We start from the raw sequence: 56,061 nt of genomic DNA, 5'->3' as shown, positions 1-56,061 counted from the left end.
TATCCTTCTCTTGCGTACAGATTGTCCCGCAGGGCACGCTCACGCGGCGGCCGGAAGGTGAAAGCTGAGGCGCATTTGGTCTTAAATGCGCGGAATGTCAAGAGGTGTAGGCGAAAGCTTTTCATCACGCATACAGAAATGCCGCCGAAATCCGGCGGCATCCGAGATCTGACAAGGGCGCATGCGCTCAATCAGCGATTGCTGATCCTAGCGGCAAACCTCAACGCGATAAGGACGGCCCCAGCCATCGTGACGCCATGCCCAATAGCAGCTGGGGTAGGGACGTACATAGACGCGCTCGTAGACCGGGCCGCTATAGTAGGCCGGATATGCCGGATATGCCGGATAATAAGCAGGGTAGGCCGGACGCGCAGCCCCGGCTATCAAGGCGCCGCCCACGACACCGGCGGCAAGGCCGCCGAAGAAGGCGCCACGGCCGGACGCGTTGGCGGTAGTGGCGGTTGCGGTGGCGGCGCTGCCAAGCGTCAGCGCGATCAAACCGGCCGTCGTTAATGTGCGAAGCACAGACATTGACATCCCTTTCCCAAAACACAGGCTGGCTCCTAGCCAAAGCCGAGTTTGACGTTGCGCAGAAAAGGGGGCGAAGTCGCGGCCCAAAAGAGGTCCGCGAGATTAAATTTCGTTCATGATTCCAGGCATAAAGCCTCTGATTTTAAATCAAAAATCGGTAGGGACGCCGCCTTCTGCCTTGCGTCTGGCCACAAAGGCGTCGAGCTCCTCCTCAATGGCCGGATCGAGCGGGGGCCGTTCATAACGCTCGAGCGTTTCCTTATAGACACGATTGGCATGATCGTAAGTCGTGGGCCTCCCGGCTTCCGTCCAGGTTTCATTGTTTCGCCAGTCGGACAGGATCGGCGAATAGAAGGCGGTTTCGTAGCGGGCGAGCGTGTGCGCCGTGCCGAAATAATGGCCGCCGGGGCCGACGTCGCGCACGGCATCCAGCGCCAGGGCGTCGGCGCTGACATCGAGTGGCTTCAGGAATTCGGCGACCATCTGCAACATGTCGACATCGAGGATGAATTTCTCGAAGGAGGCGGTTAGCCCGCCTTCGCTCCAGCCGGCCGCATGCAGGACGAAATTGCCGCCGCCCTGGGTCAGCGCCCACAGTGATAGGGCCGATTCGTAAGCCGCCTGCGCATCGAGCGTATTGGAAGCGTTCGTATTGGAGGTGCGGTAGGGGATGCCGTATCGGCGGGCGAGTTGGCCGCCCGCGATGACCGCCTTCATATATTCCGGCGTGCCGAAGGCGGGGGCGCCCGTCTTCATGTCGACATTCGAGGTGAAGCCGCCATACATGACCGGCGCGCCCTTGCGCACCATCTGGGTGAAGGCGAGGCCGCAGAGCGCTTCCGCATTCTGCTGCACCAGCGCGCCGGCGATCGTCACCGGCGCCATGGCGCCCGCCAGCGTGAACGGCGTGACAACCACCACTTGGCCGCGCGAAGACATTTCGATGATCCCCTGCAGCATCGGTCCGTCGAGGCGCAGCGGCGACGAGGAGTTGATGATAGTGAAGAGTGAGGGTTCGCGCTCCATCCGCTCCATGCTGATGCCGCGGCCGATACGGGCGATCTCGATTGCGTCGAGATTGCGCTGCTTGCCGAGCGAATAGCAATGGAAGGCTTTATCGGTGAGCTTCACGATATCGGAAAGGCAGTCGAGATGGCGCACCGAGGCATGGATGTCGATGGGTTCGACCGGATAGCCGCCGGTCATATGGATGACGTCGAAGGACTGCGCAAGCTTGATAAGCTTGCGGAAGTCATCCTGGTTTCCGGCTCTCCTGCCGCCATCGCGGTCGGCGACGAAGGGGGCGGAGGCAACCTGTGCGAAAACGAGATTGCGGCCGCCGATCTCAACGTTTCTAAGGGGATTGCGGGCGTGCAGCGTGAAGTTTGACGGGATCGAAGCGATCAGCTCCATGATCATGTTGCGATCGAAGCGGACACGTTCCTTGCCCGGTGTGACATCCGCGCCGGCAGCCTTCATGCGCTCACGCGCTTCCGGCAGGATGATATCCATGCCGATCTCTTCGAGGATGGTCAGCGACGCCTCATGAATATCGTCAAGCGCTTCCGGCGACAGGAGTTCCGTGTGCGCGAGATTGTTGACGAGGTTGAGATATTTCGTGCCGCTCGGCTTGCGGCTGCGCTCGGCGCCGCGCCCTCCGACCCGCCGCCGCCGTTCGCCCGTCGCCGTTGCGATCTGTGCTTCGTTCAAGGTCAGGCTTTCTTCGTCGCTCATGGCGCTCGCTCCCAATAATCCGTCGACGGATTCTTGGCAGAGTTTCCCCCGGCGTGCCGCCGTTGTTTGCGACCAAGGCATGACCGTTATAGAACAGTGCATGGTCTGAACGCGACGTCGGCACGATGGTTAAACATGGTTAAGGCTTTGTTAAAGCCAATCGTGTTAGAGCGTCGTTTCATGAACTATCATGCGTGGTGAAAAGAGAGGCTCCGTTTGACCTTGGACGGTGAACTGCTCGACATAGCGTGCCGTCGGATCGCCCGTCTGGACAGGCCCGCCTACATCAAGAACAGCGAGCTTCGTTACGTCGCCGTCAATGATGCCTATGCGCGGTTTTTCGGGCGTGAGATTTCCGATTTCATCGGCAATCGCAGTCATGATCTTCTCGATGCCGCGGAGAGTGCCGATAGGGAAGACAGAGAGCGCCGTGCGCTGGTCTTCGGTTCGGAAGAGGTGGCACTCTGCTTCGACGGATCGGGTCGTCAACGCTCGCGCATCCAGATTGAGAGTTTTTCCCCGTCGGAAGACCGCGTCTATATTTTCGGTGTGTTTCTCGAAGCGTCTCCCAAGACGCTGCATCAGGATCTCGACAATATTCTTCGCTCAATGCCGATTGGTGTTCTGATCCACGACAGCGACTACATCGTCGAATACGTGAACGACGCCTTCTACGACATTTTCGAGTTCTCGAAGGATGAGCGCTTCGAAGGCCGCCCCTATCGGGATCTCATCGCCAAACATTACGAACGTGCGCGCTTCGACAGCGATGGCCGCAGCATCGACGACATTTATCAGGCGCGCCTGGCAGCACTGCGCAAGGCAGGCGAGCATCTGCAAACAGAAGTGAATTTTGCCGACGGCAAATCCGTCATCATCGATGCGCGCCGCATTGCCAACGGGCGGACGCTGATGTCCTACACGGATATTTCCGCCGTAAAGCAGCAATTCCGCGAGATCACCGAGGCCCGGCTGGCGCTGGAACGCCTCGGCGAGCTGATGGCCGATGCCATGCAGGCCATGTCCCAAGGCCTGCTGATCGTTCAAGACGGTACGATCATGCTGGCCAACGACCGGCTGAAGGATATGCTGAAGCTGCCGGCTGAGCTCCTCGAGGTCGGTAGAAACTGGTCTGCGGCGTTCGATTATTGTGCGCAACGCGGAGACTTCGGCGAGGACGCCGAGGCTATGCGGGCATCTTGGGCAGAAAGCGTCGCTGCCGGCAAGCCGATCTCTTGTGTGTTCCAGATTGAAGGCGATCGCTGGATGCAGCTCGAAGCCGCGCTCGGCGAGCATCGCCGCTGGACGGTGGTGCTGACCGACGTTACCGAGATGAAGGAGCGCGAGGCGGATTTGCAGCTGCTCCTGGCGCGCAGCAATGCCGCGGATCGGGCGAAATCCGAATTTCTCACTCATATGAGCCATGAAATCCGCACGCCGATGAATGGCGTTCTCGGCATGGCGGAACTGCTTGGCAAGACCGATCTCGATGCACGCCAGAAGACCTTCGTCGATATCATCGTCAAATCGGGCAACGCGCTGCTGACCATCATCAACGACATTCTCGATTTTTCCCGCATCGATACCGGCGAAATGCATCTGCGCAAGATGGCATTCGATCCCGCCGAGGCCGTCGAGGATATCGCGACCCTGTTGGCTGCCGCCGCATCGGAAAAGAATATCGAGCTGATGGTGCGCATCGCTCCCGGCGTACCGGCGGCGATCCTCGGCGATGCCGGTCGTTATCGGCAGATCGTGACCAATCTCGTCGGCAATGCGATCAAGTTCACCGAGCGTGGTCATGTGCTGGTCGAACTGGATAGCCAGCCGGCACCGGGCGACACCATATTGCTTGCCCTCCGTATCGAAGATACAGGCATCGGCATTCCGGAAGAAAAGCTCGATACGATCTTCGACAAATTCTCACTGGCGGATTCATCCTTTGCGCGGCGGCTCGAGGGATCGGGCCTTGGTCTTACCATTACTGCCGGTCTCGTCGATCTTTTCGGCGGTTCGCTGTCGGTGGAGAGCGAATGGGGCAAGGGATCGGTCTTCACGGTCCATCTGCCGATGCCGCTGGTTGCCGCGCGCGGCAAAGTCGCGGAGCTGCCGGCCAATGTCAGGGATGCCCGCGTCCTGATCGTGGAAGACGACGCGATCCATCGGCGCATCTTGACCGAACAGCTGGCGCAATGGGGTTTTGACGGGCATGTCGCCGAGGATGGTGGGACCGCGCTCGCTATTCTGGATGCTGCCTTCGATATGGGCGTACCGGTCGATGCTGTTATCGTCGATTACAGCATGCCCGGCATGAATGGCTATCAGGTCGCGACCGCCCTGCGCGCCGATCCGCGTTTCGACACGCTGCCGATCGTGTTCCTGACGTCGATGGGTGTCGCCGGTTGCGACAGGGAATTCGCCGCCGTCAACGGCCAGGCGCATCTGATGAAGCCTGTGCGCGCCAATGTGCTGCGTGGCACAATCATCGATGTCGTGCGTGTGTCGCGGCGGAAAAAGCTGGGTGAGCGATTGGCCTCCATTGAACGTCGGCTGCCGATAGAGACGGAAGCCGCAGCCGCGATCGAAGCCACGGATCGGATGACGTCGGCCAAATCAGGCAACACCATCGACGTCCTCGTTGCCGAGGACAATGAGGTGAACCAGATCGTCTTCACGCAGATCCTGCAGGCGACCGGCCTGCGGTTTCTTGTCGTTGAGAACGGCCAGGCGGCCGTCGACGCATGGCGCCAGCTGCGGCCGTCGCTGATCCTCATGGATGTGTCCATGCCGGTCATGAATGGTCATCAGGCGGCCCGCATGATCCGGCAGTTCGAGACACAGGCCGGGCAGGGATATCATGTGCCCATCGTCGGAGTGACGGCGCAGGCGCTGGATGTCGATCGCATCATGTGCATGCAGTCTGGCATGGACGATTGCATGTCGAAGCCAATCAGCCCCGAACTTCTCGAGACGAAGATCCGGCGCTATCTGAGCGATACCGCTCTCCGGGCCGATCGCTCGAACAACTAGGGTTCGGATCCAGACTTGCTCGCGGGGCTGGATGTCGGCTTCCCGCCATCGCAACCGTCGCGGCCATCAGCCATCGGTGGAAACGGTAACGGCTTTCCAGGCTTCGATCTCCTGTTTGAGACGCTCGATCCTGTCCGACACAAGTCCAAGGGCATCGCTGCCGAGCAGGAGCTGCGGCGGAGGGGCGTCGGATTCGATCAGATCCAGCACTGCTGTGGCGAGCTTGTCGGGGTCCCCGAGCTGCTTACCGCTTTTGGATTGCCGCGCCTGGCGGATCGGATCGAATAGCGCGTCATAATCCGCGATTGATCGTTCGGTTCGGACCATCGAGCGGCCTGCCCAGTCGGTCCGGAAGGAGCCGGGGCAAAGGGCGGTGACCCGAACGCCGAAAGGCGCCATTTCTGCTCGCATGACTTCCGAGATGCCCTGAAGCGCAAATTTACTTCCGCAATAATAGGCGATGCCGGGCATGGTGATCATGCCGCCCATGGAGGTGACGTTGACGATGAAGCCGCTGCGCCTTTGGCGGAAGCGCGGCAGGAAGGCCCTGGCGACCGCAACTGCGCCGAAGACATTTACGTCGAACTGGCGGCGCATTTCCTCGAGAGGCGACTCTTCAAGAATTCCCTCGTGGCCGTAGCCGGCATTGTTGATCAGCACCTCGACTGGCCCATGGTCTTCTTCCGCCTGTCGAACAACGTCGGTTATCCGGTCGAACTCCGTCACGTCGCATAGGATGGGCCGCACCGCCGGCAAGCGTTCTGTCAGGGCCGTCCGCGACTGCTCCGAGCGGATGGTGCCGATAACCTTGTGGCCGTTCCGGATCGCGGCGGCCGCGATTGCGAAACCGAAGCCGGAATTCGCCCCGGTGATGAAGAAGGTCTTCTGTGACATGATAGATGTTCTCTTCTTGTTTGGTCGATGCTCATGACTGATAATCTTCCAAACTGCTGTCAGCGATTGCGAGAACTATGAATATCTTGCCAAATCCTATGAATGCGAAAGACGAATGGTCAAGGCGTCGGGAGTTGCTGGAGCTGGCGGTCCTTCTTGCTCCCAGCCAAGGATACAATCCAACCGCACTTGCCGGTGTTCGGATTCTCAGGACCGAGGCGGTTCTTCACGATGTCCCGGTGCTCTACAAGCCCGGTGCGGTATTCGTCCTGCAAGGCCGAAAGCAGGGTATGCTGGAAGGCGAGGTCTATCTCTACGATGAGGAGCATTATCTGGCCGTGTCGGTGCCTGTTCCGTTTCGGATGGAATCGTCAGCCAGCGCAGAACGCCCTTTGCTCGCTGTCTATGTTGAGTTCGACATGCTTCTGGCTGCCGAGATCGCCTCGGAGGTGGGGGCGAGACGGTCCGTAACAACGGCCGACAAAGTGAGAAGCCTGATATCGAGCAGGATGGAGCCGATGATCGAGGATGTCGTGCTGCGCCTGCTGCGTGCGCTCAGCGATCCTGTCGAGCTTGCGGTTCTGGGAGCAGGCATACTGCGCGAACTGCACTACCGGGTTCTTGTGGGTCCGCAGGGCGGAGCGATGATCTCGGCGCTTCAGCAGCAGGGCATTTCCGGTAAGATCGTGCGAAGCCTGGCCCGATTGCGTGAAACCTACAATTGCGAGATTTCGGTTGCCGCGCTGGCACGTGAGGTGGGGATGAGCGTTCCCTCCTATCACGTCCATTTCAAAGCCCTGACGGGGAGCAGTCCGATACAATATGTGAAGGCAATGCGGCTTCACGAGGCGCGGTTGATGATTGCGCGTCAAAGCGGGACGATCGCGGAGGTGGCGGCATCGGTCGGCTATGCCAGTGCTGCGCAGTTCAGCCGGGATTTCAAACGGCACTTCCGGCGGACGGCTTCGGAAGAGGCCAAGTGGGTTCGCCAGCATCTTGGCGAGCTCATCTGAGCCCTCGGAGATAGTTGCCGCCTGACCCGGCACATTGGCCCCGGCCTCAGGCAGGCTTGATGCCGCAGAGCATTTCGCGCTTGCCGGCGAAGCCTTTGCGCCGCTCCACGATAAATCCGGCCGCCTGCAGGTTTCGTCGCACGAAGCCGGCGGCCGCATAGGTGGCGAAGGTACCGTTCGGACGCGTCTTGTCATGGAGTGTCTGCATCAGTTCCGGCGACCACATGTCGGCATTGCGCGAGGGTGCAAAGCCGTCGAGATACCAGGCGTCAAAGCCCGGTTCGGCACGGCTGACGCCTTCGAGAGCCGGGGCACAGACGACGCTGAGACGCGTATTTGCATCTAGCCTCAGCGACACGACCTCCTGCGGGTGGTCCGGCCAGGCTGCGGCAAGAGCCTGGCGCTCCCTATCGATTTCAGGCCAGTGCGACAAGGCACGATCGATTTCTTCGGCGCGCATGGGGTAGAGTTCGAAGGACATGAAGTGCAGGTTCGAACCGGGGATGGCCTGCTGCCGCCATTGGCGCCAGGTCTCGCAGAAGTTCAGACCGGTGCCGAAGCCGAGTTCGCCGATGCGGAAGTCCTGCCGTCCCTGCCAGCGGTCGGGAAGGCCATTGCCGGCCAGGAAGACATGACCGCATTCCAGCCGGCCATCTGTCTGGCAATAAAAATGGTCGCCAAATGCGGTCGAATAGGGCATATCGCCGTCGCGCCATTCGAGCTCCGGGCTTGCCGCATTGGTTTCGGACGCCTTGGTCCGATCGTGAACTGGATCTGTCATGGAAAGAGCCGATAATCCTCCAAGACCTGCGGGTCAATCGTCCGTCGATCTGCTGATCGTGGGTGGTGGGATCATGGGGCTATGGGCCGCCATTCACGCCGAGCGTCTTGGTATCCGGACGTTGCTTGTCGAAGCCGGCCGTTTTGGGCAGGGGGCAAGCGGCGGTCTGCTCGGCGCGCTGATGCCGCACATGCCGGACAAATGGTCCGACAAGAAGCAGTTTCAGTTCGATGCGCTTGTCGCGCTGGAGGAGGAAATTGCAACCCTGGAAGCGGAGACCGGGCTTTCGGCTGGCTATCGCCGCGCCGGGCGGTTGATTCCACTGCCGAAGCCGCATCTGAGGCAGATCGCGCTGGGTCATTCCCAGGATGCGGAGGTGCATTGGCGGTATGGGGAGCGCCGGTTTCACTGGAATGTGCTGGAAGCGACACCCGTCGAAGACTGGATCGAACCTTCAGCCGGCGAAAGCGGCTTTATCCACGATACACTGGCGGCCCGCGTCGCGCCGCGCGCGTTTCTGGAGGTCCTACAGAAGTTCCTGGCGACGGCACGACATGTCCGGCTTGACGAGGGCGTTACCGTCGCGAGTATCGATCCAGAACGGGGCCTTGCGCGCTTAAGTGATAGCGACATTCGCTTCGGTCGCTGCATCCTTGCCGCCGGTTACCGCTCGTTTCCGATCCTTGATGAATTGACGAGGGGACGCAAAGCCTCGCTGGGTCAACCGGTCAAAGGGCAGGCGGCGATGCTGAAGGCCGATGTCGACGGCGGCTTGCCCGTTATCTTCCGCGATGGTCTTTATATCGTCCCGCATGATTATGGATTGGTCGCGGTCGGCAGCACGAGCGAGAACCGATTTGACGATCCTTTATCGACGGATGGGCAGCTCGACGATCTGCTTGCAGCAGCGCGTGCCATGGCGCCGGTGCTCGCCGGCGCGGAAGTCGTCGAGCGTTGGGCGGGCTTGCGTCCGAAGGCCGTGGATCGTGATCCGATGGTGGGTGCCCATCCAGATCACCCCGCGTTGATTGCGCTCACAGGCGGCTTCAAGGTGAGCTTCGGGCTGGCGCATAGGCTGGCGGAGGCGGCGGTACGTGAGGCGGCGGGGGCGCCCGGTCGCTTCAACTTGCCGCAGAGTTTCACTTTAGCAAGTCATATTTCAGTCATATCACATAAAACGTGAATTCAGGCCTCTTTCGGGTCGTCAATCTGTCACGCAAATCACCTATCTCCTTGGCCATCGGTGCCGGTTCGGTTTGCCTGACGTTACGCCCTGGAGGAATTTTATGCGGTATGCGATTTGCTTCACACCGTCTGCGAGCGATCCGCTGACGCTTGTGGCGGCGAATTGGCTCGGCCGCAATGTCTATTCCGGTGAGATGGTCGATCCGCCCGCAGTCCGCGGGCTCGGCATTCACGAGATCGCTTTCTACACCGCAGTCCCGCGCCGCTATGGTTTCATGGGAATTCTGAAGGCGCCGTTCCGGTTGGCCGAAGACATGTCCGAATCCGGGTTGCTGCGCGATCTGATGCGGTTCTCCGGCACGGTGGCGCCCTTCGAAATCCCGAGGATCGAGGTCGCGCGGCTCGGCGGCGCGCTGGGCCTCGTTCCCTCCGTACCATGCCAGCAGATGCATTTCCTCGCAGCATCGCTGGTACAGACCTTCGATCAATATCGGGCTCCTTTGAGCGAAGCCGAGATCGAACGGATCGATCCGGATGGGCTTTCTGCGACGCAGTTCGCCAATCTGCATCGCTGGGGGCATCCGCACGTCATGGACGAGTTTCGCTTCCAGATGATGCTGACGGGCACCGTGAGCCCTGCCGATATGACGCGTATCGAGCGTGCGCTGCGCGATTTCTTTGAGCCTGCCTTGGCTGCGCCCATCCCCGTTTCCAACATTGCGCTCATGATGGAAGAAGGCGCTGGCGGCCCCTTCCGGGTGCACTCGCTGCATCCGATGGGAAAGGTCAGCGCCCGCAAGATCGCCTAGATTAGCGGATGGCGTTCACGCCAATACCTCGCTTTGAAGCGAAAGTGATTTTCCACTTTCCGTCTCGACTTTCGTCGCGTGGATGTTACCGTTCCGCGATCAGAGAAGGTGCTTCAATGTCGGAAATCTATCCCCGTAATCTCATCGGCTACGGCCGCAACACACCGGATCCGAAATGGCCCGGCGATGCCCGCATCGCGGTGCAGTTCGTGATCAACTATGAAGAGGGCGGAGAAAGCTGCATTCTCGACGGTGATCCTGGCTCGGAAAACCTGCTTTCGGAGATCGTCGGCGCGGCCTCCTGGCCGAATCAGCGCAACCTCAACATGGAATCGATCTACGAATATGGTTCGCGCGCCGGCTTCTGGCGGTTGTGGCGCATGTTTACCGAACTCAAGGTTCAGGCGACCGTCTATGGCGTGACGCTTGCCATGTCGCGCAATCCGGAAGCGGTTGCCGCCATGAAGGAGGCGGGCTGGGAAATCGCCAGCCACGGCTATCGCTGGCTGGAATACAAGGATTTCTCCGAGGATCTGGAGCGCAAGCACATTCTCGAAGCCGTGCGGCTGCATACCGAACTCACTGGCGAGCGGCCCTACGGCATGTATCAGGGCAAGCCGTCGGACAATACGCTGCGGCTCGTCATGGAGGAGGGCGGTTTCCTCTATTCCTCCGATTCCTATGCCGACGATCTGCCCTTCTGGGTCGATGGTCTGAACGGCAAGCCGTTCCTGATCATCCCCTATACGCTCGAAACCAACGACATGCGCTTTGCGACGCCGCAGGGCTTCAATTCCGGCGACCAGTTCTTCACCTACCTCAAAGATGCCTTCGACACGCTTTATGAAGAGGGCAAGGACGGCAGTCCGAAGATGATGTCTGTCGGTCTGCATTGCCGTCTCGTCGGCCGCCCCGGCCGCGCCGCCGCGTTGCGGCGGTTCATCGAATATGTGCAGAAGCACGACAAGGTCTGGATCCCGAAACGAATTGAAATCGCCAACCACTGGTATGAAAATCACCTTCCCGGGGCCGTGAGCTGATATGATCTTGCGGGATGATTTTGTCGGCCGCTTCGGCGGCGTCTTCGAACATTCGCCTTTCGTTGCCGAGCGCGCCTACGATCAGGGCACCATTGCCGAGCCGTTGACCTCCGGCGGCGTGTATGCCGCGCTGGTGCGGGTCTTCCGTGCCGCCAGCGAGGCGGAGAGACTTGGCGTGCTGCGGGCACACCCCGATCTTGCCGGTCGGCTGGCGATTGCCGGCCAGCTGACCGAGGATAGCCGCAAAGAGCAGGCCGGTGCAGGGCTCGATCGGCTAAGCCCCGAGGAGCATGCTCGGTTTACCGAACTCAATGCCGCCTATGTGACGAAATTTGGCTTTCCTTTTATTATCGCGGTGAAGGGGCTCGGCAAGGACGATATACTTGCCGCCTTCGAGACGCGGATTGGCAACGGCCGGGACACGGAATTTGCGACGGCTGCCGCTCAGGTCGAGAAGATCGCGCTGCTGCGTCTGCAATCCATGCTGCCTGAAGCCTGAGGTTTGGCCTCAGAGCCGCGATCCTCCAGGCCATGTCCCTGGGCTGATTTCCCGTTGAGGTACGCGCTATTTTTCGGTCTACTCATGGCTTAGTATCCGCTTGGCAGGATACTGAGCCATGGGGCCACGGAAAGCATTGGACAGAGATAGAAGCGGACGGACGATTGGCGACGCCAAGAGGCGCGTCATCGCACCGGAATCGGGCATTGTCGGCGAAAGGGAGCCGACATGAGCCTGGATCGACTGATTACCTACCTCGAACGCATGCAGCAGGCTGCATCCGAAATCGGTCAATTCCTCCGGGACGTCGATCAAGCCGCCTTTTTCAAGAGTGTCGAGAAACAGCGCGCCGTCGGCATGAACCTTCTGCTGATCGGCGAGGCTGCCATACGCATTGCCGAGGAATATCCGGAGTTTGTCGTTGACCATCCGGAGCTGCCTTGGCATGTGATGCAGGACTTCCGGAATCGGATTGCGCAGGGATATGTCGACATCGAGTTGCCGGCCCTGTGGTACATCGCGCGCAAATCTCTTCCGGAGTTGCTCCTGCAACTGGACTCCATTCGCCACTGGCGAGCGGAAGGCGAATAATCATTCAATGACACAGCATCTCGATATCAATCCTTTGACAAAGGCCACATTCGCACCGTTCGGCGATGTCATCGAGGCCGATCCAGTGACCATGCGGTACATCAATGGCGGCACAACAGAGCGCTTCCATGCTTTGTCCAGCGCCGAGGCCCTCGGAGAGGGCGCGCGGGTCATCCTGAACCTCTTCCGCGGCCAGCCGCGTGCCTTTCCCTTCTCGATCGACATGATGGAGCGCCATCCCTTCGGCAGCCAGTGTTTCGTGCCGCTGAATGGTCGGCCGTTCCTCGTCGTCGTTGCGGAAGATGAGGGCGGCAAGCCGGGCCGGCCGCAAGTCTTCCTTGCGCGCGGCGACCAGGGCGTGAACTATCGGATCAATGTCTGGCATTATCCCCTGATGGCTCTCGACGAACAGAGCGATTTCCTTATCGTGGATCGTGACGGGTCGGAGAACAACCTCGAGGAATATTTCTTCGACACGCCCTTCATCATCGGAGCACCGACGCTATGACCGGACTGACCACCCATGTGCTCGATACCGCTCTCGGCAAGCCGGCCGAAGGCCTGGTGATCGATCTCTTCAGGATCGAGGGTGACGCTCGCACGCATCTGAAGACGGTAACGACCAATGCCGACGGGCGCGTGGATGGCGGTCCCATCCTGATCGGCGACAGCTTCATTGCCGGCACCTATGAATTGCTGTTTCGCGCCGGAGACTATCTGCGTGCCAGCGGTATCAAGTTGCCAGAGCCGGCTTTCCTCGATCTGGTGCCGATCCGTTTCGGCATTGCCGATACCACGGCGCATTATCATGTACCGCTGCTGATCTCACCTTACGGCTATTCCACCTATCGCGGGAGCTGAGATTGCGTTTTGCAGCCATAGCGGACATTCACGGCAATCATCTGGCGCTTGAAGCCGTGCTTGCGGATATCCGCAGGCAGGGCATTAGCGACATCATCAATCTCGGCGATTGCTTCAGCGGGCCGCTGACGGCGGGAAAGACAGCCGATCTGCTGCTGGAACTGAATGCGCCGACGGTGCGCGGCAATCACGATCGGTATCTGATCGAACAGGCGCCCGAGACGATGCATGTTTCAGATCGGGCCGCGCGTTCTGAACTGACGGAAGGCCATCTCGAATGGCTGCGCACCCTGCCCGTCAGTGCGGTCCATCTGGATGAGGCCTATCTCTGCCACGCGACACCAACCGATGATAATGTCTATTGGCTCGAATCCGTCTCGCCCGAGGGTCATGTCTATCTAAAGCCGCTGGAAGAGATCGAGGCGCTGGCTGCCGGCATCGATTTTCCGCTGATCCTGTGCGGGCATAGCCATATTCCGCGCGCCGTTCGCCTTTCCGATGGGCGCCTGATCGTCAATCCCGGGAGCGTCGGCTGCCCCGCCTACGACGATGACCTGCCCTACTATCACAAGGTGGAGGCGGGCCATCCCTTTGCTTCTTACGCCATTCTGGAAAAGATCGGTGATACTTGGCTGCCAGTCTTCCGGCAGGTGGCCTATGACCATATGGAAATGGCGAAACTTGCAACGCGGAATGGCCGCGAGGAGTGGGCGAGTGGGCTGGCGACAGGCTGGCTGCGCTAGGCATGTTTCTTGACTTGAAGCCTGACTTGTACCATTTATTGTACAAGTGGTTATAGGAGTGGAACATGCGAACGGTCATGTTTTCAGCAGCACGAAATGAACTTGCTAGCTTGCTTGACGAAGTCGTGCAGGACCGTGTTGCCGTGGAAATTGTTCGTCGCGATAAGCCGTCAGCCATTCTGATCGACAAGGAAGAATATGAAGGTATCATCGAGACGCTTCATGTCCTGTCGACCCCGGCCAATGCGGCGCGGTTGATGGAAGCGATTACCGATGCAAACGAGGGAAAGAACCTCGTTTCTCACGATTTGATTGATCCGAAGTAAGCCCGTCATGTTGCTTGCCTGGCACGCACATGCTTGGGAAGACTATTTATATTGGCGGGAAAGAGATCGTAAAATAGCTGTTAGAATCAACGAGCTTTTGCGGGACGCACTACGCCACCCGTTTGAGGGACTCGGCAAACCTGAGGCCCTGCGCAATCAACTCAAAGGACAATGGTCGCGTCGCATCACGCAAGAGCACAGGCTGATTTACAAAGTCGAAGGTGAAGGCGATCGGCAAATACTTATCGTTTTGCAATGTCGCTTCCACTATTAGAAATCAGCCAGAATCGACCGATCCACCGCCTTGATATCCCGTTTGCCGCAGAGCGCCATGGAGATATCCAGCTCCTTGCGGATGATTTCGAGCGCGAGTGTCACGCCTTCCTTGCCCATGGCACCGAGGCCGTAGAGGAAGGGCCGGCCGATGAAGGTGCCCTTGGCGCCGAGTGCAACGGCCTTGAGCACGTCCTGACCTGAGCGGATGCCGCCATCCATATGTACTTCGATCCTGTCGCCGACGGCATCGGCAATCCGTGGCAACATGCTGATGGAAGAATGGGCGCCGTCGAGCTGCCGACCGCCATGGTTGGAGACGATGATGGCGTCGGCGCCCACATCGACGGCCGCTTTTGCATCCTCAACGTCGAGAATGCCCTTGATGATCAACGGGCCGCCCCATTGCTTCTTGATCCAGGCGACGTCGCTCCAGGAGAGTTTGGGATCGAACTGCGAATGCGTCCAGTGCGACAGCGTCGTCATGTCGGAAATATCCTTGGCATGGCCGATGATATTGCCGAAGGAGCGGCGCTTGGTCTTCAGCATACCCATGCACCAGCTTGGCCGCGTCGCCATCTGCCAGAGATTTTTCGCCGTCATTTTCGGCGGTGCCGACAATCCGTTGCGGATATCGTTGTGGCGCTGCCCGAGGATCTGCAGGTCAGCTGTCAGCACCAACGCAGAGCATTTCGCCGCCTTGGCGCGCTGGATCAGGTTCAGGACGAAATCGCGGTCCTTCATGACGTAGAGCTGAAACCAGAAGGGCTGCTTCGTCACCGAGGCGATGTCCTCGATCGAGCAGATGCTCATGGTCGAGAGCGTGAAGGGGATACCGAATTCTTCCGCCGCCCGCGCCGCCAGCATCTCGCCATCGGCGTGCTGCATGCCGGTGAGGCCCGTGGGTGCCAGCGCCACCGGCATCGAGGCTTTCTGGCCGACCATGGTGGTTGCCAGCGACCGATCGGACATGTCGACGAGGACGCGTTGGCGCAGCTTGATCTTGGCGAAATCAGCCTCGTTTGCCCGATAGGTCGACTCCGTCCAAGAGCCGGAATCGGCGTACTGGAAGAACATTTTCGGCACGCGCCGCTGCGCAAGCGTTTTCAATTCGGCGATGGTCAGCGGCGCGGTCATGGCTCTTTGCCTTCTGGATGGTTATATGGAGGTGGGTTGGGATTGCCTCATTGCAGGATCGATTTCATCGGCTTTCCAGCAATATAGGTTTCGACGATCGCCCGGTCGTCGCCCATGGTCTGAAGCAGGAACAGCTCTTCGGTAAGGCTCTTCGTCACTTCCATCTTCAGCGCCATGGCCGGCGTTGCCGCTGCATTCAGCACGATGAGGTCGGCTTCGGTTCCGGCGTCGAGCGTGCCGATCTTGTCGACGAGGGAGAGCGCCTCGGCATTGCCGCGCGTCATGTAATAATAGCTTTCCAGCGGGTTCAGGCGTTCGCCGAGCAGCTGCTGGATCTTGTAGGCCTCGTCCATCGTGCGCAGCATGGAGTAGCTGGAGCCGCCGCCGATATCGGTGGCGACACCGATGCGCACCGGCTTCTCGCGGCGGGCCAGTGCCTTCAGCGGGAAGAGTCCGGAGCCGAGGAAGAGGTTGGAGGTCGGGCAATGTACCGCGACCGCACCGGCCTCACTCATGGCGTCGGCTTCGCGCTCTGAAAGGTGGATCGCATGGCCGAACAGGCTCCTTGGCCCAAGCAGCCCGTAGCGCGCATAGATATCGGTATAGTCGATCGCTTCCGGATAGAGCTCGCAGGTAAAGGCGATCTCCTCGTGGTTTTCGGAAAGATGCGTCTGAATGTGCAGATCCGGAAACTCGCGGGCAAGCGCCGCAGTCGCTTCCATCTGCGCCGGTGTCGAGGTGATGGCGAAACGAGGGGTAATGGCGACGTGGTTGCGGCCCCTGCCATGCCAGTCAGATATTACCTGGCGGGTCTCGTCATAACCCATTTCGGGCGTGTCGAGCAGACCCTGCGGCGCATGGCGATCCATCATCACCTTGCCGCCGACCATGCGCATGTTGCGGCGCATGGCTTCGGCGAAATAGGCATCGGCGGAGGTCTTGTGCACCGAGCAGTAGGCGACGGCCGTCGTGGTGCCGTGGCGGATCATCTCGTCGTAGAAATGCGTGGCGATGCGCTCGGCATGCGCGCTTTCGACGAAGCGGCATTCCTCGGGAAAGGTATAGGTGTTCAGCCATTCCAAGAGATTGGCGGCATAGGATGCGATCACCTGCATCTGCGGGAAATGCAGGTGCATGTCGATGAAACCCGGCAGGATCAGATGCGGGCGGTGGTCGACTTCGGCGACACCTTCCGGCGCCTGCGCCTTGATATCGGCATAAAGCCCGGTCGCGACGATCATGCCGTTCTCGATCAGCAGGCCGCCGTCGCTTTCGTAAGCGTAGCTGCCCGTATCATCGAGGCTTTGCGGCAGGTGCTTGAAGGAAAGCAGTCGGCCGCGCAGAAGGGTGGTCATTGGCTTTTTTCTCCGATGGAGCTTTCGAACCAGGCGACCAGCAATTTGCGTTCCTCGGGCGTCACTTCGGTAACATTGCCCGGAGGCATGGCATGGCTGCGGCCGGCCTGAATATAGATCTCCCGGGCATGCATAGCGATTTGCTCGTCATTTTCCAGCATTACGCCCTTCGGCGGCCGAACAATCCCCTCATAGACGGGTTCGGCCGAATGACACATGGTGCAGCGCGTCGAAACTATCTCTCTGACGGACGAGAAATGTATATCCGAGGCATATTGCTGGAAGGCGGGAGGAATCGCATTGGCCTCCTTCTCCTCGGTCAGCACCTTCGGAACGGTCGAAAGCCACATGATGATAATGAAGAGGACGACGGTAACGATCCAGGTCCAGGTTGGATGACCTTTGCGGGCATGTGTCGTGTTGAACCAGTGACGGATGGTGACCCCCATGAGGAAAACCAGCGCCGCGATCACCCAATTATAGGCCGTGCCGAAAGCCAGCGGATAGTGGTTGGACAGCATGAAGAAGATGACAGGCAGCGTCAGGTAGTTGTTGTGCAGCGAGCGCTGCTTGGCGATACGGCCATATTTAGGGTCGGGCGTGCGGCCGGCAATGAGGTCTGCGACAACGATCTTCTGATTGGGAATGATGATCATGAAGACGTTCGCCGACATGATCGTCGCGGTGAAGGCGCCGAGATGCAGGAAGGCGGCGCGGCCGGTGAAGAGATGCGTGTAGCCCCAGGCCATGAAGATCAGGACGGCATAAAGCACGATCATCAGGCCCCACGTGTTGTTGCCGAGCGGGGACTTGCAAAGCAGGTCGTAGACGATCCAGCCGCCGGCAAGCGAAGCGAGCGAAATCAGGATCGCGACGGGGACGCTGACATCGAGCACATGCCGGTCGATGAGGAAGAGGTTGGCGCCGCCGTAATAGACGATGCACAGCATCAGGAAGCCGGAAATCCAGGTGAAATAGCTTTCGTATTTGAACCAGGTCAGATGCTCCGGCATCTGCGCGGGAGCCACGAGATATTTTTGGATATGATAAAAGCCGCCACCATGGACTTGCCATTCTTCGCCATAGGCGCCGGGCGGAAGATGCGGGCGCTTCACCAGCCCGAGATCGAGCGCGATGAAGTAGAAAGACGAACCGATCCAGGCAATGGCGGTTATGACGTGGAACCAGCGGGCGGCAAAGGCCAGCCATTCCCACGCTATGGCGTATTCATACATTCAGTTCCCCTTTTCTTCCTCCGACTCCGCACCTTGCAAAATGTTGGCGACGGAGGGAAGGGGAGAGTTTGCCGCGTCAGCAAAAAGCCACGCTCTTGTCTGGCGCCCAGGGCGCATTAGATCAGATTATGGCAGTTTTTAATAAAATGCCCTTGGCTGCTTGGAGCGGGCCGTGTCCGCGGCAGCCGTCTATTTTTCGACGGAGAATTGCCCATGCGAGGTATTCTGACGTTCGTATTTTTTCTTCTCTCCGCAGCCTTCGCCCTGGCGCACGAGGCGCCCTCCGGCTGGTCCTACGACCCTTATTGCTGCAATGGTGACAGCAAGACGGGCGATTGCGAGATGATCCCCTCGCGTACCGTCACCATTGTACCCGGTGGCTATCGGGTGACGCTCAATCCGGGCGATCATCGCTACATAACCCACGCGCATATCTTCAATCTGCCGCAGCAGAAAACCATGCGTTCTCCCGACGGAGCCTATCATCTCTGTTTGTTTCCGGACGAGAATACGCCGCGCTGTTTTTATGCGCCCGACATGGATTATTGAGCGCTATTCCAGCGGCATGCCGAATTCGCGGAGCAGCCAATCCCTGAAGGCGCGGATGCGCGGCGTATGACGCCTGTTTTCGGGATAGGCGATCCAGTAGTCCGTATTGTCGGACGAAAGAATATCGAAGGGCTGGATCAGCCGGCCGGAAGCCAGATCGTCCGCATAGAACTCCGGGGTCAGGATGGCGACGCCCTGGCCGGCCAATGCTGCGCTCGCCTCGAAGGACTGGGCACCGAGCCTGCTTCGCGGCCGGCCCTGAAGGCCGGGATCGGGAACGCCGGCCTCTTTGAACCATTGCGCCCACCACGGGTCGCCTGCGTCGATGATGCGGAGCTTCAGGAGATCGGCCGGTTCATGTATGCCGCCGATAGTCTCCGCAAGCGCCGGGCTCAGCATCGGCGTGAAATAGACCTTCATCAACAGATGGGCGCGCAGTCCCGGCCATTGGCCACGCCCGGCGCGGATGGCGATATCGGAGGGCTCCCGGGCGAAGTCGATGATCGAGCCGGAGGTATCCAGCCGGACCGCGATATTGGGATGCTTGAGCTGAAACGACCCGACATGACGAGCCAGCCATTGCGAGGCGAAAGTGGGTGTCGAATGAATGCGCAGCGTCGTTTCGGCATCGCCGCTGATCGAGGCCATGGCCTCCTGCAGCAGGGCAAAGGCTTCAGCCACTTTCGGCGCGAGCTGCTCTCCGGCTTCCGTCAACAGGATCTGCCGCGGACGACGCAGGAATAGCGGCTCCCCCACCGTCTCCTCCAGTAGCTTGATCTGATAGCTGACCGCCGTCTGCGTCATGCCAAGCTCTTCGCCGGCGCGGGTGAAACTGCCGAGCCGGGCGGCGGCTTCGAAAACGCGCAAGGCATTCAGCGGGAAGCGCTTGGACTGCTTCATGGATAAGTTCTCTTTATGTATGCAGACGATAGTTCGATTGGAATTTCAGCATTTTTCACGCCAGACTGCAATTCACATCGTTGATTGAATTGAGGTGTTGTCATGGACTGTTATGTGATCGAGCCGGTGGAGGCAGCCAAGCCCGCGCTTGTGGCGCGTCTTCTGGAGCCGCTGATGCAGGTCTTCCTGAAGCACGGCGAACCGTCACCGCATCTAGACCTCGATGAGATGCCGGACCGGCTGAAGCGCGACCTTGGATTTCTGGATGGGCGTGAGCCGCGTTATGACGATAGGTCGCTGCTGTAGGTGATGAGGACCGTCGAGGGGGTGGGTCATGAATTGAGACCCTTCATGTATGTGGAGAGTGAGTGCCCCCTCTGGCCCTGTCGAGACATCTCCCCCACAAGGGGAGATGGGTAACCCGCAGCTTTCTTCGGATATCAAACGAAGATAGTATCTGTAGAAACGACAGTGGCATGTTCTGTCGGGTGGAGCGACAAACCCCCAACAATCCCCCCCTTTGTGGGAGAGATGTCAGCGAAGCTGAAAGGGAGCTGCGTCAAATGCAGTCCTCTCGTTTGGCAGGACGACAATCACATTCCCTTCAGCCGCTCCACCGCCATCAGCACGCGCTCCGGTGTCGCCGGGGCGTCAAGGCGGGGGCAGACGCCGTAATCCGCGACGCTGGCGACTGCCATCGATAGCGCCTCCAGCACGGATATGCTGAGCATGAAGGGCGGCTCACCGACGGCCTTGGAGCGGCCGATTGTCGCCTCCGTATTTTCAGACCATTCCGCAAGGCGGACGTTGAAGATTTTCGGGCGGTCGGAGGCGAGGGGGATCTTGTAGGTGGAGGGCGCGTGCGTGCGCAGCCGCCCCTTCGCATCCCACCAGAGCTCCTCGGTCGTCAGCCAGCCCATGCCCTGCACGAAGGCACCTTCGACCTGGCCGATATCGATCGCCGGATTGAGTGAGCGACCGACGTCGTGAAGGATGTCGGTGCGGTCGATCAGATATTCGCCCGTCAGCGTATCGATCGACACTTCCGAGCAGGCGGCGCCATAGGAGAAGTAGTAGAATGGCGTGCCGCGGCCGGCCTTGCGGTCCCAATGGATCTTCGGCGTCTTGTAGAAGCCGGCGGCCGATAGCTGCACGCGGGCAAAATAGGCCTGCTTGACGAAATCGGGGAAGGGGATTTCCACCTCGCCGACGCGTACGCGGTTGGGAAGGAACTGCACTTCTTCCGCGCCCACTCCCCATTTCTCGGCTGCGAAGGCGATGAGCCTTTCCTTGATCTGCCGCGCGGCGTCGAAGGCAGCCATGCCGTTCAGGTCGGAGCCGGATGAGGCCGCCGTCGCCGATGTATTCGGCACTTTGCCGGTTGTCGTAGCCGTGATTTTCACACGGTCGATATCGACCTGGAAACTGTCGGCCAGAACCTGCGCCACCTTCGTATAGAGGCCCTGGCCCATTTCGGTGCCGCCGTGGTTCAGGTGAATGGAGCCATCCTGATAAATATGCACCAGCGCGCCCGCCTGATTGAAGGCGGTCATGGTGAAGGAGATGCCGAATTTCACCGGCGTCAGCGCGATGCCCTTGCGGATGAAGCGGCTGGAGCGGTTGAACTCGATGATCGCCTTGCGCCGAGCCTGGTAGTCGGAGCTCTGTTCGAGTTCGTCGACGACGCGGTTGATGATGTTGTCCGTGACCTCCTGATGATAGGGGGTCAGTGTCCGGCCGGAGGCCGGCTGGCCATAAAAATTGGCGCGGCGGATTTCGAGTGGATCCTTGCCGAGCGCATAGGCGATCTCTTCGATCATGCGCTCGCCACCAACCATGCCCTGCGGGCCGCCAAAGCCACGGAAGGCGGTGTTGGAGACGGTATGCGTCTTCAGCGGCTTCGAGACCAGATGCACATGCGGGTAGAAATAGCTGGAATCCGCATGGAACAGCGCGCGGTCGGTCACCGGGCCGGAAAGATCGGAGGAGAAGCCGCAGCGCGCGGCATAGGTGGCGTCGACGGCGTGGATTCGGCCTTCATCGTCGAAGCCGACCTCGTAATCTACGAGGAAGTCGTGCCGCTTGCCCGTGGCGCTCATGTCTTCGTCGCGGTCGGGCCGGAACTTGACGGCGCGGCCGAGCTTCTTGGCGGCAACGGCGGCAAGAGCCGCAAACTGGTTGCCCTGCGTTTCCTTGCCGCCGAAGCCGCCGCCCATGCGGCGTACGTTGACCGTCACGGCATTGGATGGAATGCCGAGGACGTGGCCGACGATATGCTGGATTTCACTCGGATGCTGCGTCGAGGACCAGACGGCGACTTCGTCGTCCTCGCCGGGGATCGCCATGGCGATGTGGCTTTCGAGATAGAAGTGCTCCTGTCCGCCGATGCGCATCTGCGCCTTGATGCGGTGCTTGGCTTTGGCCATTTCGGTTTCCGGCTCGCCGCGCTTCAGCGTCATCGGTTCGTAGACGAGCGGTGCGCCATTGGCGAGCGCGCCGTCGATATCGCTCCAATGCGGCAGGTCGCGATAGTCGATCTTGGCGAGGCGGGCTGCACGGCGGGCGGCATCGCGGGTTTCGGCGATGACGGCGAAGATTAGCTGCCCGTGGAACTCGACTTTCGTCTCGGCAAGCAGCGGTTCGTCATGCATGCCGTTGGAGCTGGTGTCGTTGACGCCGGGGATATCGGCGCCAGTGAAGACCCAGACGACACCTGGATATGCTTTGACGGCCGAGAGATCGATGCCGGTGATCTCGGCATGCGCGCGATCGGAAAGGCCGAGCGCGCCGTGCAGCAGCCCGGCCGGTTCGGGAATGTCGTCGATATAATCGGCGGCTCCGGTGACGTGCTTGTGCGCGGAATCATGGCGCAGCGAGCCATGCATCGAGCCGTTGATGACAACCTTGGCTTCTTCGAACGTAGACTTGTCCATGGCTCAGACCTCCGCGTTTTCCCTTCTCCCCAGCGGGGAGAAGGTGGCCGACAGGCCGGATGAGGGGGATGCATCGCAAAGCGATGCGCGTCCTGAGACCAGATGGAAGGAAGCTTGCCCTTTGCTGCGTAACCCCCTCATCCACCCTACGGGCACCTTCTCCCCGAGGGGAGAAGGGGAAAGGAAGCGGCTGCAGTCATCCCCCGAAAGATACCGTGCCATGCTCAAGGAATACGGTTGAATAAATCTGAAATCCGTCATCATGCCAGCACCTCGAAGCGCTTCAATTCCTGCGGCGCGCCTGATGTCTCAAGATAGAAGCGGATGAGAAGGTTCTTGGCGGTCAACTGGCGGTATTCGGCGGAGGCACGCCAATCGGTCAGCGGCGTGTAGTCGCTGTCGAAGGCATCGCGCGCGGCCATGACGGTTGCCTCTGTCCACGGCTTGCCGATCAATTCTGCCTCGACGGTGCGGGCGCGCTTCGGTGTGCCGGCCATGCCGCCGAAGGCGATGCGGATATTTTCGACATTGCCGGCTGAATCCAATGACAGATGGAAGGCGCCGCAAGCGGCCGAAATATCCTCGTCGCGGCGCTTGGAGATCTTGTAGGCGGCGAAATGCGTACCCTTGGCCGGATAGGGTACGAAGATGCTCTCGACGAACTCACCGGGATGCCGGTCCTGCTTGCCGTAATCGATGAAGAAATCTTCGAGCGGCAGGCTGCGCGTGCCCGCAGTCGAGCGGAGTTTCACCGTTGCGCCGAGAGCGATGAGCGGCGGCGGCGTGTCGCCGATCGGCGAGCCGTTGGCGATATTGCCGCCGATGGTGCCCATGTTGCGCACCTGCTCGCCGCCGATGCGGTTGATGAGATTGGCAAAGGCCGGGATTTTTTCGCCGATCACAGCAAAGGCGCGGCTGTAGGTGACGCCGGCGCCGATACCAAGCCCATCCTCTTCGAAGACGATTTTCTGCAGATCGGTCAGATGATTGATGAAGACGACCGGGTTCAGCCGACGCATCTGTTTGGTGACCCATAGGCCGACATCGGTCGAGCCGGCAACGACGGTCGCCCTCGGCTCGTCGGCAAGCACCTGTGCCAGCGCCGAGACGGAACCGGGCACGATGAGACGATCCTCACCCTCGGCAATCTCGATGGTATCGCCACCCTGCATCGCCCAGAGGCGGGCGATGATATCGGCCCTGGTCTTTTCGAGTGGATCGAAGAGAGCGCTCGGCCGCTTTTGGCTGACCTGCTCGGCCGCCTTGACGATCGGCTCGTAGCCCGTGCACCGACAGAGATTGCCCTGCAGCGATTTTTCGATCTGCTCCCGGCTCGGTTTTTCCGTCGTCAGCCAGAGACCATAGAGCGACATGACGAAACCCGGCGTGCAAAAGCCGCATTGCGAGCCGTGGCAATCGACCATGGCCTGCTGCACCGGGTGAAGCGCACCGTTCTGGGCGGCGAGATGTTCGACGGTGACGACGTGGGTCGCATGCAGCGAGCCGACGAAGCGGATGCAGGCATTGACGGATTCATAGTGCAGCCCGCCATCGATCAAACGTCCCACAAGCACTGTGCAGGCGCCGCAGTCGCCCTCCGCGCATCCTTCCTTCGTGCCCGTCAGTCTCCGGTCGAGACGCAGGAAGTCGAGCAGCGTCTCGGTGGGACGCAGGCTGGATAGAATGATATCCTCGCCGTTGAGGATAAAGCGGATGCTGTCGCTCATGTGGTTCCCGTTTTATCTGTTGGCCGGGCCGGATACGCGAACGAATCCGGCCCTAACCGCAAATGGTTATTCCGCGGTCCAGCCACCGTCAATCGAGACGTGTGTGCCGGTCACCTGGCGTGCCTCGTCGCTCGCAAGGTAGAGCGACAGGGCGCCGATTTCCTCGGCCTTGACGAACTCGTGCGTCGGCTGGGCCTTGAGAATGACTTCGTTCTTGACCTGCTCCTCGGTCATGCCGCGTGCCTTGGCGGTATCCGGGATCTGCTTTTCGACAAGCGGGGTCAGCACGTAGCCGGGGCAAATGGCGTTCACCGTCACGCCGAACTCGGCAAGCTCAAGCGCTGCCGTCTTGGTCAGGCCCAATATACCATGTTTTGCCGCGACATAGGCGGATTTGAAGGGCGAGGCGACCAGGCCATGCGCCGAGGCGATGTTGATGATGCGCCCGTATTTCCTAGCTTTCATCAACGGAATGGCGGCGCGGATAGTGTGGAAGGAGCTGGAGAGATTGATCGCGATGATCTGATCCCACTTCTCGATCGGGAAATCCTCGATCTTCTCGACATGCTGGATGCCGGCATTGTTGATGAGAACATCGACGCTGCCGAAGGTGGAGTTGGCGGTCGCGATCAGATCGGCGATCTCGGCAGGCTTCGTCATGTCGGCAGGATGATAGATCACCTTGCCGCCGCCGGAGGCTTCGAGCTTCGTCTTGATCGCATCGATTTCTTCGGGCTTTCCGAAGCCGTTGATGACGACATTATCGCCCTTGGCGGCGAAGGCGGCCGCGATGGCGAGGCCGATACCGCTTGTGGAACCGGTGACGACAACTGTTCTTGCCATGATCATCTCCTTGGACAGCGCAGCTTCCTGCTGCAGTGCAAAACGGACTGAGCCTAGTCCCAAACCGGAGGATATGGCAATCGCAATGCTGCCGGCCCTTCGGCCACGATGCTGTGAACCGGAAAGTGTATCCTTTAGCGAAAAAATTTCGTTTTGCTTTCTTTTCACATTCGTTTTGCTCGCGTATCTGTTGTTTCGGGACGCAACAGGCGGGAGGAGTGCATGAGCGGTTATATCTTGGCGATCGATCAGGGAACGACGTCGACGCGGGCTATCGTTTTCGACGGCAAGATGAAGGTTGCCGGTGTCGGGCAGAAGGAATTCACCCAGCATTATCCGAAGCCCGGCTGGGTCGAGCACGATCCGGAGGAAATCTGGGCGTCCGTCCTCGTTACAGTCCGCAAGGCGATCGAGGCTGCCGGCATTACCGCCAAGGATATTGCAGCCCTCGGCATCACCAATCAGCGCGAGACGGTCGTCGTCTGGGATCGCGAGACCGGCAAGCCGATCCACAATGCCATCGTCTGGCAGGACCGCCGCACGGCGAGCTATTGCGAGAAACTGAAGCGGCAGGACCTGGAAAAGCTGTTCACGCGCCGCACCGGCCTGCTGCTCGATCCCTATTTTTCCGGCACCAAACTCTCCTGGCTGCTCTCCAACGTGAAGGGTGCGCGTGCCTTAGCCGCCAAAGGCAAGCTGTGCTTCGGCACCATTGATAGTTTCCTGATCTGGCGGTTGACAGGCGGCAAGAGCTTCGTCACCGATGCCACCAATGCCTCGCGGACACTGATGTACAACATCGGCGCGAACGAATGGGACGAGGAGTTGCTGAATATTCTGCGCGTGCCGGCCGCGATGCTGCCTGAAGTGAAGGATTGTGCGGCGGATTTCGGCGTCACCGATCCCACGCATTTCGGCGCGGAAATCCCGATCCTCGGCGTTGCCGGCGACCAGCAGGCGGCGACGATCGGCCAGGCCTGCTTCGAGCGCGGCATGATGAAATCCACCTATGGCACCGGCTGCTTCGCACTGCTCAACACCGGCGCTGACATGGTGCGGTCGAAAAACCGCCTGCTGACCACCATCGCCTATCGGCTGAATGGCGAGACGACCTATGCGCTGGAAGGCTCGATCTTCATCGCGGGCGCTGCGGTACAATGGCTGCGCGATGGCCTGAAAGCGATCCAGCGTGCATCGGATTCCGGTGAGCTGGCGGCCAAGGCCGATCCCCTGCAGGAGGTTTATCTGGTGCCGGCCTTCACCGGCCTCGGGGCACCGCATTGGGATCCGGATGCACGCGGCGCGATTTTCGGGCTGACGCGCAATACCGGACCCGAGGAGATCGTCCGGGCGGCGCTGGAAGCCGTCTGCTATCAGTCGCGCGATCTCCTGGATGCCATGCATAGGGATTGGCGCAACGGCAACGGGCAGGAGACGGTACTGCGCGTCGATGGCGGCATGGTTGCTTCCGACTGGACGATGCAGCGGCTTGCCGATCTGCTGAATGCACCGGTCGACCGCCCGACGATCCTCGAAACGACCGCGCTGGGTGCCGCCTGGCTTGCCGGCAGCCGGGCCGGGGTCTGGCCGGATCGCGCCGGCTTCGCCAAGGCCTGGGCGCGAGACAAGCGTTTCGAGCCCGGCATGGATGACAAGACCCGAAATGCGAAGCTCAAAGGTTGGAAGAACGCGGTCTCGCGCACATTGAGTACACGGCAGAGGTGATCGGCCTTCACGCCTGCTCACCCCAGGTTATATCGTGTAAGATTTCTTTATTTTGCTTATATAAGTGCGCGCAGCGATACTCGTCTTGTTCGTGGCTCCGGGAGGATTCTGGGCCGCATTTCGCCGGACCGCGCCTTTTGAGGGCGGACGCCTTCTCAAGTGACGATAAAGCGAATAATGGCTGCTCAATTTTCCGAACTGAAGAAACACTACTACCGGCAGATCAAATATCATCTGACCCGGCCGAAGCCGCCAATGCTGGCCGAGCGGTTCGATGGGCCTGTTCTGGTCGTCGGCTCGGCGCCGGTTTCGAACAAGCCGGTGGATTTCGATGAGAGCTTCAAGGTTATCACCATCAACGGTTCGCAGATGGTGACGAAGGGCTGGGGGATTGAGGCGCCCGACGTGACGCTCGTCCAGTTCAACCAGATCGAAGGCACGAACACCAATGCCGTCGAGGTGCGCCGCGTCCTGAACGGTGAACGGACCAAAATGCTCTACGTCCTCCTCTGGCGGAAAGAGCGTGAGCGGCTGGAAGAGGGGCTGCGGAGGTTCAATTACAGCTACGACAAGCTGGAAATCGTCGATCGCTACAAGCGCATGGCCCTGCTCGACCGGGTCGGCGGGGTGAAGTGCAGCGAACTCGGCGCCGACGACAAATGCTCGAACGGCATCAATGCCGTGCTCTTCGCGATCTATAACGGCGCAACCGAAGTGATCATCACCGGCATCAATCCCGATTCCGGCGGGCACGTCTACAATCAGGAAAATCTCGCCCGGCTGCATGTGCGCAAGGACCGCGAGGTTCTCGAACGGCTTTTGGAACGCGGCTATCCGGTGTTCACAAGCGACCCGGCCGTGTCGCAATCCATCGGCCTGCCGTTATGGACAGGCAAGGTGAAGGCCGGCCGGACAGTCGAAGCCGATGCCAAGGGCAAGCGACCGGCACCGATAACGGCTGAGGCCGTTATCAACCCTTGAGATAAGGGCTCGCCGACGGTCAATCTGTAGCTGACGCTTATCGTGATTCCGTGCCAAGATCGCAGCATAGAATCACTCGATGCGCAGAGGTCGGTCCAATGCTGATGCCGCCGCCGCTACGGCCGGGCGAGAAGGTGCGCTTTGTGTCGCCAGCAAGTTCACCCGACAGGGATATGGTTCTGAGGCATGCCGAAATCCTGAAAGGCTGGGGGCTTTCCGTCGATTTCGGTGAGTATGCCTTCCGCAAGTGGAATTATCTTGCTGGCACGGACGAAGAGCGGCTGTCGGACCTTAACGCCGCACTTCGCGATGCCGATGTGCGGGCGATCTTCACCACGCGTGGCGGCAAGGGATCTTATCGCATCGCCGATCAGCTCGATTTTACCGCGGCGCGGCGTGATCCGAAATTCGTTATCGGCTTCAGCGATATCACTACATTGCATTTGATCCTGCTGAGGCATTGCCATCAAGTCGGCATTCACGGCGCTTTTTCTATCGGGCCCGGTGGGGAGAGCGTTAGCCCCTATACACATGACTCGCTGCGACAAGCAGTGATGACAACCGGGGACATCATCATTGCCGCGCGCACGGAAGAGCCGACCTCGCGGTTGACGACAGAAGGAACGGCCGAGGGTCGGCTGATTGGGGGCAATCTGGATATGGTGGCGGCATCGGCCGGCTGGGCGCTGCCGGATATGCACGGTACCATCCTGCTGCTTGAGGCCATCGGTCTGTATCCTGGTCAGGTGGACCGCCAGATGACCATGCTGCGCAAGGCCGGGCATCTGGATGGTTTGGCAGGGGTCGCTATTGGCCAGTTTACTGACTTCGAGTTCGACCGCCCTTATTCGGTGATCGACATCCTGCGTGAACATCTGGCCGAACTGAAAGTGCCGATCCTCGGCGGCTTGCCGCTCGGGCATGGCGATAGCCCGGCAAGCGTTTTTATCGGCGCTGTGGCGGAGCTTGATGCCGAGGCCGGTATCCTGGCGATCCGGCGTGGGAAAGCCTGACGTCCCTTCGATATTTTTTTGACGTAGCCTGTCGGTGCAGGTGATATTCCTTCGTCTTTAAAGGGAGAAGGGAATCTCAATGCTTTACGCGATCCTATGCTACAATGACGAAGACACCGTGTTTGCCTGGTCCAAGGAACAGGAAGACGCGACGATGGCACGGTTGATTGCCGTGCAGGAGCCGCTGGCAAAGGCTGGCAAGCTCGGCCCCGTAGCACGGTTGATGCCGACGACGGCGGCAACGACCCTGCGCAAGGGCAAGAACGAACCGATCGTGATCGACGGTCCCTTTGCGGAAACGAAGGAGCAGTTGCTCGGTTTCTACGTCATCGATTTCGAAACTTTGGACGAGGCCATCGGTTTTTCGAAGGAGCTTGCCGCGGCCAATCCCGGCGTCGGCTCCTATGAAATCCGTCCGCTTTACGTCTTCCGGCCGGGAGCCGTTACAACATGACCGACATTGCCTGGATCGACATTGCGCTTACCAACGCCCGACCCCAGGTGATGGGCGCGCTTTTGCGCTATTTCCGCAATCTCGACACCGCCGAGGAGGCCTTTCAGGAGGCCTGCCTCAGGGCCTTGAAGACCTGGCCCGACAAGGGGCCGCCGCGCGACCCCGTTGCCTGGCTGATCTTTGTTGGCCGCAATAGCGGCATCGATACGGTGCGCAAGCAGGCGAAATTGCAGAGCCTGCCGGACGAGGAGGCGATCTCCGATACAAGTGATGCGGAGAGCGATCTGGCGGAGCGGCTCGATGGGTCGGGCTATCGTGACGACATCCTTCGGCTGCTGTTCATCTGCTGCCATCCGGATTTGCCGGCGACGCAACAGATCGCGCTGGCGTTGCGTATCGTTTCCGGCCTCTCGGTGCAGCAGATCGCCCGCGCCTTCCTCGTCAGCGAGACCGCCATGGAGCAGCGCATTACAAGAGCTAAGGCGCGTGTTGCTGCTGCAGGTGTCCCTTTTGAGACGCCGGGTGCAGTGGAGCGGAGTGAGCGGCTGGCGCTTGTAAGCGCCATGATCTACCTCATCTATAACGAAGGCTATTCTGCCGGCGGAACGCATCGTGAGGCGGCAGCCTTCGCCGACGAGGCGATTCGTCTTGGACGGCTGCTGTTGCGGATCTTTCCCTCCGAGCCGGAAACCATGGCGCTGCTGGCACTGATGCTCCTGCAGCAATCGCGCAAGGACGCCAGGTTCGATGCCAACGGACAGATCATCCTTCTGGAAGATCAGGATCGTTCGCTTTGGGATGGGACGCTGATCGACGAGGCGCTGGCGCTGCTCGACAAGGCGATCCGTCACCGCAAGCCTGGCCCCTATCAGGTGCAGGCGGCAATTGCAGCGCTGCATTCAAGGGCGAAGCGCGCCGCCGATACGGATTGGGAAGAGATCGACCTTCTCTATCAGATGCTGGAGCGGCTGACGCCGTCACCGGTCGTCACACTCAACCGCTCGGTCGCGCTCTCGAAGCTCAAGGGGCCGGAGGCGGCTCTGGCGTTGATTGCGCCGCTGGAAGCGCAGCTCGACAGCTATTTCTATTTTCATGGGGTGAGGGGCGGCTTGCTTGCACAGCTCGGCCGCGCGCAGGAAGCGCGCGTCGCCTTCGACAGAGCGATCGCGCTCGCCCGTTCGCCTGCCGAGGCAGCCCATATCCGTTATCAGCTCGATCGTCTGAGCGCGGATGCTGTTGCCGCTGCAAAATAATCGAAAAACCTGCGTCTTCGCTGTCGGGAAATGACCGTCTCGAACGTCATTCGAGTATGGGCCGAGCAGGCCGTGTCAAACAATAAAGAGGAGCAAGATATGACTGAACAGAGCCAACGCCATGAGCTTTCCCTGACCCGCGTCATCGACGCGCCACGGGACAAGATCTTCCGTTGCTGGACCGAAGTGGAGCTCTTGAAACAATGGTTTGCACCGCTGCCATGGACGGTATCGGCCGCCAGCGTCGACGCTCGTGCCGGAGGCTCAAGCTCGATCACCATGCGCAGCCCAGAAGGCGAGGATTATCCGGGCAACGGCGTCTATCTGGAAATCGTTCCCAATGAGCGGCTCGTCTTCACAGATGCCTTCACCAGCGCCTGGGTGCCGTCGGCAAAGCCCTTCATGGTCGTGACGATCCAGCTCGACGAGCTCGACAGTGGCAAGACCCGTTATACTGCGACGGTTCTGCATTGGTCCGCGGAGGATCGCGAGGCGCATGAGAAGATGGGCTTCCATCAGGGATGGGGCCAGTGCGCCGAGCAGCTCGCAGCACTGGCAGCCAAGATCTGAATTTCCGATTCAATTCCGGGGGATATGACAATGTCCTATGCTGTTGATTCATCTTTGCCTTCGGTCACGCGCGCGCAGCGCGTGGCCGGCATGATCCTGAGCGGACTGGTCATCGCCTTCCTGCTGTTCGACGGCGCGATCAAGCTTGTTCCGCTTCCGGTCGTCACCGAGACGATGGCGGGGCTTGGCTATTCGGCCGATCCGGCACTTGCGCGGCTGCTCGGCATCATCACGCTCGGCTGCGCCATTCTCTATGCGATCCCGAGAACGTCGGTTCTCGGCGCCATCCTGCTGACGGGCCTGCTCGGTGGGGCGATTGCGACACACTTACGGGTCGGCAGCCCGATCTTCTCGCATCTGCTGTTCGGCGTTTATCTCGGAGTGATCGCCTGGGGCGGACTTTACCTTCGTTATGAAGCGGTTCGGAAAATGATTCCGTTCTTTCAGCGAAGCTTTTGATTTCGGCTTCGATTTGGTAAGGCTCGCTCCTCAATAAGGACGGAGCGAGCCATGCCGCAAGTGATCATCGCGCCGGTTAGGCAATCGGATGCGGACGAGCTGATCGCCGCCAATATCGCGAGCCGCGCGCACCATGCGCCCTGGGCCTATCCCTTCCTTGATCGCGACGGTTTCGACGCGTGGTTCGGTCAGACGGTGACGGGGCCGAACATCGGGCTGGTGGCGCGCGACCCCGGTTCGGGCGGCATCGTCGGCGTCGTCAATATCAGCCAGATGGTCTGGGGAGGTTTTCGCAGCGCCTTTCTCGGCTATCACGGCATGGTGGGTTTCGCCGGTCAGGGGTTCATGACTGAAGCGGTTCGTCTGGCCGTCGCGCACGCCTTCGATGCGGTGGGCCTGCATCGCGTGGAGGCCAACATCCAGCCGGGCAACCATCCGTCCATTGCGCTGGTCAAACGGCTCGGCTTCCGCAAGGAAGGGTTCTCGCCCAAATATTTGAAAATCGGCGGCGTCTGGTGCGATCATGAACGCTGGGCATTGTTGTCCGATGATCCCCGGTCGTGACCGCTTTTAGAATTCGAAAGCTGCGCTATCTGACGGAAAACCTCACAAAGACATTGACTGTGCGGAGGGAAGGGGCGAAAGCCACCTTGAGCCTCTCGCCGCACTTGCCGAGGGTGCGAGGGTGCCGGAAGCCGTAAATGATCGTTTCGACCGAAGAAGAACTGACAAAGCTGAAAGATATCGGCCGCATCTGCGCCAACGCGTTGCAGGCCATGGCCGCGGCACTGGAGCCGGGCATCACCACGCTGGAACTCGATGCCATCGGCCGGAAGGTCCTGGAGGATGCCGGCGCGCAATCGGCGCCGGAACTGGTTTACAAGTTCCCCGGCGCGACCTGCATCAGCGTCAACGAGGAAGTGGCTCATGGCATTCCAGGCCCACGTATTATCAAGGCGGGAGATCTGGTCAATCTCGATGTATCGGCCGAGAAGGATGGCTTCTTCTCCGATACCGGCGCGTCCTTTACCGTGCCGCCGGTCAAGCCGAAGATCGAGCGCCTTTGCCGGGACGGCAAGAGGGCGCTCTGGGTCGGGCTCAATCAGGTGAAGAGCGGTGCGCCGCTTGCGAAGATCGGGCAGGCCGTCGGCGCCTTTGCGCAGAAGAACCGCTATACTTTGATTGCCAATCTTGCCAGTCATGGCATCGGTCGCTCGCTACACGAAGAGCCCGCCGAGGTTTCCACCTGGGCGGACCCTTCCGAGACCCGGATCATGGACGATGGCCTGGTTTTTACCGTCGAGCCATTTCTGTCGCTCGGTGCAACCTGGGCAGAGGGCGGCGACGACGCGTGGACGCTCTATGCCGATCCCCAGGCTCCCACGGTCCAGTACGAACACACGATCATCGCTACCCGCAACGGGCCGGTCATCCTGACATTGCCGGACGCCTGACGTCCTGAAGCGCGTCGCGAGTCTTTCAGTTTCGTGCCATGCGCTTCAGGTGTCTAATTTTGCCCATGTCGTTATCGCAAAACCGCTGCGCACTTTTGCGCGACATGCCGTAGCTCAATCGTCAGCCTTCGGCTCGTCCTGGCCCTTCGTTTCGCCGCGGATGATATCGGCGGCGGCGCGCTCGAGGATTGCCGCGATGCGTGCGCCTTCGGCCTTGCTCCATGGGAACTTCGAACGAAGCGCGGAGCGCAGCAGGTGGCGGGCGCGATGCACATCGCCGCTGCCATGGCGATCGAAAGGATTGTCGCGGCCATCCTCGTCTTCACCGCCGAAAACCTCGCGGACGCGGGCCATTTTCTCGCCGATGGACGTGAGCTTGGCGAGTGTCACCTCGACCAGATCGCGGTTGTCGTCGACGCGCTTCTGGCCGCTTTCGGTGATGCGGTAGAGCTTTTTCGTGCCGCTCACCTCGACTTCGGCCTGGCCGGTCTCTTCGAGATAGGTCAGCGCCGGGTAGATGACGCCCGGGCTCGGCACATAAAAGCCGCCGGAGCGCTCCTCGAAGGTCTTGATCAGCTCATAGCCGTGGCGCGGCTGTTCGGAGAGCAAAGCGAGGATGATGAGCTGCAGATCGGCCGCATCGAACTTGCGGCCGGTGCGAAACCCGCCGCCGAACATGCCGCCCTTGAAGCCTCTCATGAAGTCTCTCCTATGCTCGCCGCGCGATTCACGGCCTCGACCGTGTCGTAGGATATATGCTTCGACGATGTCAAAGCCATCTCCGAACATGTGGCGATCTCTAAAACCTCTCATATCGTTTCTCCTTGAAGGGTGAGAGTTTATATCGTTAGTCATGTCGTAAGATATATATCGTAAGACATCATCTTGCAAGAGAGGCGGTTTGCGAACGAGATGGATTGGAAGAGAAGTGCGGCCGCATAGGGGAAGAGTTCGTCCAATGGGTGAAAATTCGCCGCTGAACAACTGCATCACGATCGTGGGATAAGCGATTACATCTACGTAAGAATAGGTCACTGGCGGTTGCCGCTCCCGGCGAACTGTCCTAGGCTCGCCACAAATTGACGCCATTGCGGTCGTTCGAACCAACAGGAAGCCTAACCGTCGTGTTTCATTCTTTCTTCCCGAATCCGAGATTGTTTTTTTCCTCAGCGGTCGTCTGGGCGCTCGTTTGCGTCTTCCTATGGTATTTTGCTGGTGCGCATGTCGTGGCGTCCATGGGCTATCCACCGATGTCGGAAGAACAGCAGCCGGTCGGGGCAGCGTTCTTCGTTGCTCCTACTAATTTCTTGTTTTACCTTTACTTTATTCTCTGCGCCGCAGTCTTTTGCGGTTTCTGGCATGTGATTTCGAAGAGCAATCCCTGGATCGTCTGGTCGGTGTGGGGCTCCGCTTTCATCGTCTTCATCACCTATTTCGGTGTTCAGATCGACGTAGCGGTGAACGTATGGCGCCGGCCTTTCTTTGACCTCCTGCAAAATGCGCTCGGCGGAAAGCCCGGCGTTACGGATGGGGATTTCTACGGATTGTTATGGGCGTTCACGCAGCTCGGTCTGGTGGGCGTCGCGGTCAGTGTCATTTCATCGTTTTTCCTAAGCCACTATCTCTTCCGCTGGCGTTGGGCGATGAACAATTTCTACATGTCGAAATGGGAGAAGCTTAGGCACATCGAAGGCGCATCGCAGCGCGTCCAGGAAGATACGATGCGTTTTGCGACCAACCTCGAAGGGCTCGGTGTCAGCCTGATCGGTTCCGTCATGACGCTCATCGTCTTCCTGCCGATTCTGTTGGAACTGTCGAAATTCGTGACCGATCTGCCGATTATCGGCGCAATTCCTTACTCGCTCGTTTGGCTGGCGCTGATTTGGTCGGTATTCGGTACGTTCCTGCTTGCGCTCTTCGGGATCAAGCTTCCGGGGTTGAACTTCCGCAATCAGCGCGTCGAGGCAGCCTACCGAAAAGAGCTTGTCTACGGCGAGGATCGCGAAGACCGCGCACAGCCGCCCACCGTGGCGGAACTCTTCTCACACGTTCGCCGCAACTATTTCCGCATGTACTTCCATTACGCCTATTTTAACGTCGCTCGCTATTCCTACGGCCAGCTCGATGCGATCTTCCTCTATTTCGTGCTGGTGCCGACTTTCGTCGCGCACAAGATCACGCTCGGCATCTGGCAGCAGATCGCCACGGCCTTCGGCCAGGTCAGCAACTCCTTCCAGTATCTCGTCAGCTCCTGGACGACGATCATCGAGCTTCTGTCGATCCACAAGCGTCTGAAGGCCTTCGAGGCTGCTATCTATGACGAGCCGCTGCCACCGATCGATCAGCGCTATTTGGAGCGCGAAGCGGGCGTCATTCACGCGGATGGCTGACGAATAAGGCTCCGGAAACGGAGCCTTTTTCAATGGGAGGAGGTTGGTTTTAGGTTTTAGAGGCAACGGAAGGACTTCTCTTTGCCGCACCGCGGGTCCTTCGCTTTTGCATTATGAGCCGCCGAAGGGGTTTTCGTTGCGACAATCGATTCACTGGATCGATGGCTCGGGGTTCGCCTGACCGCTCCTCACCCCTGCTGCGGCTTGCCTCTTGCCGCAAGCAATGGAATCGCTTCGGAATAGCTGACGCAGGCAACATCCTGCCTGTGGCAGACACCGCTGACGAAGCGGTCGAGGGCGCGCCAATAGGCGCCGTCATTCATTTCGACGAAATGGAAACCGAGCTGCAGCGGAATGCGCTCACCGTCATATTGCTTGTTGAAGGCGGCTTCGAAGGCATCGAAGGTGCGGTCTTCATAGGTCTTGGCATTGGCCTTGTCTTCTAGGCCCTTGGAGTGGCGGACATAGAGATTGTAGTCCATGCCGATGACCAGGCGATGTTCGGGACCTTCGGGGATCAATGGCAGACCGAAGCGATAGATGCCGTCGACGACCTGCGGCAGTGCAGGGCCTTTGGTGATCAGGCTTGCATCATACTGGAAACCCATCTCCTTCTCCGCTGGCACGAGGCCATCGCTGGTGGAGAGATAGGGCGCGCGGAATCCTTTGACGTCGTTCGTCGCGAAATCTTCCCAACCCTGGGGCTCCTTGTCGGCAAGGCCGACATTCTTCCAGGCGTCGCGAAGCGCGATCCGCGCATTCATGAATTCCTGTTTCCAGTCGGCAGCACTCCAGCCCTTGCCGTCAAAATGGCCACAGGCATGGCTTGAGATGTCATGGCCCTCCTGATGGGCGCCCCAGATGTTGGCGATGCGTGTGCGCACATCGTCCTCGCTCTTGGCGAAGCCGACGTTGGATTTGCCTGGCCGCTGCTTCGGCCCCTGATAGGCCTTGGCCTGCGTCTTGTTCATGAGAAAGGTGCAGGAAAGAAAATAGGTAAAATGGGCGCCATTGCGCGAAGCGATCTCGCGGCTCTTGGTCCATAGCGCATTGTCATGAGCACCGTCGAAGGAGATCATGACGAGTTGCTTGGGCTTGTCATCGGCCTGGGCGGCGACGGGGAGCGCTAAGGAAATGGCGACGGAGAGACAGGTAGCAAAGCGAAACATGGGTACCGAATATTGATTGCGTCGAGCACGGCTTGCCAGGAATCGTCCAGCGATATCGGATAGCGCGCTCAGGATCGCTTCCTTCCTTTCGCGCAATTGCGGCGAAGCTGCGGTGATGCTGGCATTTTTTTGCGGCAGCCGATAAGGATGTGACTACAAGACCATAAAGGATTTCATCCATGGCATTGCTCATTCTCGGCATTGTTCTCTTTCTCGGCCTCCATCTGGTCCGTGTTGTTGCCCCCGGCCTCAGAAGCTCGATGATCGCGCGTTTGGGCGAGGGCGGCTGGAAGGGTGCCTATTCGATTGCCAGCATTGTGGCGCTGGTCATTCTGATCTACGGCTTCGGTCAGGCGCGCGACATGACCCCGATCTGGACGCCGCCATTCTGGATGAGCCACATCACCATCCTGCTGATGCTCTTCGCCCTGATCTGTCTTGTCGCCTCGCTGCTGCCAGCGGGGCATATCGCGGTCAGGACCAAGCATCCGATGGTGCTGTCGGTGAAGATCTGGGCGTTGGCGCATCTCCTGTCGAATGGCGATGGAGCGGCGATATTGCTTTTTGCCGCCTTCCTCGCCTGGGGAGTGATTCTGCGCATTTCGCTGAAACGGCGCGAGCGGGCCGGCGAAATTACCCTGCGTCCGTTCGTTTCGGGGAAATACGATCTTTATGCGATCGTTATCGGCGTTATTATCTGGGCCTTGATCATTTGGAAGCTTCATGCGTGGATTATCGGGGTTTCGCCGTTCGTTATGTGACGATTTCTGCCATTCCCCCTTACATCAGACGCAAAATGGAGTAGAAGGCCCCACTAAACCTAAGCTTTGAACTATTTGGCCTGGGCCGGAGACAAGAATGGCATTCAATGACGATAGCTTCATCCGCGAGGTGAACGAGGAACTGCGCTCGGACCAGCTGCGGTTCATATGGCGTCGTTTCGGCAAGCTCATCATCGGTGCTGCCGTGCTCGTCGTCCTTGGCACCGCAGCCTATAGCGGCTATCGCTATTGGGCCGGCAATCAGGCCGGCAGCGGTGGCGATCAGTTCATTGCCGCGCTGACGCTTGCCGATCAAAACAAGACGGATGAAGCGCTGGCCGCATTCGCCGCCATCGAAAAGAGCGGCCCCGGCTCCTATCCGGTGTTGGCCCGCCTGCGCGCCGCGACGCTGCAGGCGCAGAAGGGGGACAAGGCCGCTGCCATCGCCACCTTCTCGGCGGTCGGCAAGCAGGCGGATCTTCCGGTCGTTATCCGTAATGCGGCCCGCCTGCGTGCTGCCTACCTTCTCGTCGATACCGGTACCTACGATCAGGTCGCCGCCGAAGCTCAGGAACTGGCCGTCCCCGCTGATGCCTTCCGCCATTCGGCGCGCGACGTTCTCGGCCTTGCCGCTTACAAGGCCGGCGATTTCGCCAAGGCCCGGCAGTGGTTCCAGGCGATCGTCGACGATCCGCAGAGCCCGCGCAATGTTGCCAACCGTGCCCAGATGCTGCTCGATCTCATCACTGCATCCGGCAAGGCTCCGGTCGCAAAAGGCTGAAGGATCGCTCAATGAGTTTTACGGTCGCGATCGTCGGTCGCCCGAATGTCGGCAAGTCCACGCTGTTCAACCGGCTGGTTGGCAAGAAGCTGGCGCTCGTCGACGATACGCCGGGCGTCACGCGTGACCGTCGTCCCGGCGATGCGAAGCTGATCGATCTCCGTTTTCGCATCGTTGACACCGCCGGTCTTGAAGAGGCTCAGGATGAATCGCTTCAGGGCCGTATGCGCGCTCAGACAGAGGCGGCGATCGACGAGGCCGACCTGACGCTGTTCGTCGTCGATGCCAAGATGGGCCTGACCCATGTCGACAAGACGCTTGCCGAAATGCTGCGCAAGCGTGGCCGGCCCGTGGTGCTCGTTGCCAACAAATCCGAAGCGCGCGGCTCCGACAGCGGCTTCTACGATGCCTATACGCTCGGCCTTGGCGAGCCTTGCCCGATCTCGGCTGAACACGGCCAGGGCATGATGGATCTGCGCGACGCGATCGTCGAGGCGATCGGGCCCGAACGTGCCTTCGGGGACGAGGAAGACGAGGCGGAGACGAATGTAAGTATTCCGCGTCCTGCCGTCGGCGAAGATGGCGAAGAGATCGACGAAGAGCCCGCCTATGACGAGACGCGCCCGTTGCGCGTGGCGATCGTCGGCCGTCCGAATGCCGGTAAGTCGACGCTCATCAACCGCTTCCTTGGCGAAGACAGGCTGCTGACCGGCCCGGAAGCCGGCATCACCCGCGATTCCATCTCCGTCGACTGGAGCTGGCGGGGCCGTACCGTCAAAATGTTCGATACCGCCGGAATGCGCCGCAAGGCGAAGGTCACCGAGAAGCTGGAGAAGCTTTCGGTCGCCGACACGCTGCGCGCCATCCGTTTCGCCGAAACCGTCGTTATCGTCTTCGATGCGACCATTCCCTTCGAGAAGCAGGATCTGCAGATCGTCGATCTCGTGATCCGCGAGGGGCGTGCCGCCGTGCTCGCTTTCAACAAGTGGGACATGATCGAGGATCGCCAAGCCGTGCTCGCCGATCTGCGCGAAAAGACCGACCGGTTATTGCCGCAGGCGCGGGGCATTCGCGCCATACCGATTGCCGGCCAGACGGGCGAGGGGCTTGATCGCCTGATGCAAGCGATCGTCGATACCGACAAAGTCTGGAACAAGCGTGTTTCGACCGCGCGCCTCAACCGCTGGCTCGAGACGCAGCAGGTTCAGCATCCGCCACCGGCCGTTTCCGGCCGCCGCATCAAGCTGAAATACATGACGCAGGTAAAGGCGCGGCCGCCGGCCTTCATGATTTCCTGCACCCGTTCGGATGCGCTGCCGGAGTCCTATGTGCGCTATCTGATTAATGGCCTTCGTCAGGACTTCTCCATGCCGGGCGTGCCCATCCGCATTCATTTCCGCTCGTCGGAAAATCCCTACGAGAACAAAAAGAAGCGGTAACTCGCCGAAGCGCCCCATCGGGAGATGGGCGCGCTTCAATCAGGCGGCATTCCTGCTGAGTGCCTCGCGCAACGTCGTGATTTCCGCCTTCAGCCGTGCCAGTTCGTCCACTGTCTGCTCGGTGGCGTCGAGAATGCAAGGGGGAACGGTTGCGGCCTTCTTCTTCAGGGCCTTGCCTTCACTGGTCAGTTGAATCAGCACCTGGCGCTCATCTTCCTTGCTGCGGATACGCTTGATGAAGCCGGCTGCTTCCAGGCGCTTCAAGAGCGGTGTCAGCGTGCTTGATTCCAGAAACAGCTTTTCACCGATGCCGCCAACGGTCTGGCCGTCTTCCTCCCATAGTGTCACCATGACGAGATATTGCGGATAGGTAAGATTGAGCGCGTCCAGCATCGGTTTATAGAGACGATTCATCGCATGGTTCGCCGAATAGAGTGCGAAGCAGATGAAGTTATCCAGCTTTAACGGGTCGTGGGTCATCTCAAGTACTCCCTGAGAGGTCTAATGTAGATCGTGCGATAAATAATTGTACACCCAAATTTATGCCTGAGCTACGGGTTTCTTCCGTTTTTGGAAAGGCAGCTTACTGAGGCTCCGGCGAGGCACGGTCTTTTCGGGTCGATCAATGCCATGGTGATCGAGTGGCATAAATGGTGGTCCAAAGATAAGAATCAAATGACGTTCTTCGCGCCATTGTTCGATGCGGGCTTCATCGTGCCGGATAAGACGCAGCTATCCAATCCTCATGCAGGGCTATGCTATGCCGTCAGGGCAGCGCGGTGATCGTTGACGGCATGTAAGGCCGGAGCTGCAACTTCACTGATGGTGCCGATCGTCCGGGATTCAACGCTTGTTGTGGACGTGCAGCCGGCCTCGGTGATTGGCAATCCTGACATTGCCGATGAATTGCGCCGTCGCCGCCTCCCAGGAATAGTTCAGTGCCAGCGTGCGCGCGGCATCGCGGGAGCAAGAGAGTGCGGCGAGGCAGGCCGTTGCTAGATCGGCATCTACGACGCCGGCAGCCCTGTTTCCTCCCAGAATATCCGCGGGGCCGGTGACGGGGTAGGCGGCGACCGGAACGCCGCTCGCGAGCGCTTCCAGAATGGCGTTGCCAAAGGTATCGGTCTTGGACGGGAAGACGAAGACGTCGGCCTGCGAATAGGCATGCGCCAATTCCTCACCGAATTTCGCCCCCAGAAAATGGACATCAGGATAGAGCTTCTGCAGTTCGGCCCGGGCGGGCCCATCGCCCACCACCACTTTCGATCCAGGCAGGTCGAGATCGAGGAAGGCGGGCAGGTTCTTCTCCAGCGCGACGCGGCCGACAGTCATGAAGATGGGGCGGGGCAGGCCGAAGGGGTTGTCGTCAAGTGGTTGGGGGCGGAAGAGGCGGGAATCTATGCCACGGCTCCAGGGCAGCAGATTGCGAATGCCGCGCAGTTTAAGCTCGCTCGCAAGGCTTGGTGTCGCCACCATGCAGCCATAGCCGGCATTGTGAAACCATTTGACGAAGGCGTAGAGCCAACTCTCCGGTATCGGCAAACGCGCGGCCACATATTCAGGAAAGCGGGTATGGTAGCTGGTCGAAAACGGCATACCATTTCTCAGGCACCAGCGCCTGGCCGTGAGCCCGAGGGGACCCTCCGTAGCGATGTGGACATAAGTCGGTCGGAGTGCTTCTATTCTTGCGGCGATCTTGCGGTAGCTGGCGATCGAAAGCCGGATTTCCGGGTAGGTCGGGCAGGGGATATTGCGAAAGCCGTCCGGCGTGATCATCGAAACCTCGACGCCCATGCGCGTAAGTTCGCGATTGGTGTTCTCGATCGAGCGGACCACGCCGTTGACCTGTGGATGCCAGGCATCGCTGACGATGAGCAGCCGTTCGGGTACTGCGACAGGTGTCGCCGCCTGCGTCCAGGTGGTTTGATCGATGTCTGACAAGCGTTGCAACATGCCCAAAACAGTCCATCCGCACCGCATCCTCATGATGACGGTGCCAGCGATTGCGGTGTTTCAAACATGATTCCCGCGCCCACTCTATTGTGGGGGGTGTCCATGATGGAAATATTACAGCGTTTAGCGGATGGACTTCAGCTTCTCGGGCGAGACGAGCGCGCCATATTCCTGAATGACCTTTGCCGCGATCTTGGCTGCGAAGCCGGCGGCAGCGACCGCATCCTGATGCTGCAGATAGTGAGCCAGAAATGCGCCATTGAAGCTGTCGCCGGCGCTGGTGGTGTCGACGACCTTGGCGACCTTGACCGCCGGGACGAGGGTCTCATCGGTATCATCGCCGATGGTCGCGCCCTCGGCGCCGTTCTTGACGACGATCATCCGGGCTCCGTACTGCCGGTAACGGCGGATGGTGGCGGGAATCGAATCGTCGCCGAAATGCACGGCTTCATCATCGAAGCTCGGCATGACGAGCGTTGCGGCGCGCGCACCTTCCGAAATCATGGTGTGCATGGCGTCGAGGCTGGACCACAGGCGAGGGCGCAGGTTCGGATCGAAGGCGACCAGCTTGCCGGCAGCCTTGGCGCGACGCAGTTCTGCGAGCAGCGTGAAGGCGTCTTCACGCGGCAGTATCGCCAACGTGATGCCTGAGAAATAAAGGACGTCAGAGGCTTCGATTGCAGCGCGCAGGGCATCGCCATCGGCCGCAAGCTGGCGGGCGGCGGAGCTATCGCGCCAGTAACTGAAGGAGCGTTCGCCATCCTTCAAATTGATCATGTAGAGGCCGGGAGTCTTGCCGCGCAGGCGGCGGATGCTCGCCGTGCCGATGCCGGCGCCGCCCATGAAGGCGACCATTTCGTCGGACATGGCATCGTCGCCGAGTGCGGTGAAATAATCGATCGACCAGTCTGCCGGCAAGCAGGCGCGGGCATACCAGGCGGTGTTGAAGGTGTCGCCGGCAAAGCCCTTGCGCAGGTGTCCGTCCTCGGCCTGCGACAATTCCACCATGCATTCGCCGATCGATAGAAAACGCCCGCCCAAGACTGCCTCCTGCATTTTGTCTTGGTGCTGCATACGCGCAAGCGGCGGCTGGGGCAAGGTGGACGGCGGCTGCCGCCGTCCACTTTTGCTGGACCTGACTTACGGTCGATCCATGTGATAGCAGGCCGCCGTCTGACCCGGACGGACATGCTCGGTCGGCGGCATCTTCGTGCGGCAGATATCCGTCGCCTTCCAGCAGCGGGGCGAGAAGACGCAGCCCGGCGGCGGATTAAGCGGCGAGGGCGGATCGCCCTGCAGGCGGATGCGCTCACGGCCACGAGCGAGCTTCGGATCGGGGATTGGCGCGGCGGAGAACAGTGCCTGTGTGTAGGGATGAGCCGGATGATCGAAGACCGTCGCGGCTTCGCCCGCTTCCACCACCTTGCCGAGGTAGAGCACCAGCACATCGTCCGAGATCAGGCGCACGACAGAGAGGTCGTGGCTGATGAAGATCAAGGTGAGGCCGAACTCCTTGCGCAGACGGCGCAGGAGCGTGATGACCTGTCCCTGGATCGAGACGTCGAGCGCCGAGACCGGCTCGTCGCAGATGATGAGCTTCGGCCGGGTGATGACGGCGCGGGCAATGCCGATGCGCTGCGCCTGGCCGCCCGAGAATTCGTGCGGGTAACGGTTGATCATCTCCGGAACGAGGCCGACGGAAGCCATGATCTCGCGAACGCGATCCTGCCGCTGCGCCCGGGTCAGTTTCGGTTCGAAGACGGTCAGCGGTTCGGCGATGATGTCGCCGACGGTCATGCGCGGATCGAGCGAGGCGATCGGATCCTGGAAGATGATTTGCATGTCGCGGCGGGCGGCACGCATTTCCTCTTCGGTGAGATCGAGCAGATTGCCTCCTTGCCAGAGAATGCGGCCTTTCTGCGCCTTGATCAGCCGCAGGATGGAGCGGCCGAGCGTGGACTTGCCGCAGCCGGATTCGCCGACGATGCCGAGGGTGCGGCCGGTTTTCAGTTCGAAGCTGACATCGTTAACAGCCGTGAGGATCATCGGCGGCTTGAAAAAGGATTTCGACGGCAGTTCGAATTCGGTCGTCAGATGCTCGACCTTCAGAAGCGTTTGCTCAGCCATGGACGAGGCTCCGTTCCTGATTAGCCGAAAGGGGATGGAAGCAGGCCGCACAGCGTCGCGATGAAAGCTGATCGAGCGGAGGCGCGGCGTCGAGGCAGTCGTCCTGCACATGGGCGCAGCGCGGCGAGAAGGCGCAGCCGCGGGGCAGGTGCATCAGGTTCGGCGGCCGTCCGGGGATGACGGTGAGGTCGTCGACATCCTGGTCCGGCCTCGGGATCGCCGAGTGAAGCGCCGCCGTATAGGGATGGGCCGGGCTTTCGAACAGCTCCTCGACCGGCGCTTCCTCGACGATGCGGCCGGCATACATGACGGCGACGCGGTCGGCGAGACCGGCAACGACGCCGAGGTCATGGGTGATCATGACGAGCGCCGTATGCATTTCCGCCGTCAACTCATTGAAGAGATCGAGGATCTGCGCCTGGATCGTTACGTCGAGCGCCGTCGTCGGCTCGTCGGCTATCAAGAGCTTCGGCTTGGTCAGCAGCGCCATGGCGATGACGATGCGCTGGCGCATGCCGCCCGAAAGCTCGTGCGGGTAGAGGTTGAAACGGCGAGTCGGGTCGGGGATGCCGACACGCTTCAGCATATCGAGCGCCGCTGCCGAGGCGGCACGCGCCGAAAGCCCGCCATGAACTTCGAGCTGCTCCGTCAACTGCCGCGAGATGCGCAGCGACGGGTTGAGGGCGGTCATCGGATCCTGGAAGACCATGGCCATGTCCTTGCCGCGCACATAGTCGAGTTCGCGCGGCTTCAGCGTCAGCAGGTCCTTGCCGTCGAGCAGCGCCTGGCCGCTGGTGCGGCCGTTCTTGGCGAGCAGGCCCATCAGGCCGAGAAAAGTCTGGCTCTTGCCGGAGCCGGACTCGCCGACGATAGCGATGCGTTCGCCGCGGCCGATCTTGAGGTTCATCTTGGAGACTGCCGCAACTTCGCCCTCGGGCGTGCGGAAGGTGATCGAGTAGTCTTTGAGTTCGAGAAGTGTGTCTGTCATGTCAGCGATCCTTCGGATCGAATGCGTCGCGCAGACCGTCGCCGATGAAGAGCAGGCTCATCAGCAGCGCGACCAGGAAACCGGCCGGGAAGAACAGCAGCCAGGGTGTCGTCTCCATGCCCGCAGAGCCTTCGGCAATCAGCGTACCGAGGGACGTCAGCGGCTCCTGAACACCGAAGCCGAGATAGGAGAGGAAGCTCTCCGTCGCGATGATTTCCGGGATGGTGAGCGTCGCGTAGATGACGACCGGGCCGACGAGGTTCGGCACGATATGTTTCAGGATGATCTTGAACGATCGTTGCCCCGAGGCGCGGGCGGCCTCGATGAATTCCCGCTGCTTGATCGACAGGGTCTGGCCGCGCACGATACGGGCCATGGTGAGCCATTCCAGCGCACCGATCGCCGCAAAGAGCAGATAGACGTTGCGGCCGAAGATCACCATCAGCAGGATGACGAAGAGGACGTAGGGCAGGGCGTACATGATATCGACGAAGCGCATCATGATCGCATCGACGCGACCGCCGAAATAACCGGCAACGGCGCCGTAAAGCACGCCGATGACGACCGAGACGAGCGTTGCGACGAGAGCGACCGTCAGCGAGACGCGCGTGCCGTAGAGCGTACGCGCCAGAAGATCGCGGCCATTGCCGTCGGTACCGAAATAGTGGCCGGCGGCGAAGTCTGGAGCGCCTCGGAACGAGGTCCAGTCCGGATCCTCATAGTTGAAGGGCAGGAAATACGGGCCGAATATGGCGACCAGAACCAGCACGGCCAGTATGACCAGCGAAAGTGCCGCCGCCTTGTTGCGCAGGAGACGACGCATCGCGTCGCCTGTGAGGGAACGCCCCTTGGGTGCGAGCCCTTCTGCCGAAAGCAATTCCGCTTCCAGCAATTCTCTCTTGGCGGAATTGAGGATCATCGCATTCTCACTTTCGGATCGAGCCAGGCATAGGCGATGTCGACCAGCAGATTGAGGACCACGATCAGGATCATGTAGAAAATGACCGTGCCGAGGACCATGCCGTAGTCACGGTTCAGCGCCGCGCCGACGAAGTAGCGGCCGACGCCGGGGAGGCCGAAGATGCTTTCGACCACCAGCGAACCGGTGAGCAGATAGCTTGCCGCGGGTCCGAGATAGGAGACGACGGGCATCATGGCCGGCTTCAGCGCGTGGCGCATGATCGTCAGTCGCGGGCCGATGCCCTTGGCCTTGGCGGTCCGGATGAAGTTCTGGCCCATCACCTCGATCATCGAGCCGCGCATCAGGCGCGAGATGCGTGCCGCGTGCGGCAGCGTCAGGACGATGATGGGCAGGATGAGGAACTTGACGGAGCCGTCGCCCCAGCCACCGACCGGCAGCCAGCCGAGCGTGTTGCCGAAGATGAGCTGCAGGATCGGCGCGATGAGGAAGCTCGGCATGACCAGGCCGATGAGAAGGCCGCCGCCCAGCCAGTAATCGGCCGCGCGGTTTTGATAAAGCGCCCCGAGACAGCCTATGAAGATGCCGACGATAGTTGCGAGCACAAAAGCGGCGCCGCCAATGGTCAGCGTGTAGGGGAAGCCGGACATGATCTGCTGGGTGACGGTGAAGTCCTGATTGGCGAAGGAGGGGCCAAGGTCGCCCTTCATGACATCGCCGACATAGATCAGGTATTGCTCAACCAGGGGTTTATCGAGGTTGTAGTGAGCCGCGAGGTTGGCTTTGACTTCCGGCGGCAATGGCCTTTCGCCATCGAAGGGGCCGCCGGGAGCGAGGCGCAGAATGAAAAAACACACTGTCACGGCAATCCACAGAACCGGGATTGTCGACAGCAGACGACGGAGAGCATAGCCAAACATGGTTTTAGACGGCTCCCTCCCGGTTGTGTCCGGGAGGGAGCCTGTTCCCAATTATTCTTTGATCGACAGCCAGCGGGTGCGATGGATGTCCTGGATGTTGTCGACGAAGCCCTGGACCTTCGGAGCGACGATGTTCTGGGAAACGTAGTAGTAGATCGGGATAGCCGCGCTGTCGTCGAGGGCCAGTTGCTCAGCCTTCTTGTAGATCTCGGCGCGCTTCTTGAGATCGGTTTCTTCATTGCCCTGCTTGATCAGAGCATCATAGTCCTTGTTGCTCCAACGGCCGTAGTTCATTTCGACGCCAGTGGACAGCAGGTTCAGGAAGTTGATCGGGTCGTTATAGTCGGCGAGCCAGCCGGCACGGCCGATCTGCACCTCACCGCGCTGCATTTCATCGTAATGCACCTTGGTTTCGGTGTTGTAGAGCTCAATATCGACGCCGAGTGGCTTCCACATGGCGGCAATCGCAACGGCAATGCGCTTGTGGTTGTCGTTGGTATTATAGCGCAGCTGAGCCTTCAACGGATGGTCAGGGCCGAAGCCTGCTTCCTTCAGAAGCTTCTTTGCTTCTTCGACCTTCTGCTTGTAGGGCTCGTCCTTCCAGCTGACATAAGCCGGCTCGCCGTAATTGGCGGTACCAGGCGGTACCCAGGAGTAGGACGGCAGTTCGCCAGTGCCGAGAATCTTCGGCCCGATGACTTCGCGGTTGACGGCCATGGAGAGAGCCTGGCGAACGCGCTTGTCGTTGAATGGCGGCTTGGTGGAATTCAGGACGTAGTAGTAGGTGCCAAGGAACGGCACCACATGCGCCTGGCCGGGCAGGTTCTTCTGGATCCAGTCATACTGATCGGCCGGGAACGACGTAAGAATGTCGAATTCGCCGGCGCGATAACGTTTCAGGGCAGCGGCCTGATCTTCCAGCGTATAGTAGTTGACCTTGTCGATTTTGATGTCCTTGGCGTCGTAATATTGGTCACTCTTGACCATGCTGACATGCGAACCGGGCACCCACTCCACTGGCTTGTAGGGACCGTTGGTGACGATATTGCCGATCTTGACCCACTCATCACCCTTGGCTTCCACAACGTGCTTCGGCAGCGGATAGGCCGTATAGTGCATCAGAGCGTTGAGAAAGTAAGGGGTGGGGTTCTCAAGCGTGATTTCGAGGGTCTTGTCGTCGATCGCCTTGACGCCGAGCTGGGTCGGATCCTTGATCTCCCCCTTGTTGATCTTTTCCGCGTTCAGGATCGTGTACTGCAGATAGGCGTATTGAGCAGCGGTCTTCGGGTCCATCAGGCGCTGGAAGGCGAAGACGAAGTCCTGAGCCGTCACCGGTTGTCCATCGGACCACTTGATGCCGTCACGAAGCTTGAAGGTATAGACCTTCTGGTCGGGCGAAATGGTCCAGCTTGCAGCCTGGCCTGGAATTGGGTTGTCCTTGGGGTCCTCGGTCACCAACCCTTCGAAGATATCGCCGTCGATGCGGTTCTCCCAATCGCCGGAAATTTTTTGCGGATCGAGCGAAGTCGGGTCGCCGCCGTTGTGGATATTGAGGGTCGCGGCATGCGCCGAAACGCTCAATATCGTGCTGACGAAAGCCGCAGCGATAAATTTTCGGGTGATATGCGCCATATGTTTTCCCACCTTTCTGGAGTTATTGTCCTTGTTTTACAAGGGTATTCTTGATCCCGCAGGTAACCTTCACGTACAGGTCAATGCGCGAAATTATCGAAAGCGACGTCGCTTTCAAGTTAAAAAAAGTCGGACATGCTTAGCATGTGAACTTTCATATTCACAAATCTCTAAAATTGATACAGCGAATTTATCCGCCGGATGGTTGAGTTTCTCAGGCAGCCGATTTGCAGCTTGCCGCCTGCGCCCGACTGTGCAAACTGGAAGGCCTTGTGCGATATCGAGGCGGTTTGATGAAATCGACGAATAAAGTGGCGGGAGCCGATTGGTGGCGCGGGGCAGTGATCTATCAGGTCTATCCGCGGTCGTTTCAGGACACGGATGCCAACGGGCTCGGAGATATCAGGGGGATCACCCGGCGCCTGCCTCATATTGCCGCACTGGGGGTCGATGCAATCTGGCTGGCGCCGTTCTTCACCTCGCCGATGGCCGATATGGGCTATGATGTCGCCGATTATTGCGATGTTGATCCGATCTTCGGCACGCTTGCCGATTTCGACGAGATGATGGCGGCAGCACATGAGCTCGGCCTCAAGGTCATCATCGACCAGGTCATCTCGCACACGTCGGACCGGCATCCCTGGTTTGTTGAAAGCCGCGCAAGCCGCGACAATCCCAAGGCGGATTGGTATGTCTGGGCCGATCCGAAACCGGATGGGACGGCGCCCAACAACTGGCTGTCGATCTTCGGCGGCCCCGGCTGGGAATGGGATGGCGTGCGCCGGCAATATTACCAGCACAATTTCCTGACATCGCAGCCGGATTTGAACTTCCACAATCCGGACGTTCAGGATGCGGTATTGGCGGCCGTCAAATTCTGGCTCGATCGCGGCGTCGATGGTTTCCGCCTGGATACGGTCAACTACTATTTCTGCGACAAGAAGCTTCGCGACAATCCGCCGGCGCTCGTCGCGACCGGCGGGCTCGACGCGCCCGAAACCAACCCCTACGGGATGCAGAACCATCTTTACGACAAGACGCAGCCTGAAAATATCGGCTTCCTGAAGCGGTTGCGTGCATTGCTCGATCAATACGAAAACCGCACGACAGTCGGCGAAGTCGGTGACGGCGTACGCTCGCTGGAGACGGTTGCGGCCTATACCAGCGGCGGCGACAAGCTGCACATGTGCTACACGTTCGATCTTTTGGGTCCCGATTTCACGCCGGCGCATTTCCGGCGCTGCGTCAGCGATTTCCAGGATAATGTCGTTGATGGCTGGGTCTGCTGGGCCTTTTCCAACCATGACGTTCAGCGCCATGTCAGCCGCTTTGCCAAAACGGAAGAAGAGCAGCCGCGCGTTGCGAAGCTCGCAATCTCTCTGCTCTCGGCGTTACGCGGCTCCATTTGCCTGTATCAAGGGGAAGAGCTCGGCCTGCCTGAGGCAGAGCTTGCCTTCGAGGACCTGCGCGATCCCTACGGCATTCGCTTCTGGCCGGCCTTCAAGGGGCGTGACGGATGCCGTACGCCCATGCCCTGGGAAGCAGGGCGTGCTCATGCGGGCTTTACGACCGCGGACAAATCCTGGCTGCCGGTTCCCTACCAGCATGCGGCGCTTGCCGTCGACAAGCAGGAGACGGACGCGGATTCGGTGCTGCATCATTATCAGCGGACGCTGGCCTTCCGTGCAGAACATGCCGCCCTGCGTGACGGCGACATGATCTTTCTTGATACAAAAGAGGACGTTCTCGCCTTCACGCGCTCCAAGGGTGAGGAGACGCTGCTGTTTATCTTCAATCTCTCCCGCAAGCCTGTGAAGATTGCCTTGCCGGAGGATATCAAGCTTGGCAAGACGATCGCCATGCCGGGGTTTGGCACGGCGGATGCCGGGGCAACGCTAACGCTTGCTGCTCTGGATGTTTATTGCGGGTATGTGACGTGATTTAGCGTAAGAGCTTGTCATATTTGGTGTGAGAGCCGATCCAGAACCAGACAAGGTCGTCGCCGTCAGCGACAGCAAGAGCGCGCCAGGACATCCAGACCCGCGCGGACCAGAAGCGGCCTACTTGTTTGAAATGAAGTGAAGGATGCTTCGGGTTCGATTTGGGAAGCTCGAAATTTCGGTCGGCGAGTTCTCGCACATGTTTTGGCAGCTTTTCATATGCCTCCCAAAACGGCTGAGTGGCGTGATGCTTTAAAATGCCCGCGTCTTTCCCACGCGAAAATCGGCCAGGGCTTTGTCTGCCAGTCTATCCAGTTTACCAGCGCCTATGTCAGCTTCGATTTGCCGGTCCCACCGGCTTGCCTGCAGAGCTTCGAACCATTCGGCGAATGCCTTGAAGTCTTCCGGCTCCAGCTCGCTGACATTTTTCTCAATCTGCTCAAGCTTTGTCACGATTGTTCTTTCCATGACCAAACGGTTTGATGTCGTGGAACAAAGATAACAATAGGCTTTCGTCAATTGAAGCCCCAAGCTCGAATTGTTTGTCCGCTGACACCTTTGCAACGCAAGCTATCTTCCTTACGAGGGACGAGCCTGATCAGCCGATCAGCATGAACTTGTCGACATCGACCAGGCCTTTATCCGATATCTTCAGATGCGGGATCACCGGCAGGGGCAGGAACGCCAGCTGCAGGAAGGGTTCTTCCAGGGTCGCGCCAAGGGCGTAGGCTGCCTGGCGCAGGTGGTGCAGTGTGTCGCGCACGCTTTCATAAGGCTCGAGGCTCATCAGGCCGGCGACAGGCAGGGCGATTTCACCGGTCACGACGCCGTCCTCGACGACGACGAAACCGCCGTTGATGTCGCTCAAGCGATTGGCGGCGAGCGCCATGTCGTCCTCGTTGACGCCGACGACGCAGATATTGTGGCTGTCGTGGCCGACGGTCGAGGCGATCGCGCCTTTCTTCAAGCCAAAGCCTTGGACGAAGCCGTTGGCATGGTTGCCATTCTTGCCGTGCCGCTCGATGACGGCGACCTTGATGATATCGTTGCCGAGGTCGATATCGGTCTGGTTGCCCTTGGTCGGCAGGCGATAGCGGCGATGCTGGGTGATGATCTTGCCAGGCGTCACGCCAATGATGGAGCTTTCGCCCTCCGTCACCGGCACGCCAAAATCGGCTGCGTTGATCGGGCGGGCCTTGACGCTGTCGAGGCCGACCGGCTCGACCGAACCGCGGGTCGCGAAAAGTTCGGCGGTAACGCGGCGGCCTGCGGAGAAGACCATCTCGGCCTTGCAGCTTTCCAGGCTGTCGACGACGACGAGATCGGCGCGCCATCCGGGTGCCACGAGACCGCGATCCCGCAGACCAAAGGCGCGCGCGGCAGAGATCGAGGCCGCGCGGTAGATCGCCAGGGGCTCGACGCCATGGGCGATCGCCGTGCGGATCATGTAATCGAGATGGCCCTGTTCGGCGATATCGAGCGGGTTGCGATCGTCGGTGCAGAGCGCCAGATGAGGCGACAGGCGCTCGGTGATAACAGGCATCAGCGCGTGCAGATCCTTGGAAACGGACCCCTCACGCACGAGGATATGCATGCCCTTGCGGATCTTTTCCAGCGCTTCCTCTGGTGTCGTCGATTCATGCTCCGTGCGGATGCCGGCTGCGAGATAGCCGTTGAGGTCATTGCCGCGTAAAAGCGGCGCATGGCCATCGATATGGCCGCCTTGGAAGGCTTCGAGTTTCGCCATGCAGACGGGGTCCTTGTGGACCACGCCGGGGAAATTCATGAATTCGGCAAGGCCAATCACCTGCGGGTGATTGCGGAAGGGCAAGAGCTTCTCGATCGGCAGATCGGCGCCCGAGGTTTCCAGATGCGTTGCCGGCACGCAGGACGAGAGCTGGACGCGGATATCCATAATGGTTTCCAGCGAACAGTCGAGGAAGTAACGTATGCCTTCGGTGCCGAGCACGTTGGCGATTTCATGCGGATCGCAGATGGCGGTGGTCACGCCATAAGGCAGCACGCAGCGATCGAATTCGAGCGGGGTTACCAGCGAGGATTCGATGTGAAGATGCGTGTCGATGAAGCCCGGTACAATGATGCGGCCGGCAATATCGATCTCTTCGCGCCCCTGATACTCGCCGCAGGTGCCGACGATGCGATCGCCGCAGATGGCGATATCCGAAGCGACCAACTCGCCCGTCACCAGATCGAAGAACCGGCCGTTCTTCAGCACGATATCGGCGGGTTCCCGGCCGACGCCCTGGTCGATGTAGCGTTCGAGTTTGGTGGTCATTTCGTCCCTCGCATATGGATCGCCCCTCATGCCGGCTCTCTTGCTCATACAAGAGGAGGCGTGAGGGGCGGAGATTGTTTGAGATTATGCCTTAGATATTATTCTGCAAGATCTCGCGGAGCTTGCCGAACAGCTCGTCGATGTGATGCTTTTCGATGATCAGCGGCGGCGATAGCGCGATGATGTCGCCGGTGGTGCGGATGAGGAGGCCCTTTTCATAGGCCTTGAGGAAAGCGGTGAAGGCGCGTTTGGTGGGCTCGCCGGCGATCGGATCGAGCTCGATGGCGCCGATCAGGCCGGTGTTTCTGATATCGATGACGTTCGGGCAGTCTTTCAGGGAATGCAGGGCATCGGCCCAGTAGTCTGAAAGTTCTGCTGCGCGCGTGAGGAGGCCTTCTTCCTTATAGGTGTCGAGCGTTGCCAACGCCGCGGCAGAGGCTATCGGATTGCCGGAATAGGTATAGCCGTGGAAGAACTCGATCATATGATCGGGTCCCTGCATGAAGGCGTCATGGATCTCCGAGGTGACGAAGACTGCACCCATTGGAATGACGCCGTTGGTCAGGCCTTTGGCGGTCGTGATGATATCCGGCTTCACATCATAATATTGAGCGGCAAAGGGTGCACCGAGGCGGCCGAAGCCGGTGATGACCTCGTCAAAGATCAGCAGGATGCCGTGCTTGGTGCAGATGTCGCGCAGCTTCTGCAGATAGCCCTTCGGCGGGATGAGCACGCCGGTGGAGCCGGCAATCGGCTCGACGATGACAGCAGCGATTGTCGAGGCGTCGTGCAGGGTGACGATGCGCTCAAGCTCGGTGGCGATATCGCCGCCATGTTCTGGCTCGCCGCGCGTGAAGGCGTTCTTACCGGGAACATGCGTGTGCGGCATATGGTCGACTCCGGTCAGCAGCGTGCCGAACATCTTGCGGTTGGTGACGATGCCGCCCACGGAAATGCCGCCGAAATTGACGCCGTGATAGCCACGCTCGCGGCCGATGAGACGGAAGCGCGAGCCATTGCCCTTCACGCGATGATAGGCAAGCGCGACCTTGAGCGCGGTTTCGACCGATTCCGAACCGGAATTGGTATAAAGAACGTGGTCCATGCCCTCGGGTGCAATATCGACCAGCCGGTTCGCCAGCTCGAAGGCCTTGGGGTGGCCGAGCTGGAAAGCGGGAGCATAGTCGAGTTCGCCTGCCTGCTGGCGGATCGCCTCGGTGATCTTGGGGCGGCAGTGTCCCGCGTTCACGCACCACAGACCCGCAGTTCCGTCCAGTACCTGCCGACCGTCATGGGTGGTGTAGTACATATCCTTGGCGCTGACGAAGAGGCGCGGTTCCTTCTTGAATTGGCGGTTGGCCGTAAACGGCATCCAGAAGGCGCGCAAATCGTTGGGGGTGGCATTCAAACGGTCCGACATGCTGTTCTCCAATGGCCATTCGGGGCCTGTTACCCGACCGCGGCGCCGCGCCGCGCGATTATATTTACTGCTTGGTCAAATTATCAGCCGGCCTATTTGCGTCAAGGCAAAGATGGGGCCGGGGAAGGAGGCTGGTGTACGGCAGGAATGGGATCGCGGCAGGTCGGCGGTGCCGGGCGCGGAATTGTCCGCGGACGTGGTGCGAGCTCGTCCGGACATGAAAAAACTGGCAAATCCGAAGATTTGCCAGTTAAAGCAGCAAAACACCTGGTAATGAAAGCAAGTCGATCTTTCAGGGTCTAAAGTGTTCCCCAGAGATCGTCTGTCGACAGGCCCTGAGCTATTGAAAGCTCTTAAGCAGCCGATCTACTTTTTTCCGGCTCGCAATAAATGTCTTCCAGCGTTTCAAGAACACGGATCACGGATTCTGATGTGCTGGAGTAGTAAATCGTTTGAGCATCGCGACGCGTCTTGACCAACTTCTGAGCGCGAAGCTTGGAAAGATGCTGAGAAAGTGCTGATTGGCTCAGTCCGACCTGATTGGCAAGAACGCCAACAGGAACTTCACCCTTAACGAGACTGCAAAGGATCAAAAGACGCTTCGGGTTCGCCATTGCTGATAATAATGCTGCCGCAACATTAGAATGTTCGGCCAAATCTCTTGTCTTCATCTGTTAATCTTCCCAATGCGGAGCGTACATCAGAAACTGTGCTATTTCCAAGCCGGTCCTAACCGATATCTAACAATACCAAGAGGGGTCGAAGATTGTATATACCTAAATTTAAGGTATCGAGTATGCTGTTTTAGGTATGTACGTATGATGCCTCGGCGATAATGCCGAGGTCTCCAGCGTCCCATCCAAGGGGCTAAATTAGACCAAAATAGGTCGATTTTTATCGTTTCGGAGCCGCAAACATGCCAATTTTGGTCACTGCGGATTTGCAACCTGAGAATATTGGCTTTTTCTACGTCAGGCTGTCCACCTACTAATTCTCGCACTATTGTATGGTTTTATTGCCGCCGGATTTTGTTTTCGGTTTAAAGCATCATCAGGTCTTTTGAGGACAAGATGTAAGCCCTTCCAAAGCCGCCGTTCAGGCTGGCATCGAGCGGAATGAGGCGGAAGAAGCAGAAATCCGGAAAATCGATATAGAGCTTGGATTTCGGGTGGCGATCGAGAAAAAGCGCTCGGATGCGCTCATGCGCCTGGCTTTGCCGATCGATGCGCTCCGCGCCGCAGCGTAAGGTCAGGCGGGGATGGGCGAGAGGGTCGCCCTTGCCGGGCTCGCCAAAGAGCGCCGAAGCGCGGCCGTCTCTCATCAGAGCTTTGGTATGTAAGGAGAGGCCGGAGACCAGGATGACCGGAGCGCCATCCGCATCCATGGCGATCAGGACGCGGCTGACGAAGGGAAAGCCGGTTTCGGGGTCGATGACGGCCAAGGCTGCATGTGCGGCTTTATGCATGAGGTCGCGCGCCTGAATGCGCGCATCCTCATCCGTTTCCCTGATCAACGATGGTTTGTCGTTCATTAACGGCTCCATGAATTGAGGAGCAGTCGCGAACGACTACTCCTTTCGCCGGTGGCTGGTGAGACCCGAAACAACGTCTTGCGCCGAGATCGTTCCAATAATCGTGCCATTGTCAACAACGCCGATATTGCCTGGCTGGCGCGTCAGGGCGTCAAGGATATCGACAAGCGGTGTCGCGGCGGTTGCCGTGGCGGTGACGGAACCGGCATTGGCCGAATGTCCGACGCCCTGTTGCATGATGTCCCGTGCCGTCAGCATGCTGATCGGATTCATGTGCTGCACGAAGTCGGCGACATATTGATCGGCTGGGTTCTTGACGATCTCCTGTGGCGTTCCGCACTGGATGATGTGGCCGCTTTCCATGATGGCGATGCGGTTGCCGATGCGGAATGCCTCGTCCAGATCGTGGCTGACGAACAGGATCGTCCGCTTCAGTCGGCGCTGGAACTCCAGAAGCTCGTCCTGCAGGCGGGTGCGGATCAGCGGATCGAGCGCGGAGAACGGCTCGTCCATCAGCAGGATCGGCGCGCCGGTTGCAAAGGCACGGGCGAGACCGACGCGCTGCTGCATGCCGCCGGACAGTTCGTTGACCTTGCGATTGGCCCATTGCGTCAGGTTGACGAGCTGGAGCTGTTCGTCGACGCGCTTCTTGCGTTCGGCGTCCGGAACGCCGGCAAGCTCAAGCCCGAAGCCGACATTGTCGGCCACCGTTCGCCAGGGCAGAAGCGCGAACTGCTGGAAGACCATGGAGACGGTGTGCATACGCAGGTCGCGCAGGGCTTTTGGGCTGCAGGAGTAAGGGCTGACGGCGCCGTTCTTGGTGTTGACGGAGACCTCGCCGCGCACGACCGGCGCCAGGCCGTTGACGGCGCGCAGCAGCGTCGACTTGCCGGAGCC

56 protein-coding genes (1 of these 56 cut by a window edge) are annotated in these 56,061 nt (G+C 59.7%); 28 read left to right on the top strand and 28 right to left on the bottom strand.

Annotated features, from left to right (window positions below; genetic code table 11):
- Window positions 1-207 precede the first annotated feature (207 nt).
- Both I8E17_RS11235 and I8E17_RS11230 read right to left on the bottom strand, forming a co-directional pair.
- Window positions 208-531: a hypothetical protein gene (locus I8E17_RS11235; RefSeq protein ID WP_069612765.1), complete on the bottom strand. Its 324-nt coding sequence runs from the start codon at window positions 529-531 to the stop codon at window positions 208-210.
- Between the two features lie 147 nt (window positions 532-678).
- Complete coding sequence (locus I8E17_RS11230) at window positions 679-2,265, bottom strand: trimethylamine methyltransferase family protein (RefSeq protein WP_069612764.1); 1,587 nt, start codon at window positions 2,263-2,265, stop codon at window positions 679-681.
- A 216-nt stretch (window positions 2,266-2,481) separates the two neighbouring features.
- On the opposite strand from I8E17_RS11230, the gene I8E17_RS11225 reads away from it, so the two are divergent.
- A complete protein-coding gene (locus I8E17_RS11225; protein WP_069612763.1) occupies window positions 2,482-5,295 on the top strand; it encodes a response regulator in 2,814 nt (937 codons plus the stop codon).
- Window positions 5,296-5,361: 66 nt separating this feature from the next.
- On the opposite strand, the gene I8E17_RS11220 is transcribed toward I8E17_RS11225, so the two are convergent.
- Complete coding sequence (locus I8E17_RS11220) at window positions 5,362-6,189, bottom strand: oxidoreductase (RefSeq protein WP_069612762.1); 828 nt, start codon at window positions 6,187-6,189, stop codon at window positions 5,362-5,364.
- An 83-nt stretch (window positions 6,190-6,272) separates the two neighbouring features.
- Between I8E17_RS11220 and I8E17_RS11215 the strand changes: the two genes are divergently transcribed.
- Window positions 6,273-7,202 carry an AraC family transcriptional regulator gene (locus tag I8E17_RS11215; RefSeq protein ID WP_069612866.1) on the top strand — a complete coding sequence of 310 codons (930 nt, stop codon included), beginning with the start codon at window positions 6,273-6,275 and terminating at the stop codon, window positions 7,200-7,202.
- Between the two features lie 46 nt (window positions 7,203-7,248).
- Here I8E17_RS11215 and mnmD read toward each other — a convergent pair whose 3' ends face one another.
- On the bottom strand, window positions 7,249-7,983 hold the full coding sequence (mnmD, locus tag I8E17_RS11210; protein ID WP_069612761.1) for a tRNA (5-methylaminomethyl-2-thiouridine)(34)-methyltransferase MnmD: 735 nt from the start codon (window positions 7,981-7,983) through the stop codon (window positions 7,249-7,251).
- On the opposite strand from mnmD, the gene I8E17_RS11205 reads away from it, so the two are divergent.
- The 10 genes from I8E17_RS11205 (at window position 7,982) to I8E17_RS11160 (ending at window position 14,311) form a co-directional block, all read left to right on the top strand.
- Window positions 7,982-9,166: an FAD-binding oxidoreductase gene (locus I8E17_RS11205; protein WP_069612760.1), complete on the top strand. Its 1,185-nt coding sequence runs from the start codon at window positions 7,982-7,984 to the stop codon at window positions 9,164-9,166. The two genes, mnmD and I8E17_RS11205, sit on opposite strands and share 2 nt — an antisense overlap.
- Window positions 9,167-9,269: 103 nt before the next feature.
- Window positions 9,270-9,977 (top strand): DUF1045 domain-containing protein, encoded by a 708-nt coding sequence (locus I8E17_RS11200; RefSeq protein ID WP_069612759.1) that lies wholly within the window; start codon window positions 9,270-9,272, stop codon window positions 9,975-9,977.
- A gap of 116 nt (window positions 9,978-10,093) precedes the next feature.
- Window positions 10,094-11,017: an allantoinase PuuE gene (puuE, locus tag I8E17_RS11195; protein WP_069612758.1), complete on the top strand. Its 924-nt coding sequence runs from the start codon at window positions 10,094-10,096 to the stop codon at window positions 11,015-11,017.
- A 1-nt stretch (window position 11,018) separates the two neighbouring features.
- Entirely contained in the window at window positions 11,019-11,516 is a 498-nt protein-coding gene (uraD, locus tag I8E17_RS11190) for a 2-oxo-4-hydroxy-4-carboxy-5-ureidoimidazoline decarboxylase (RefSeq protein ID WP_069612757.1), read from the top strand.
- 228 nt (window positions 11,517-11,744) lie between these two features.
- Window positions 11,745-12,107: a HepT-like ribonuclease domain-containing protein gene (locus I8E17_RS11185; RefSeq protein ID WP_069612756.1), complete on the top strand. Its 363-nt coding sequence runs from the start codon at window positions 11,745-11,747 to the stop codon at window positions 12,105-12,107.
- Between the two features lie 7 nt (window positions 12,108-12,114).
- The gene (locus I8E17_RS11180; protein WP_069612755.1) at window positions 12,115-12,615 is read left to right on the top strand and encodes an ureidoglycolate lyase; all 501 of its coding nucleotides are present in this window, start codon (window positions 12,115-12,117) and stop codon (window positions 12,613-12,615) included.
- Entirely contained in the window at window positions 12,612-12,968 is a 357-nt protein-coding gene (uraH, locus tag I8E17_RS11175) for a hydroxyisourate hydrolase (protein WP_069612754.1), read from the top strand. The genes I8E17_RS11180 and uraH overlap by 4 nt, the downstream gene beginning before the upstream one ends.
- A gap of 2 nt (window positions 12,969-12,970) precedes the next feature.
- Window positions 12,971-13,711, top strand: a complete 741-nt coding sequence (locus tag I8E17_RS11170; RefSeq protein ID WP_069612753.1) for a metallophosphoesterase family protein — start codon at window positions 12,971-12,973, stop codon at window positions 13,709-13,711.
- A 65-nt stretch (window positions 13,712-13,776) separates the two neighbouring features.
- Window positions 13,777-14,037, top strand: a complete 261-nt coding sequence (locus tag I8E17_RS11165; protein ID WP_069612752.1) for a type II toxin-antitoxin system prevent-host-death family antitoxin — start codon at window positions 13,777-13,779, stop codon at window positions 14,035-14,037.
- Between the two features lie 7 nt (window positions 14,038-14,044).
- The gene (locus I8E17_RS11160; protein ID WP_083258170.1) at window positions 14,045-14,311 is read left to right on the top strand and encodes a Txe/YoeB family addiction module toxin; all 267 of its coding nucleotides are present in this window, start codon (window positions 14,045-14,047) and stop codon (window positions 14,309-14,311) included.
- Here I8E17_RS11160 and I8E17_RS11155 read toward each other — a convergent pair.
- From I8E17_RS11155 to I8E17_RS11145, 3 genes are read right to left on the bottom strand one after another with little or no spacing between them, the layout of a single operon-like run.
- Entirely contained in the window at window positions 14,308-15,447 is a 1,140-nt protein-coding gene (locus I8E17_RS11155) for an alpha-hydroxy acid oxidase (RefSeq protein ID WP_069612751.1), read from the bottom strand. The two genes, I8E17_RS11160 and I8E17_RS11155, sit on opposite strands and share 4 nt — an antisense overlap.
- A gap of 47 nt (window positions 15,448-15,494) precedes the next feature.
- Window positions 15,495-16,802 carry a guanine deaminase gene (gene guaD, locus I8E17_RS11150; protein WP_069612750.1) on the bottom strand — a complete coding sequence of 436 codons (1,308 nt, stop codon included), beginning with the start codon at window positions 16,800-16,802 and terminating at the stop codon, window positions 15,495-15,497.
- The gene (locus I8E17_RS11145; protein ID WP_069612749.1) at window positions 16,799-18,037 is read right to left on the bottom strand and encodes a urate hydroxylase PuuD; all 1,239 of its coding nucleotides are present in this window, start codon (window positions 18,035-18,037) and stop codon (window positions 16,799-16,801) included. Before I8E17_RS11145 ends, guaD begins: the two co-directional genes overlap by 4 nt.
- Before the next feature lie 213 nt (window positions 18,038-18,250).
- On the opposite strand from I8E17_RS11145, the gene I8E17_RS11140 reads away from it, so the two are divergent.
- Window positions 18,251-18,586 (top strand): hypothetical protein, encoded by a 336-nt coding sequence (locus tag I8E17_RS11140; protein ID WP_069612748.1) that lies wholly within the window; start codon window positions 18,251-18,253, stop codon window positions 18,584-18,586.
- A gap of 3 nt (window positions 18,587-18,589) precedes the next feature.
- Here I8E17_RS11140 and I8E17_RS11135 read toward each other — a convergent pair whose 3' ends face one another.
- Entirely contained in the window at window positions 18,590-19,486 is an 897-nt protein-coding gene (locus I8E17_RS11135; RefSeq protein WP_069612747.1) for a LysR substrate-binding domain-containing protein, read from the bottom strand.
- Between the two features lie 102 nt (window positions 19,487-19,588).
- On the opposite strand from I8E17_RS11135, the gene I8E17_RS11130 reads away from it, so the two are divergent.
- Complete coding sequence (locus I8E17_RS11130; protein WP_069612746.1) at window positions 19,589-19,792, top strand: hypothetical protein; 204 nt, start codon at window positions 19,589-19,591, stop codon at window positions 19,790-19,792.
- A gap of 287 nt (window positions 19,793-20,079) precedes the next feature.
- On the opposite strand, the gene xdhB is transcribed toward I8E17_RS11130, so the two are convergent.
- The 3 genes from xdhB to I8E17_RS11115 form a co-directional block, all read right to left on the bottom strand.
- Entirely contained in the window at window positions 20,080-22,419 is a 2,340-nt protein-coding gene (xdhB, locus tag I8E17_RS11125; protein ID WP_069612745.1) for a xanthine dehydrogenase molybdopterin binding subunit, read from the bottom strand.
- 260 nt (window positions 22,420-22,679) lie between these two features.
- The gene (gene xdhA, locus I8E17_RS11120) at window positions 22,680-24,146 is read right to left on the bottom strand and encodes a xanthine dehydrogenase small subunit (protein ID WP_069612743.1); all 1,467 of its coding nucleotides are present in this window, start codon (window positions 24,144-24,146) and stop codon (window positions 22,680-22,682) included.
- A gap of 66 nt (window positions 24,147-24,212) precedes the next feature.
- Window positions 24,213-24,989, bottom strand: coding sequence for a 3-hydroxybutyrate dehydrogenase (locus tag I8E17_RS11115; protein ID WP_069612865.1), 777 nt, complete (start codon window positions 24,987-24,989; stop codon window positions 24,213-24,215).
- A gap of 222 nt (window positions 24,990-25,211) precedes the next feature.
- On the opposite strand from I8E17_RS11115, the gene glpK reads away from it, so the two are divergent.
- The 9 genes from glpK to map all read left to right on the top strand — a co-directional run bounded on the left by glpK (window position 25,212) and on the right by map (window position 32,898).
- Window positions 25,212-26,714: a glycerol kinase GlpK gene (gene glpK, locus I8E17_RS11110; RefSeq protein WP_069612742.1), complete on the top strand. Its 1,503-nt coding sequence runs from the start codon at window positions 25,212-25,214 to the stop codon at window positions 26,712-26,714.
- 177 nt (window positions 26,715-26,891) lie between these two features.
- On the top strand, window positions 26,892-27,695 hold the full coding sequence (locus I8E17_RS11105; protein ID WP_069612741.1) for a membrane-anchored protein: 804 nt from the start codon (window positions 26,892-26,894) through the stop codon (window positions 27,693-27,695).
- 98 nt (window positions 27,696-27,793) lie between these two features.
- Window positions 27,794-28,708 (top strand): LD-carboxypeptidase, encoded by a 915-nt coding sequence (locus I8E17_RS11100; protein WP_229002016.1) that lies wholly within the window; start codon window positions 27,794-27,796, stop codon window positions 28,706-28,708.
- A gap of 79 nt (window positions 28,709-28,787) precedes the next feature.
- Window positions 28,788-29,162 (top strand): YciI family protein, encoded by a 375-nt coding sequence (locus I8E17_RS11095; protein WP_069612739.1) that lies wholly within the window; start codon window positions 28,788-28,790, stop codon window positions 29,160-29,162.
- Window positions 29,159-30,415, top strand: coding sequence for an RNA polymerase sigma factor (locus I8E17_RS11090; RefSeq protein ID WP_069612738.1), 1,257 nt, complete (start codon window positions 29,159-29,161; stop codon window positions 30,413-30,415). Before I8E17_RS11095 ends, I8E17_RS11090 begins: the two co-directional genes overlap by 4 nt.
- A gap of 99 nt (window positions 30,416-30,514) precedes the next feature.
- Complete coding sequence (locus I8E17_RS11085; RefSeq protein ID WP_069612864.1) at window positions 30,515-30,985, top strand: SRPBCC family protein; 471 nt, start codon at window positions 30,515-30,517, stop codon at window positions 30,983-30,985.
- Window positions 30,986-31,015: 30 nt separating this feature from the next.
- Window positions 31,016-31,444, top strand: a complete 429-nt coding sequence (locus tag I8E17_RS11080; protein WP_069612737.1) for a DoxX family protein — start codon at window positions 31,016-31,018, stop codon at window positions 31,442-31,444.
- Between the two features lie 51 nt (window positions 31,445-31,495).
- Window positions 31,496-32,008 carry a GNAT family protein gene (locus I8E17_RS11075; protein ID WP_069612736.1) on the top strand — a complete coding sequence of 171 codons (513 nt, stop codon included), beginning with the start codon at window positions 31,496-31,498 and terminating at the stop codon, window positions 32,006-32,008.
- A 137-nt stretch (window positions 32,009-32,145) separates the two neighbouring features.
- Window positions 32,146-32,898 carry a type I methionyl aminopeptidase gene (gene map / locus I8E17_RS11070; protein ID WP_069612735.1) on the top strand — a complete coding sequence of 251 codons (753 nt, stop codon included), beginning with the start codon at window positions 32,146-32,148 and terminating at the stop codon, window positions 32,896-32,898.
- 114 nt (window positions 32,899-33,012) lie between these two features.
- Here map and I8E17_RS11065 read toward each other — a convergent pair whose 3' ends face one another.
- Complete coding sequence (locus tag I8E17_RS11065; RefSeq protein WP_069612863.1) at window positions 33,013-33,597, bottom strand: PadR family transcriptional regulator; 585 nt, start codon at window positions 33,595-33,597, stop codon at window positions 33,013-33,015.
- 425 nt (window positions 33,598-34,022) lie between these two features.
- Between I8E17_RS11065 and sbmA the strand changes: the two genes are divergently transcribed.
- Window positions 34,023-35,288, top strand: a complete 1,266-nt coding sequence (gene sbmA / locus I8E17_RS11060; protein ID WP_069612734.1) for a peptide antibiotic transporter SbmA — start codon at window positions 34,023-34,025, stop codon at window positions 35,286-35,288.
- A 188-nt stretch (window positions 35,289-35,476) separates the two neighbouring features.
- Here the strand turns inward: sbmA and I8E17_RS11055 are convergent, their stop codons facing one another.
- Window positions 35,477-36,457 carry a polysaccharide deacetylase gene (locus I8E17_RS11055; RefSeq protein WP_069612862.1) on the bottom strand — a complete coding sequence of 327 codons (981 nt, stop codon included), beginning with the start codon at window positions 36,455-36,457 and terminating at the stop codon, window positions 35,477-35,479.
- Window positions 36,458-36,636: 179 nt separating this feature from the next.
- Between I8E17_RS11055 and I8E17_RS11050 the strand changes: the two genes are divergently transcribed.
- The 3 genes from I8E17_RS11050 to der all read left to right on the top strand — a co-directional run bounded on the left by I8E17_RS11050 (window position 36,637) and on the right by der (window position 39,438).
- A complete protein-coding gene (locus tag I8E17_RS11050; RefSeq protein ID WP_069612733.1) occupies window positions 36,637-37,218 on the top strand; it encodes an NnrU family protein in 582 nt (193 codons plus the stop codon).
- A gap of 97 nt (window positions 37,219-37,315) precedes the next feature.
- The gene (locus I8E17_RS11045; RefSeq protein ID WP_069612732.1) at window positions 37,316-37,999 is read left to right on the top strand and encodes a tetratricopeptide repeat protein; all 684 of its coding nucleotides are present in this window, start codon (window positions 37,316-37,318) and stop codon (window positions 37,997-37,999) included.
- Between the two features lie 11 nt (window positions 38,000-38,010).
- On the top strand, window positions 38,011-39,438 hold the full coding sequence (der, locus tag I8E17_RS11040) for a ribosome biogenesis GTPase Der (RefSeq protein ID WP_069612731.1): 1,428 nt from the start codon (window positions 38,011-38,013) through the stop codon (window positions 39,436-39,438).
- A gap of 39 nt (window positions 39,439-39,477) precedes the next feature.
- Here the strand turns inward: der and I8E17_RS11035 are convergent, their stop codons facing one another.
- The 8 genes from I8E17_RS11035 to I8E17_RS11000 form a co-directional block, all read right to left on the bottom strand.
- Complete coding sequence (locus tag I8E17_RS11035; protein WP_069612730.1) at window positions 39,478-39,918, bottom strand: MarR family transcriptional regulator; 441 nt, start codon at window positions 39,916-39,918, stop codon at window positions 39,478-39,480.
- A 363-nt stretch (window positions 39,919-40,281) separates the two neighbouring features.
- Complete coding sequence (locus tag I8E17_RS11030) at window positions 40,282-41,391, bottom strand: glycosyltransferase family 1 protein (RefSeq protein ID WP_069612729.1); 1,110 nt, start codon at window positions 41,389-41,391, stop codon at window positions 40,282-40,284.
- Window positions 41,392-41,514: 123 nt separating this feature from the next.
- Entirely contained in the window at window positions 41,515-42,432 is a 918-nt protein-coding gene (locus I8E17_RS11025; protein ID WP_113366430.1) for a sugar kinase, read from the bottom strand.
- A gap of 99 nt (window positions 42,433-42,531) precedes the next feature.
- Entirely contained in the window at window positions 42,532-43,518 is a 987-nt protein-coding gene (locus tag I8E17_RS11020; protein WP_069612727.1) for an oligopeptide/dipeptide ABC transporter ATP-binding protein, read from the bottom strand.
- Window positions 43,511-44,506 carry an ABC transporter ATP-binding protein gene (locus I8E17_RS11015; RefSeq protein ID WP_069612726.1) on the bottom strand — a complete coding sequence of 332 codons (996 nt, stop codon included), beginning with the start codon at window positions 44,504-44,506 and terminating at the stop codon, window positions 43,511-43,513. The genes I8E17_RS11020 and I8E17_RS11015 overlap by 8 nt, the downstream gene beginning before the upstream one ends.
- A gap of 1 nt (window position 44,507) precedes the next feature.
- On the bottom strand, window positions 44,508-45,425 hold the full coding sequence (locus tag I8E17_RS11010; RefSeq protein ID WP_069612725.1) for an ABC transporter permease subunit: 918 nt from the start codon (window positions 45,423-45,425) through the stop codon (window positions 44,508-44,510).
- A complete protein-coding gene (locus tag I8E17_RS11005) occupies window positions 45,422-46,345 on the bottom strand; it encodes an ABC transporter permease subunit (RefSeq protein WP_069612724.1) in 924 nt (307 codons plus the stop codon). Before I8E17_RS11005 ends, I8E17_RS11010 begins: the two co-directional genes overlap by 4 nt.
- A gap of 51 nt (window positions 46,346-46,396) precedes the next feature.
- Window positions 46,397-47,977, bottom strand: coding sequence for a peptide ABC transporter substrate-binding protein (locus I8E17_RS11000; protein ID WP_069612723.1), 1,581 nt, complete (start codon window positions 47,975-47,977; stop codon window positions 46,397-46,399).
- A 293-nt stretch (window positions 47,978-48,270) separates the two neighbouring features.
- Here I8E17_RS11000 and I8E17_RS10995 point away from each other — a divergent pair, with 293 nt between their 5' ends.
- A complete protein-coding gene (locus I8E17_RS10995) occupies window positions 48,271-49,917 on the top strand; it encodes an alpha-glucosidase family protein (protein ID WP_069612722.1) in 1,647 nt (548 codons plus the stop codon).
- A gap of 1 nt (window position 49,918) precedes the next feature.
- Here the strand turns inward: I8E17_RS10995 and I8E17_RS10990 are convergent, their stop codons facing one another.
- The 7 genes from I8E17_RS10990 to choV form a co-directional block, all read right to left on the bottom strand.
- The gene (locus I8E17_RS10990) at window positions 49,919-50,176 is read right to left on the bottom strand and encodes a hypothetical protein (RefSeq protein WP_069612721.1); all 258 of its coding nucleotides are present in this window, start codon (window positions 50,174-50,176) and stop codon (window positions 49,919-49,921) included.
- Window positions 50,170-50,370 (bottom strand): hypothetical protein, encoded by a 201-nt coding sequence (locus tag I8E17_RS10985; RefSeq protein ID WP_069612720.1) that lies wholly within the window; start codon window positions 50,368-50,370, stop codon window positions 50,170-50,172. Before I8E17_RS10985 ends, I8E17_RS10990 begins: the two co-directional genes overlap by 7 nt.
- Window positions 50,371-50,515: 145 nt before the next feature.
- On the bottom strand, window positions 50,516-52,213 hold the full coding sequence (gene ade, locus I8E17_RS10980; RefSeq protein WP_069612719.1) for an adenine deaminase: 1,698 nt from the start codon (window positions 52,211-52,213) through the stop codon (window positions 50,516-50,518).
- A 91-nt stretch (window positions 52,214-52,304) separates the two neighbouring features.
- Window positions 52,305-53,633: an aspartate aminotransferase family protein gene (locus I8E17_RS10975; protein ID WP_069612718.1), complete on the bottom strand. Its 1,329-nt coding sequence runs from the start codon at window positions 53,631-53,633 to the stop codon at window positions 52,305-52,307.
- Between the two features lie 353 nt (window positions 53,634-53,986).
- On the bottom strand, window positions 53,987-54,304 hold the full coding sequence (locus I8E17_RS10970) for a metalloregulator ArsR/SmtB family transcription factor (protein WP_015340680.1): 318 nt from the start codon (window positions 54,302-54,304) through the stop codon (window positions 53,987-53,989).
- 368 nt (window positions 54,305-54,672) lie between these two features.
- Entirely contained in the window at window positions 54,673-55,164 is a 492-nt protein-coding gene (locus I8E17_RS10965; protein ID WP_069612716.1) for a pyridoxamine 5'-phosphate oxidase family protein, read from the bottom strand.
- A 36-nt stretch (window positions 55,165-55,200) separates the two neighbouring features.
- Window positions 55,201-56,061, bottom strand: partial view of a choline ABC transporter ATP-binding protein gene (gene choV, locus I8E17_RS10960; protein WP_069612715.1) — the 3' portion only. The gene runs 189 nt beyond the window's last position; 861 of the gene's 1,050 nt are visible here — the last part of the coding sequence; its start codon lies off the right edge, out of view — the gene reads right to left on this strand; its stop codon occupies window positions 55,201-55,203.

Origin of the sequence: Rhizobium sp. AB2/73, assembly GCF_020871915.1 — a bacterium.
Taxonomy (GTDB): Bacteria; Pseudomonadota; Alphaproteobacteria; order Rhizobiales; family Rhizobiaceae; genus Rhizobium; species Rhizobium dioscoreae.
Note: the sequence above shows the minus strand (reverse complement) of the source record. Positions and strands in the feature narration are given on the sequence as shown.

What these genes read in the sequence shown, in the direction of transcription:
- uraD (WP_069612757.1), top strand. Translation starts at nt 11,019, where the DNA reads ATGATCTTGCGGGATGATTTTGTCGGCCGCTTCGGCGGCGTCTTCGAA.
- I8E17_RS10965 (WP_069612716.1), bottom strand. Translation starts at nt 55,164, where the DNA reads ATGAACGACAAACCATCGTTGATCAGGGAAACGGATGAGGATGCGCGC.
- uraH (WP_069612754.1), top strand. Translation starts at nt 12,612, where the DNA reads ATGACCGGACTGACCACCCATGTGCTCGATACCGCTCTCGGCAAGCCG.
- I8E17_RS11000 (WP_069612723.1), bottom strand. Translation starts at nt 47,977, where the DNA reads ATGGCGCATATCACCCGAAAATTTATCGCTGCGGCTTTCGTCAGCACG.
- I8E17_RS11050 (WP_069612733.1), top strand. Translation starts at nt 36,637, where the DNA reads ATGGCATTGCTCATTCTCGGCATTGTTCTCTTTCTCGGCCTCCATCTG.
- I8E17_RS11005 (WP_069612724.1), bottom strand. Translation starts at nt 46,345, where the DNA reads ATGTTTGGCTATGCTCTCCGTCGTCTGCTGTCGACAATCCCGGTTCTG.
- I8E17_RS11035 (WP_069612730.1), bottom strand. Translation starts at nt 39,918, where the DNA reads ATGACCCACGACCCGTTAAAGCTGGATAACTTCATCTGCTTCGCACTC.
- I8E17_RS10975 (WP_069612718.1), bottom strand. Translation starts at nt 53,633, where the DNA reads ATGTCGGACCGTTTGAATGCCACCCCCAACGATTTGCGCGCCTTCTGG.
- I8E17_RS11075 (WP_069612736.1), top strand. Translation starts at nt 31,496, where the DNA reads ATGCCGCAAGTGATCATCGCGCCGGTTAGGCAATCGGATGCGGACGAG.
- puuE (WP_069612758.1), top strand. Translation starts at nt 10,094, where the DNA reads ATGTCGGAAATCTATCCCCGTAATCTCATCGGCTACGGCCGCAACACA.
- guaD (WP_069612750.1), bottom strand. Translation starts at nt 16,802, where the DNA reads ATGACCACCCTTCTGCGCGGCCGACTGCTTTCCTTCAAGCACCTGCCG.
- I8E17_RS11065 (WP_069612863.1), bottom strand. Translation starts at nt 33,597, where the DNA reads ATGAGAGGCTTCAAGGGCGGCATGTTCGGCGGCGGGTTTCGCACCGGC.
- I8E17_RS11085 (WP_069612864.1), top strand. Translation starts at nt 30,515, where the DNA reads ATGACTGAACAGAGCCAACGCCATGAGCTTTCCCTGACCCGCGTCATC.
- I8E17_RS11140 (WP_069612748.1), top strand. Translation starts at nt 18,251, where the DNA reads ATGCGAGGTATTCTGACGTTCGTATTTTTTCTTCTCTCCGCAGCCTTC.
- I8E17_RS11145 (WP_069612749.1), bottom strand. Translation starts at nt 18,037, where the DNA reads ATGTATGAATACGCCATAGCGTGGGAATGGCTGGCCTTTGCCGCCCGC.
- I8E17_RS11105 (WP_069612741.1), top strand. Translation starts at nt 26,892, where the DNA reads ATGGCTGCTCAATTTTCCGAACTGAAGAAACACTACTACCGGCAGATC.
- I8E17_RS11055 (WP_069612862.1), bottom strand. Translation starts at nt 36,457, where the DNA reads ATGTTTCGCTTTGCTACCTGTCTCTCCGTCGCCATTTCCTTAGCGCTC.
- I8E17_RS11090 (WP_069612738.1), top strand. Translation starts at nt 29,159, where the DNA reads ATGACCGACATTGCCTGGATCGACATTGCGCTTACCAACGCCCGACCC.
- I8E17_RS10970 (WP_015340680.1), bottom strand. Translation starts at nt 54,304, where the DNA reads ATGAAGACAAGAGATTTGGCCGAACATTCTAATGTTGCGGCAGCATTA.
- I8E17_RS10995 (WP_069612722.1), top strand. Translation starts at nt 48,271, where the DNA reads ATGAAATCGACGAATAAAGTGGCGGGAGCCGATTGGTGGCGCGGGGCA.
- xdhA (WP_069612743.1), bottom strand. Translation starts at nt 24,146, where the DNA reads ATGAGCGACAGCATCCGCTTTATCCTCAACGGCGAGGATATCATTCTA.
- I8E17_RS11180 (WP_069612755.1), top strand. Translation starts at nt 12,115, where the DNA reads ATGACACAGCATCTCGATATCAATCCTTTGACAAAGGCCACATTCGCA.
- I8E17_RS11015 (WP_069612726.1), bottom strand. Translation starts at nt 44,506, where the DNA reads ATGACAGACACACTTCTCGAACTCAAAGACTACTCGATCACCTTCCGC.
- I8E17_RS11235 (WP_069612765.1), bottom strand. Translation starts at nt 531, where the DNA reads ATGTCTGTGCTTCGCACATTAACGACGGCCGGTTTGATCGCGCTGACG.
- I8E17_RS11130 (WP_069612746.1), top strand. Translation starts at nt 19,589, where the DNA reads ATGGACTGTTATGTGATCGAGCCGGTGGAGGCAGCCAAGCCCGCGCTT.
- I8E17_RS11045 (WP_069612732.1), top strand. Translation starts at nt 37,316, where the DNA reads ATGGCATTCAATGACGATAGCTTCATCCGCGAGGTGAACGAGGAACTG.
- I8E17_RS11165 (WP_069612752.1), top strand. Translation starts at nt 13,777, where the DNA reads ATGCGAACGGTCATGTTTTCAGCAGCACGAAATGAACTTGCTAGCTTG.
- I8E17_RS11135 (WP_069612747.1), bottom strand. Translation starts at nt 19,486, where the DNA reads ATGAAGCAGTCCAAGCGCTTCCCGCTGAATGCCTTGCGCGTTTTCGAA.
- I8E17_RS11220 (WP_069612762.1), bottom strand. Translation starts at nt 6,189, where the DNA reads ATGTCACAGAAGACCTTCTTCATCACCGGGGCGAATTCCGGCTTCGGT.
- mnmD (WP_069612761.1), bottom strand. Translation starts at nt 7,983, where the DNA reads ATGACAGATCCAGTTCACGATCGGACCAAGGCGTCCGAAACCAATGCG.
- map (WP_069612735.1), top strand. Translation starts at nt 32,146, where the DNA reads ATGATCGTTTCGACCGAAGAAGAACTGACAAAGCTGAAAGATATCGGC.
- ade (WP_069612719.1), bottom strand. Translation starts at nt 52,213, where the DNA reads ATGACCACCAAACTCGAACGCTACATCGACCAGGGCGTCGGCCGGGAA.
- I8E17_RS11200 (WP_069612759.1), top strand. Translation starts at nt 9,270, where the DNA reads ATGCGGTATGCGATTTGCTTCACACCGTCTGCGAGCGATCCGCTGACG.
- der (WP_069612731.1), top strand. Translation starts at nt 38,011, where the DNA reads ATGAGTTTTACGGTCGCGATCGTCGGTCGCCCGAATGTCGGCAAGTCC.
- I8E17_RS11205 (WP_069612760.1), top strand. Translation starts at nt 7,982, where the DNA reads ATGGAAAGAGCCGATAATCCTCCAAGACCTGCGGGTCAATCGTCCGTC.
- glpK (WP_069612742.1), top strand. Translation starts at nt 25,212, where the DNA reads ATGAGCGGTTATATCTTGGCGATCGATCAGGGAACGACGTCGACGCGG.
- I8E17_RS11100 (WP_229002016.1), top strand. Translation starts at nt 27,794, where the DNA reads ATGCTGATGCCGCCGCCGCTACGGCCGGGCGAGAAGGTGCGCTTTGTG.
- I8E17_RS11230 (WP_069612764.1), bottom strand. Translation starts at nt 2,265, where the DNA reads ATGAGCGACGAAGAAAGCCTGACCTTGAACGAAGCACAGATCGCAACG.
- I8E17_RS11030 (WP_069612729.1), bottom strand. Translation starts at nt 41,391, where the DNA reads ATGTTGCAACGCTTGTCAGACATCGATCAAACCACCTGGACGCAGGCG.
- I8E17_RS11155 (WP_069612751.1), bottom strand. Translation starts at nt 15,447, where the DNA reads ATGACCGCGCCGCTGACCATCGCCGAATTGAAAACGCTTGCGCAGCGG.
- I8E17_RS11115 (WP_069612865.1), bottom strand. Translation starts at nt 24,989, where the DNA reads ATGGCAAGAACAGTTGTCGTCACCGGTTCCACAAGCGGTATCGGCCTC.
- I8E17_RS11020 (WP_069612727.1), bottom strand. Translation starts at nt 43,518, where the DNA reads ATGGCTGAGCAAACGCTTCTGAAGGTCGAGCATCTGACGACCGAATTC.
- I8E17_RS11080 (WP_069612737.1), top strand. Translation starts at nt 31,016, where the DNA reads ATGTCCTATGCTGTTGATTCATCTTTGCCTTCGGTCACGCGCGCGCAG.
- I8E17_RS11185 (WP_069612756.1), top strand. Translation starts at nt 11,745, where the DNA reads ATGAGCCTGGATCGACTGATTACCTACCTCGAACGCATGCAGCAGGCT.
- xdhB (WP_069612745.1), bottom strand. Translation starts at nt 22,419, where the DNA reads ATGGACAAGTCTACGTTCGAAGAAGCCAAGGTTGTCATCAACGGCTCG.
- I8E17_RS11010 (WP_069612725.1), bottom strand. Translation starts at nt 45,425, where the DNA reads ATGATCCTCAATTCCGCCAAGAGAGAATTGCTGGAAGCGGAATTGCTT.
- I8E17_RS11160 (WP_083258170.1), top strand. Translation starts at nt 14,045, where the DNA reads ATGTTGCTTGCCTGGCACGCACATGCTTGGGAAGACTATTTATATTGG.
- I8E17_RS11095 (WP_069612739.1), top strand. Translation starts at nt 28,788, where the DNA reads ATGCTTTACGCGATCCTATGCTACAATGACGAAGACACCGTGTTTGCC.